A 57,671-nucleotide genomic window follows, 5' to 3' on the forward strand; every position below is an offset into this window, starting at 1 on the left:
ATAAATGAAAAAACAGAGCCAGATTAGCATTATTTTGCTAATCCAGCTCTGTTTATTCAGCCTATTTTTCTTTTTGAATATATCAAGCGTTGTGGCAACATAGTGATAACTAATGAAACAACGACGATAGACAACAAACGATCAAGGTAGTCTGTACCTGCCTGTACCAAGATCACACTTGTTGTCTGACTTAAACCTAACCCATGTAATAGCTGAACGATCATACTGGATCCTGAGGAGGTGATCCCGCCAAATAACTGAACGGTAATGATCGAAGAAACGATCGTTCCAGGTACCGACAAAATCAAAGCGAGTAATAACAGTTTCAAGCTGTTTTTATCTTTGCCGAGATATCTTGGCAAAATCAATCCAGCAAGCAAGCCTGTGAGAATTTGGATTGGCGAATAATACAGAGAAAAAATATCTGTAGTCACTCCACTTAAAATACCGCTGGACAATCCTGTCAGCATTCCAGGTACAGGCCCAAGCAATGCACCAGCAAAAATCGTTCCGATAGAATCGAGATAGATTGGCAAACGAAGCCATAAAGCAATCGTTCCTCCAATATAATTGATCCCAATACACAAAGCCATCACTGTAAGTACGCGAGTTGCCATTTTGTTTTTATTCATTTTGTTAGCCCATCTTTAACCTTTCCAAATCTTTCATAATCGTTTCTTCTTGTGCATTTAAAAGAACGGTTAAAAACTTTCGGAAAAAAAGACGAGTATCTACTTTTGTCATAATTTTACTGTTAGCAGGTTTCTGCCAAAATTCATAACGATCAACCAATGTTTGTCCACGACTTATTCCTTGAGTTTCCACAGCAGTGAAGCTTTCGAAACCTTCACAGATGGCCTCCTCGATAAAATAAGCAACAGCTAACGGATCATTGATGACACATCCTAAAATTCTTTCTTGTTTCCAGTGGAAGTCAAAATAAAAACGAGTGATCGCTTTTAGATACTCTCCCTCTTCAGGATTCATTTGACAGCAGTATTCGAGGATAGTCGGTGTCAAGACGATTTCTCTTGTCACATCTAACCCAACCATTTCTATCGTTTGTTTGAGATTCTCGAATACATAAGAAGCTGCTTCAGGATCACACCAGTAATTGTATTCAGCAACTGGCGAACAGTTACCATGGCTTTTGTAAGTTCCACCCATCGAGACAAAACGATCTATATGTTTCCCAATATTTGGGTTGACTTTCAAAGCAAAAGCGATATTGGTCAAAGGACCCAAAGCAATGACTGATGTATTTGTCTTTTCTTTGAAATAATCAGCCAAAAAATCAACGGCATGGAGAGGTTCTGCCTGTTTTCTCAAGATCATCGGGAAATTTGTTTCCCCTAAACCATCCATACCATGAGTGTCTTGTGCACTGATGAAAGGTTGCTTCAAAGGTTTTTCCATTCCTTGATAAACAGGAATGTCTAAACGATCACAGCGTTCCAGGCATTTCAGCACATTCTGCGTACCTATATCTGCAGGGACATTCCCACAAACTACGGTAATAGCAACTACTTCGATATCAGGGGATTTGACAGCTAATGATAAAGCTAAAGTGTCGTCGATCCCTGGATCGCAATCAATAATTACTTTTCGCATTATTTCCAATCTCCTTTCTTTAGAGATACTTAGTTTTTTATTCTGGGAAGTTTCCGAACCAGTCCAAGACGAGCGTCTTGATTATAATGCACGAAATTAGTATACTGGCTTTTATTGCGAATGTAAATGCTCTCTTACAAGTAAATCTATTGAGGAGAACTTTAAGTAAATGATACAATGAAAAAGAAATGGAATTTACGTGTGCCGAAAATAGAGAATCCTATGGATCGGTACATTGGATAATAGATAGATTATAGTTTGGCAGAAAGCGGCGGGTGTACAATGGTTATTTTTTATTTCATTCTTATTCTGATAATTATAGGGATCAGTTACCATTTTCTTTCTTATTTTTATGCAAAGAAATTAGTAAGAGCGGGAGTACAGAGAGGATATGACTGGTATGAAGACACTGGTCATCGTTTGATGGACCCTGCTGCAGTCACGTCAGTAGAAAAAAAACGACAAAAATTAGAAGAAGAGTGTGAAAGCTTTTGGGAGCAGGGAACACCCAAAACAATCAAAAGTTATGACGGGTTGAAACTAGCTGGTCAGATGTTCATCCATCCAAATAAGCAGAATAAATGGGTCATTTGCGTACATGATTACCGAAGCACAGGGAAAAGAGACATGTCTCATATAGGTAAAAGATATGCAGAGAAAGGATTCAACGTTCTTGTACCTGATTTACGTGCGCACGGAGAAAGTGAAGGAGAAATCATCGGAATGGGATGGCTAGATCGGCTAGATTTAATTGCCTGGATCCAACTCATCTTAGATGAACAGCCGAATGCGTCCATTATTTTACACGGCGGATCAATGGGAGCTTCTACGATCATGATGGCAAGTGGTGAAAAACTTCCATCAGCGGTCAAAGGATTTATTTTAGACAGCGGATATGTTTCTGTTTATGCAGAATTCCGATATATGTTAAGTAAAATCACTGTCTTTCCTAAAAAAATGGTCATGAGATATGCGAATCATTATGCCCAGAAATACGCCGGTTACTCCTTAAAGCAAGCATCAGCTACGAGACAGCTTGGCAGCAATCATCTGCCTTTATTAGTCATCCATGGTGAAAGAGATCATTTTGTCCCTACAGAAGCAGCGTACACGATTCAAAGTGCTACGGCAGGGGATAAAGCACTGCTGCTTGTTCCAGAAGCAGAACACTTGGAAGCATCGATGAAAGATCCGAAAACCTATTGGACAGTGATTTTTTCGTTTATTGAACAAATAATAACGATGAATTAATTTTCTCTTCTTTTTTGTAAGTAATTCGAGGATAAATAATTGTTTATAGATCAGGAGACTGCTAAAATAAGGTAGGAATAAAAAAATATCAGTTATTTGAGGAGTGCGGCATATGGAAATCAAAGAAGAAAAAAATCGTCTTGCTTTATTCAATGATGAGCAACAAGAGATTGGAGAAATGACATGGTCAGATGCGGGCCCAGACATCATGATCATTGACCATACATTTGTAGATCCAGCATATCGTGGTCAAAAGTTAGCTGAAAAGCTAGTGTATACTGGAGTAGAATTAGCAAGACGAGACGGGAAAAAGATCATTCCTTTATGCCCTTATGCAAAAAAAGAGTTTGAAAAGAAACCAGAATATCAAGACGTCTTACGTCAGTCATAAGAATAACAGCTGAAAGTTTTGAACTTTCAGCTGTTATTCCATTTATATAGAGTTGTCACGGACTTTTATCTATGATAAAGTTAAAGAGACGATATCTTTTGGGAAGGAGGCTGCGATATGTATAATTTAATTTTGGGAATCGTGATCGTTTTATCGATTGTTATGGTCATTGCGATTATGATGCAGCCAAGCAAGCAAAATAGTGCAGCGAGTGCATTTACCGGCGGTGCGGATCAACTATTCGGCAAACAAAAAGCTCGCGGCTTTGAAGCTGTCATGCAGCGATCAACTGCAGTTATGGGAGCTATCTGGATGATCTTATTATTTGTCCTAGCATATTTATCTTCGAAGTAGTTGAATAAGCCTCTCGCAAAACGGCGGGCGGCTTTTTTTATTGCAAAGAGAACGCTTAAGAAGAAGTTATGAAAGAAACTATGGTAAAATGAGGCGAAAGAGGTGAGACGAGTGAGACAATTACCAAAACCCCTTTATGCAAAACATGGAAAGCGAGCGGTTTTGCTGCTTCACGCTTACTCAGGAAGTCCAAACGATGTTCGAATGCTCGCACGATTTTTGGAAAAAGCAGATTATACAGTTTATGCGCCGCTTTTTAAAGGACACGGAACAATGGAGCCATATGATATCTTGCAAGAAAAAGCAGAAAGCTGGTGGGCAGACACTAAAAAAGCCATCCATTTTTTACAGTCTGAGCAGTTTTCTGATATTGCCGTATTAGGATTATCGATGGGCGGCATCTTTGCTGTACGAGCACTAGAAGAAGAATCAGTGATTGGCGGCGGTTTTTTCTGTTCGCCTTTGTCTCCTGTAAAAACAAACGTGCCTGAAAACTTTGAAAAATACGTACGTCAAGTGCTGAAGACAGCAGGTAAATCAGAGAAAGAAATCAATGAAAAAGCAGTTGCTTACCGCTCGTTAGCTGAACAACAATTAATGGATATACAAGCTCAGGCAGCAATCGTAGAAAGTAGGTTGTCAGATATCCAACAGCCGATATTTTTAGCTCAAGCTGGGAAAGATGAAATGGTCGACCCTAATGGCGTATTTGAAACTGCACGCAAGTTGATCCGTCAGCGAGTGACACTTCAATGGTATCCTGAAAGTGGTCATGTGATTACAGTTGGTACAGCAAGACGCGAATTAGAAAAAGACGTCTTGGAATTTTTAGAAAAATTACCTTGGAATGAGGAATAAATATGACAAAAGAAACGATAAAAGAGAAAATTCTCTTTTTCATGGAAAGCAGTCGCAAACGCAGTTTTTCTATGGAAGAAATCGCTGAAGGTTTAGGGTTCCAAAAAAGCGATGATTTTAAATTACTAGTACAAACGATTGCTCAAATGGAAAGAGAACAGAGTATAGTTTTCAATAAAAAAGGAAAAGTGAAACTTCCTTTAAAACCAATCTTGATCGAAGGAACATTTCGAGCAAATGAACGAGGATTTGGATTTGTAACGATTGATCCCGAAGAAGATGACATCTATATCCCAAAAGAAGCGACTGGTTTTGCAATGGATGGAGACACCGTAGCAATAGATATCATGAAGCGAGCAAATACAGATATGGATCGCGGAGCAGAGGGGAAAGTAATCGAGATTCGAGACCGGGCGACTACTCAGTTAGCAGGGGAATTCGTTGCTTATTCAGAAGAAGAAATACAAGAAACAGATCTTTACGGCGTTGTTATCCCGAAAGATAGAAAGCTCAACCAATTTAAAGTATATGCAGCAGCAGAGGGAGTTCGTCCAGTTGACGGAAGTATTGTGCTGATCGAACTGACCCATTACCCTGAAAAAGGGTATGCGACTAGTTTAGAAGGGATAATCAAGCAAGTGATTGGTCATAAGAATGACCCTGGCATGGATATCCTCTCAATTGTCGTGGCTAATGGTATCCCTACGAAATTTCCTGATGATGTATTGTCTGAAGCAGATGAAGTTCCAGATCAAATCAGCGAAAAGGATATAACTGGACGTAGAGATTTAAGAAATCAGCTCATTGTTACGATTGATGGAGAAGATGCAAAAGATCTAGATGATGCAGTTACGGTTAAAAAATTAGATAACGGTAATTATTTTCTTGGAGTACACATTGCAGATGTTTCTTACTATGTGACACAAGGCAGTCAATTGGACAGAGAAGCATATGAAAGAGGGACAAGTGTATATTTGACTGATCGAGTGATTCCGATGATCCCGCAACGTTTATCGAATGGTATCTGTTCACTGAATCCCCATGTTCCAAGGCTGACCATGAGTTGCGAAATGGAGATTGATCCAAATGGACAAGTAGTCTCTCATGATATTTTCCCAAGTGTGATCCAAACAACAGAACGGATGACCTACACAGCTGTCAATCAAATCTTAGAAGATCAAGACGAAGAAACGATGCAACGCTATGCTCAGCTTGTACCTATGTTCCAAGAAATGGGTGAATTGCATCGAATCCTTGAAACGATGCGAATCAAACGTGGCGCGATTTCTTTTGAGGATCGCGAAGCGAAAATCCTTGTTGATGCTGAAGGACACCCAAATGACATCCAGCTAAGAAGCAGAGGAATTGGTGAACGCTTGATCGAATCTTTCATGCTTGCGGCCAATGAAACGGTAGCTGAACATTATAATAAATTAAATCTGCCGTTTATTTACCGAATCCATGAACAGCCAAAAGAAGAAAAAATGCAGCGCTTCTTTGATTTTGCTTCAGCTTTGGGCATTCTGGTCCGAGGAACGAAAGGAACGATCACACCAAAAGATTTACAGCATGTGATCGAAGGAGTAGAAGACAAACCAGAAGCTGCAGTTATCAATACTATGTTGCTAAGAAGCATGCAACAAGCACGCTATTCAGAAGACAATTTTGGGCATTATGGCTTAGCGGCAGATTACTACACACACTTTACATCTCCTATTCGACGCTATCCCGATCTAATCGTCCATCGTCTGATCCGTTCTTACAGTGAAGATAAAAGTGAAAGCAATCAAAGTTCGTGGGCTGCGGAACTTCCTGAAATTGCAGATCATAGTTCTAAGATGGAACGTCGTGCAGTAGAAACAGAACGTGAAGTAGATTCCATGAAGAAAGCAGAATTCATGATGGACAAAGTGGGAGAAGAATTCGATGGGATCATCAGCTCTGTTGTGAAATTCGGCCTGTTTATCGAACTGCCGAATACAGTAGAGGGATTGATCCATATCAATGAATTGAAACAGGACTACTTCCATTTTGTTGAAAATCATTTAGCTCTTGTAGGTGAAAGAACTGGTCTGACTTTTAAAATCGGACAGAAAGTGCGAGTAAAAGTAGTCAAAGCTGATCCAGATGAACGAGCAGTAGATTTTGAACTTGTTTCCGCAGAAGAGGTTACAGCGTTGGAACGGCCAAAAACACGAAATGGAAAATCAGGAAAACGCGAAGGAAAACAAGCAGGAAAACGCCCAGAAAGAAATGGCAAGAAGAACAAACGATATAGCGATAGTAAGCAAACGTTCGGTAAGAAAAAAGGGAAGAAGCCATTTTACAAAGGTGTTAAAAAGAAGAAAAAGAAAAAATAAAATGAGTTGGAGGAAACAGCTATGCCAAAAGGCGAGGGAAAATTAATTGCACAAAACAAGAAAGCTCGCCATGATTATTCGATCATCGACACGATGGAAGCAGGGATGGTCTTGCAAGGAACCGAGATCAAGTCGATACGAAACAGCCGGATCAATCTAAAAGATGGATTTATTCGCGTTCGCAACGGAGAAGCTTTCTTGCATAATGTTCATATCAGTCCTTATGAACAAGGAAATATTTTTAATCATGATCCGTTGCGCACGAGAAAGTTATTATTACACAAAAAACAAATCATCCGGCTTGAAAATGAATTGAAAAATACTGGAATCACTGTTGTTCCTTTAAAAGTCTATATTCGTAACGGCTATGCCAAGGTATTGATTGGTCTGGCGAAAGGGAAAAAATCTTATGATAAACGGGAAGATTTGAAACGAAAAGATATCGATCGACAAATTGATCGAACATTAAAAAATTTCTCTAGATAATTTCATTATCCTTTTTCGCATATTCGGTGCTTTTGCTTTTACTTAATGATAAAATTTGTTAGCATTTAATCTGATAAAACATGATTATCATAGGTTTTTTCTTAGATCAGGAGCACCGTGTATAAAGAAAAATTCGCTTCGTTTTTGACTGAAATAAAAAAGTGTCTAATTTTCATGAAAATGTTTTGAATTTTCTGTTTCATGGTGGTATGATACCGTGTGGTTAGAAACCGATTGGAAAAAACCAGATACGCACATGAATTGATTTTATGTGAATTTCGGGGAAAAGAGGTGAAATGGATTGGATGAACGCTCGCTAACGTTCCACATTGGACCAATTTGGTTTGATGGTACAGTTTGTATAATGGTGTTACTGACCTGTTTGATTGTTTTCTTCTTAGCTTACTTTTTTACAAGAAATCTTAAGTTGAAACCAACAGGCAAACAAAATGCGATAGAATGGGTCATTGATTTTAGTCGAGGAATCGTAACAGATAATCTGCCTAGAAAAGAATTGAGCAATTTCCATTTGTTGGCATTTACATTGTTTTTATTTGTTTTTGTTGCAAACAACATCGGTTTAGTAACAAAAATCGTTTTACCTAACGAAACAACACTTTGGAAAAGCCCGACAGCAGACCCGTTTGTTACTTTAACTTTGGCATTTATAATGATCTTACTTACTCACTTATTTGGGGTGAAAAAGTTAGGCTTCAAAGGATATTTCGTAAATTCGTTCTTGAAACCATATAGTTTTATGTTTCCGATGAAACTGATTGAAGAATTTACAAACTTATTAACACTTGCTTTACGTCTTTATGGGAATATTTATGCGGGGGAAGTTTTGCTAACCTTGATTGCAAAAATGGTAATAAGCTTAGGCTGGTTCTCATTGCCGTTAGCAATTCCATTAGAGATGGTCTGGATCGCATTCTCCTTGTTTATCGGAAGCATCCAAGCATTTGTCTTCGTTACTTTATCTATGGTTTATATGAGCCATAAGATTGAAGTGGAAGAATAATATTCGTTTTAAAAACAAACTACTATTTATCTAATTTAGGAGGAAAACAATTATGAATTATATCGCAGCAGCAATCGCAATCATGGGAGCAGCAATCGGAGCCGGTTATGGTAACGGTCAAGTTATCTCTAAAACAATCGAATCAATGGCTCGCCAACCTGAAATGTCTGGTCAATTCCGTACAACAATGTTTATCGGGGTAGCTCTAGTCGAAGCTGTTCCTATCTTAGGGGTAGTTGTCGCCTTGATTCTAGTTTTTGGTGTTTAATTGAATCAGTATTAAGGCAGAAACAATTTGGTTTGTTACTGCTTTTTTACATGAAAACTAGAAGTACTTCAAAGAAAGGAAGGCTCGCCTATGCTGAATCAATTGGCAATTGCAGAAGTTGGCAATGCGATGTTAGGAAATGTCATCGTTGTCAGCGGCTCATTTTTGATACTACTGGCTCTCTTGAAGCATTTTGCTTGGGGACCAATCAGCGATATTTTGAAAAAACGTGAAGACAAGATCGCCAATGATTTGGATTCTGCAGAACAATCTCGCATCAACTCAGCGAAAATGGAACAAGAACGCGAACAACAATTGTTAGCCTCTCGTTCTGATGCAGCTGATATCATCAAAAATGCGAAAGAAAGTGGAGAATTAAGCCGCCAAAATATTTTGAAGGATGCTCAAGAAGAAGCAGCTCGTCTAAAAAGTAAAGCCCTAGCTGATATCACTGTAGAACGTGATTCAGCGCTGAAATCTGTAAAAGACGATGTTGCAGAACTATCTCTTCAAATCGCGGAAAAAATCTTGAACAAAGAATTATCTCCAGAAATGCACGAATCATTAATCAATCAATATATCGAAGGTCTAGGTTCTTCAAATGAAACTAGATAAATATACAGTAGGAAGACGTTACGGGAAAGCTTTATTTGAACTGGCGATCGATTCAAATCAAGCAGAAGAAATCTATCAAGATCTCGTAAGCTTACGTCAAATCTATGAACAAGTACCTGGATTAGGTAATATGTTAAGTGATGTTCGTCTAGAACCTCATGAAAAACGAGAAATCATGGACAAGCTTGTTAGTGGCTATGATGGAATCGTTAAAAACTTTTTAGAAGTTGTTTATGCGTATAACCGAATGGATGATCTTTTGTTCATGATCGAAGAATATGAACGTCGATATGATGAACATCAAGGTTTGCTGTTGGGAAGTGTCACAACAGCAGTTCCACTTTCAGACGAACAACGAATACAATTAGAAAAGAATGTTGCAAAAACAATGAACTATCAATCAGTCGAATTAAAACAAATCGTTGATTCTTCTATTATTGGTGGCGCGATTGTTGAAGCTAACCATCGAGTAATCGACGGAAGCATTCGCACGCAATTAGAAAATATGCGTAATCAATTAAATAGATAGTACAAAGAGGTAGGTGAATCGAATGGCCATCAAAGCAGAAGAAATTAGTGCCTTGATTAAAGAACAAATTGAAAATTATCAAAACGTGCTTTCAGTCGAAGAAATCGGTACCGTAACTTATGTAGGTGACGGGATCGCTCGTGCACATGGTTTAGAAAACGCGATGAGTGGTGAGTTGCTTGAATTTTCAAATGGCTCATACGGAATGGCGCAAAACTTAGAATCAAATGATGTAGGTATCATTATCCTTGGCGATTTCGAGTCCATTCGTGAAGGAGATAAAGTAAAACGAACAGGAAAGATCATGGAGGTTCCAGTTGGAGAGGCCTTGATCGGACGGGTAGTTAATCCGCTAGGTCAGCCAATCGACGGACTAGGTGAAATCGTTACTGACAAAGCTCGTCCAGTAGAAGCAATGGCACCAGGCGTTATGCAACGTAAATCTGTTAACGAACCAATGCAAACAGGTCTAAAAGCAATCGACGCTCTTGTACCAATCGGACGCGGCCAACGTGAATTAGTTATCGGTGACCGTAAAACAGGGAAAACTTCTATTGCGATCGATACGATCATCAACCAAAAAGGTCAAGATATGATCTGTATCTATGTAGCAATCGGACAAAAAGATTCTACAGTTCGTACACAAGTTGAAACATTGAAAAAATATGGCGCAATGGATTACACAATCGTTGTGAATGCCGGTGCGTCTCAACCAGCGCCGTTGCTTTATATCGCACCATATGCTGGTACTGCAATGGGTGAAGAGTTCATGTACAACGGTAAACATGTCTTGATCATTTTTGATGATCTTTCAAAACAAGCTGTTGCTTATCGTGAACTTTCCTTGCTACTTCGCCGTCCACCAGGTCGTGAAGCTTATCCAGGGGATGTTTTCTACTTACACTCACGCTTATTGGAACGTGCAGCAAAATTAAGTGATGATTTAGGTGGCGGTTCAATGACTGCCTTACCATTTGTTGAAACACAAGCTGGAGATATCTCTGCTTATATCCCAACAAACGTTATTTCGATCACTGATGGACAAATCTTCTTAGAAAGCGACTTGTTCTACGCAGGTACTCGTCCAGCGGTTGATGCCGGACTATCTGTATCTCGTGTAGGGGGTTCTGCGCAAATCAAAGCAATGAAAAAAGTTGCTGGGACTTTACGCCTAGACTTAGCAAGTTACCGTGAATTAGAAGCATTTACACAATTCGGTTCTGACTTGGATGCAGCAACACAAGCAAAACTAAATCGTGGACGCCGTACAGTAGAAATCTTGAAACAAAAATTGCATGCACCGCTAGCTGTTGAAAAACAAGTAGTGATTTTGTATGCTTTGACACATGGATTCTTAGATAGTATCCCTGTAGACAGTATTTTAGACTTCGAACATGAATTATTCGAATATCTGGATACCAATCATTCAGATATCTTTGAAACAATCCATACAACAAAAGATCTTCCAGAAGAAGAAGCGTTGAACAATGCGATTCAGGAATATAAAGACATGTTCTTAGCTACAAAAGGAAGTAATTCCTCTACAGAAGATAAATTGAAATCCATTCAAAATGCATAGTGAGGTGAGATGAATGGGTGCTTCATTAAATGAAATCAAGACACGTATCGCTTCAACGAAAAAAACGAGCCAAATCACGCGGGCAATGCAGATGGTGTCTGCTTCTAAGTTGACAAAATCTGAAGCTTCTTCACAGAAGTTTCAGGTTTATGCAACAAAAGTAAGAGAAATCGTTACGCATTTGACTGCTACTCAGTTAAATGATATTGCCTCAGAAAATCCTAGAGGGGATATCAATTACAACAGCATGCTGCTCAGCCGTCCTGTTAAGAAAACTGGTTATATCGTCATCACTGCAGATGGCGGTTTAGTCGGTGGATATAACAGCTCGATATTGAAACAAACGATGTCTATTTTAGAAGAAGACCACCAATCACCCGATGATTACGTGATGATCGCAATTGGCGGAACTGGTGCAGACTTCTTTAAAGCACGCGGTATCAATCTAGCATATGAGCTGCGCAATCTATCTGATCAGCCAAGCTTTGATGAAGTCCGCAAAATCGTAAATATGGCAACAACTATGTTCCAAAACGAAGTATTCGATGAATTATACGTATGTTATAACCATCATATCAATTCGCTAACTAGTCAGTTTCGTGTAGAAAAAATGCTGCCAATCTCAGACTTAGATCCAGAAGAAGCAACTACTTTCGAACAAGAATATATTTTTGAACCTTCAAAAGAAGAAATCTTGTCTCAGTTATTGCCTCAGTATGCTGAAAGTTTGATCTACGGTGCGATCGTTGACGCCAAAACAGCAGAACATGCTGCTGGTATGACAGCAATGAAAACAGCAACTGATAATGCTGCTAATATCATTGATGAGCTGACGGTTTCTTATAACCGTGCAAGACAAGGGGCTATTACCCAAGAAATTACCGAAATTGTTGCCGGAGCTTCGGCACTAGAATAGTATTGAGATTGGAGGAAAAAAGATGAGTTCAGGCAAGATTGTTCAAGTAATCGGTCCCGTTGTCGACGTGGAATTTTCTTTAGACCAATCCTTACCAGATATCAACAACGCATTAGTTGTTTATAAAAATGACGAAAATAAATCAAAAGTTGTTCTTGAAGCAGCGTTAGAATTAGGGGACGGAGTGATCCGGACCATTGCGATGGAATCAACAGATGGTTTACAAAGAGGAATGGAAGTCATTGATACAGGCAAAGCAATCTCTGTTCCTGTAGGTAAAGAAACATTAGGTCGCGTATTCAACGTACTAGGAGATACGATCGATTTAGAAACACCTTTCCCAGAAGATGCGGAAAGAAGCGAAATTCATAAAAAAGCACCAGCCTTTGACGAATTAAGTACAAGTACAGAAATTTTGGAAACAGGGATCAAAGTTATCGATTTGCTTGCCCCATATTTAAAAGGTGGGAAAGTCGGACTATTCGGTGGTGCCGGTGTTGGTAAAACCGTACTGATCCAAGAACTGATCCATAATATCGCCCAAGAACATGGTGGTATTTCTGTATTTACCGGTGTAGGTGAACGTACTCGTGAAGGTAATGACTTGTATTATGAAATGAAAGATTCAGGAGTTATCGAAAAAACAGCCATGGTGTTCGGACAAATGAACGAACCACCAGGTGCACGTATGCGTGTTGCTTTGACTGGTTTGACGATTGCGGAATATTTCCGTGATGTAGAAGGTCAAGATGTACTGTTGTTTATCGACAACATTTTCCGTTTCACTCAAGCTGGATCTGAAGTATCAGCCTTGTTAGGACGGATGCCTTCTGCGGTTGGTTATCAACCAACATTGGCAACAGAAATGGGTCAATTGCAAGAACGTATCACATCTACGAAAAAAGGTTCGATCACATCGATCCAAGCAATCTATGTGCCAGCCGATGACTACACTGACCCGGCGCCGGCAACAGCATTCGCCCATTTGGATGCGACAACCAACTTGGAACGTAAATTAACAGAACAAGGGATTTATCCAGCGGTAGATCCATTGGCTTCTTCTTCAAGTGCTTTAGCACCTGAAATCGTGGGAGAAGAACATTATAAAGTAGCAACAGAAGTCCAACACGTATTGCAACGATATCGTGAATTACAAGATATCATTGCTATCTTAGGTATGGATGAATTATCCGATCAGGAAAAAGTGTTAGTTTCTCGTGCCCGCAGAGTCCAATTCTTCTTGTCACAAAACTTTAACGTGGCTGAACAATTTACTGGTCTTCCAGGTTCTTATGTTCCTGTAGAAGAAACAGTGAAAGGATTCCGCGAAATCTTGGAAGGCAAATACGATGATCTTCCTGAAGAAGCTTTCCGAAGTGTTGGCCGAATCGAAGACGTCGTAGAAAAAGCGAAAACACTAGGCTACTAGAAAGGGGTGCCCCATGGATCAATATTTAACAGTAAATGTGGTAACTCCTGCCGGTTTGGTCTATGATCACCATGCAGCTATCGTCGTCGCACGTACGACAGCTGGTGAGCTTGGGATTTTGCCTAAACATGCACCAATCATCGTTCCTTTGACGATTGATGAAGTTCGTGTAAAACGGACAGATTCAGATACCCATGTCGATTGGATTGCTGTGAATGGCGGAATCATGGAAGTGCGTGATAATGTTGTTTCAATCGTTGCTGATAGTGCGGAACGTGAACGGGATATCGATGTATCTCGTGCGGAACGTGCAAAACAACGTGCAGAACGCCAAATCGAAGAAGCAAAAGCAAAACAAGATACGAACGAATTGAAACGGGCAACTGTTGCGTTGCACCGAGCAATCAATCGTATCAAAGTATCTAAGCACTCATAAAATGAGATGCGGATGTTTATCCGTGTTTAAGAACAGTAAAAAGAGGTTATGACAGAAGTGGTCAGCTTCAAGACATAAGAAGGAATTTACGAAAATTGCTTCTCAAATTTTTGTGAAATCTCAGCTTATTTTTCGAAGAAGCTACTTCTGGAACACCGTATATCAGAGGTTGTGAAATCAGCGTTTTGTCCTGAGTATTAGAGAAACAAATGGAAAATAGTTCCTCATATTTTGCCGTTTTTTGAGCTAATACCGAGGGTCAGATGATTGAACATTGAACACCGTTTATTTGGAATAAGGGACTGCGACAAGACTTTTGTCTCAGTCCCTTTTTTTGCATATTTTTAGCATTTATTTCCAAAAAAATGTAAGGGGATTCCTATATTTTTAAGTATACTTGTTTTTCCTTTTATACATTTTATGGTATTATCATTTTATTAGTTATTATAAAACAATCGTTAGAAAGGACGTCATTATGCAAGTATACGGAATTGATGCGGTGCTTCGAATCGTGAGTCATTTGGCGTTTATCTACTTAGCCTTCTGGTCTTTACGTTCGTTACGCATTGAAACTTTTTTCAGACCAATGCATAATACGCAAATTAGAATGGCAATCGTACTTTTTTCAATTTTTTTAGGGTACACTGCAAGTAATTTTTTCTTAGAAGTTATCGCTTTATGCCGAAATCTTTTCGTTAGCCTGTAAATTTTAAAAAAAGGTACTATTTTAAAAGCAAGGATGTTATAATAGAAAAGATTTTGAGTAAGTGTATGCTCATTGGAATTTTTTGGAGGGAACAACATGGAAGAGATCATCGTAAGAGGTGGCAATCAATTAAATGGAACAGTAAGAATTGAAGGAGCTAAAAATGCTGTTTTGCCTATTTTAGCTGCTAGTTTGTTAGCAGAAGAAGGTATTACGACATTAGACAACGTTCCGATTCTTTCTGATGTCTTCACTATGAATCAAGTGATTCGTCACTTAAACGTAGATGTAGATTTTGATGAACAAAAGAATCAAGTAACAATCGACGCTTCAAGACAATTAGAAATCGAAGCGCCTTATGAGTATGTTAGTCAAATGCGTGCTTCAATCGTTGTGATGGGTCCGCTACTTGCCAGAAATGGACATGCAAAAGTAGCTATGCCTGGTGGATGTGCGATTGGTAAACGACCAATCGATTTGCATTTAAAAGGATTTCAAGCTTTAGGAGCAAAAATTATTCAAAAAAACGGCTATATCGAAGCAATTGCGGATGAATTGATCGGTAACACGATTTATTTAGATTTCCCTAGTGTAGGTGCTACTCAAAATATCATGATGGCTGCCGTAAAAGCAAAAGGAACAACCATCATTGAAAACGTAGCTCGCGAACCAGAAATCGTTGATTTAGCAAACATTTTGAATAAAATGGGCGCTCAAGTCTATGGAGCTGGTACTGAAACAATGCGTATTGAAGGCGTGGATCATTTACATGCAGTCAACCACTCAATCGTACAAGATCGTATCGAAGCAGGTACCTTTATGGTTGCTGCTGCAATGACACAAGGCAATGTGCTGATTGCAGATGCTATCTCTGAACATAACCGCCCATTGATTTCTAAATTGATCGAAATGGGTGCAGAAATCATTGAAGAAGAAGGCGGAGTCCGTGTCATCGGACCAAAACATATCTTACCTACAGATGTAAAAACGATGCCTCATCCTGGTTTCCCTACAGATATGCAAGCTCAAATGACAGCTATCCAATTAGTTGCAGAAGGTACAAGTGTGGTGACTGAAACAGTGTTTGAAAATCGTTTCCAACATTTAGAAGAGATGCGCCGTATGAACGCTCATGTCAAAATCGACGGAAATGTAGCAATCATGGATGGAAACCATGAATTGCAAGGTGCAGAAGTATATGCAACAGACTTGCGGGCAGCAGCAGCATTAGTTTTAGCTGGCTTGAAAGCAAATGGAATCACACGTGTGCGTAACTTGAATTATCTAGACCGTGGATATTATAATTTCCATATCAAACTACAGCAATTAGGTGCAGACGTCGAACGTGTAGACATGGATCAAACTTCTGCTGAAAAAACAGCACAAACGATTGCTTAAGGAAGTGGCTGAATGAGTAACCAACGATATATCTTATTAACTTTGATAAAGATTTTAGTGGTGATCTTATTGCTTATCCTTCTTTTTGTGGCCGGAACGATGATCGGATATGGTGTCATCGGTGGCGGCAATCCATTTAAAGTATTCCAGCCAAGTTTGTGGATTCATATTCGAGACTTTTTTCATTGATAAATAAGAATCACAGTGGTTCTAGTCGATATGAAGTGAGCCATGAAGCAGAACATGATAAAAGAAAACAGAAGGGAACGTTGACGTTAGTCGCGATCCCTTTTTTTAGTAAAAGAAAAGAAGGAATCTAATTGATGAAGAAGATATTGATTTATTTAGTTAGAGGATATCAGCGCTTTATTTCGCCTGCATTTCCACCTAGCTGCCGTTATTACCCAACCTGTTCCAATTATATGATAAAAGCAATTCAAACCCATGGTGCGCTAAAAGGGACGGTAATGGGGACTGCACGGATCTTACGCTGTCATCCTTTTGTCAAAGGCGGTATCGATTATGTACCATTGACATTCCGATTAACGCGAAATAAGAAAGATAAAAAAGAACCAGATTATAAAAAGGTTGTGAAAAATACGGGTAGCACTGAGCGATAAAGAAAAAGAGGAAATTTATTGTCAAAGTAACAACTCCGCAACTACTTATATGGGGGACAAAAAATGATCGAAGAACTAAACAAGAAAGATTTACCGTGGTCCTTGTTATTAGATGCAGATCCTGATAAAGAAAAAGTTCAAGTATATGTTTCCAGAGGGAGTGGCTGGATATGGAAAGAAAAAGAAAAAACAATAGGTGTACTGATCTATGTGGCAAGGGAAAAAGAATACGAAATCGTCAATGTAGCAGTAACCCCAACGTATCAAGGAAAGGGGATTGGCGGAAAATTACTTGAGACAGCTTTTCAGAAGCTTTCACAGCTAGCTTCAAACCAAACTCGGATCATTATACGTACTGGCACTACTAGTAGCGCTGCGTTACACCTCTATCAAAAAATGGGCTATGTGGAGATTGGTCGAGTCAAAGACTATTTTATCCATCATTACTCTGAGCCCATTTTTGAAAATGGAGATCAATTAAGGGATCAAGTGATTTTAGCAATTCACTTACCTAAAAATAGCTTTAACTAATAAACTTTCAATTCGAGAAAATGCTTTCAAATGCTAAATAGATACATTACAATAGCTTTAGCAAACAAAAAGGAGAATATTTTTATGGGAATATTAGTTTTTGATTTTGGTGGATCGGCTGTCAAATATGGTTGTTGGGATGGCAAAGAGATTAAAGGTAAGGGACAATTTGCAACGCCTGAATCTTGGGAAGAAATGAAAACGCAATTATTTCAAGTTTATAAAAAAATACTCGTTTCTTTTGAAGTCGAAGGAATTGGAATCAGCTCTCCTGGAGTAGTGAATAATGAGAAACAGGTGATTGAGGGAATCAGTGCGATTCCTTATATTCATGGATTTAATATTTTCCGAGATTTGGAAACTCTGTTTCAACTCCCAGTAACGATTGAAAATGACGCCAACTGTGCCGGAATGGCTGAATTTTATGAAGGTGCTGCCCGTGATTATCAAGATGTTGCTTTTGTTGTGGCAGGAACTGGGATTGGCGGGGCGTTGTTCACGAAAGGACAAATAAATAAAGGGGCACATCTTTACGGTGGAGAATTTGGGTTGATGTTCTTAGATGGCGATAAGACATTCAGTAAACTTGGTACAGCGGTACAGATGGCTTGGCGTTATTGTGAACGCAAAGGTCTCGATAAAAATGCTTATACCGGAAAAGATGTCTTTGAATTAGCAGAAACTGGAGATGCAATAGCAAAAGAAGAAGTTGAGAGTTTTTATACGTATCTTACAAAGGGATTATTCAGTATTCAATTTTCGTTTGATCCAGAAGTGATCGTATTAGGCGGCGGGGTTTCTGCAAAAGAAGGGCTCATTGATGAGATCAAAAGCCGAATGAAGAAGCTGACAGAACAATTCGATCTGCATGATTTCGAACCGCAGATTTTATTATGTGAGTACAGAAACGATGCTAATCTTGTAGGTGCAGCAGCAAACTATCTCGCTGTACGTCAAGGAGAGAATTAAGAGCTTTAGAGAAGGTGCAGCTTGCATAAAAGAAGAGAATGAAATGAATAGGAGATTTTTACCTAAGGAATGTTTTATTTGCTGCAGTATGATAAAATATCTGAGAGGTGAAAATGATGTCAAAAAAAAATAAAGATATTGAAGTACGTATAGAAGAAGTGAAAAAAGATATCAAAGGTAAGAATTATGAAGTCACTCAGTTATTTATAGGGAAAAAAATGATTGGTGAGATCTTAGCCTATGGGCCAAAAGAATATGAAATTTTCTTTGGTGAAGAAGATTTTGGAAAAGAAAAAAGTCTTGAAAATGCGATAGAAACAGTGATTCGACACTGGAATCTGCACGAATAAAAAAATATCAAAAAAACTTTCAATAAAGGGTTGCAAAAATCTGGAAAATTAGGTATTATAACTAAGTCAGGTTGATACAAACCTTTCGGAGGAGTAGCGAAGTGGCTAAACGCGACGGACTGTAAATCCGTTCCTTAGGGTTCAGTGGTTCGAATCCACTCTCCTCCATTTCATTGGGGTATAGCCAAGCGGTAAGGCAAGGGACTTTGACTCCCTCATGCGTTGGTTCGAATCCAGCTACCCCAGTATACCACAATCGTAAGCTCTCGTTAGTTCGAGAGCTCTTTTTTTGCTTTGCTACCTTGTTCCTTGAAGATTCTGCTGAATTAAGATAGAGTTAAGTTAACTACAAGAATTGGAGGGATCCACATGAAATGGAAAGAAAAAGTAGACGAAGCAGCTGAAAAGTTATATGATTTGGTCAAATCAGAAAAATACAATATTGAAGTGAATATTCCGAAAAAAGGCGGAAAAGCGGTCCAGGTAAAATCAAAACGCCCAACGAATCATACAAAAAAATGGATGGCTAAAAACCGCTAATAATAACAAAAGATCCATAAGTCGGCATTTTCATCGATTTTAGGGTCTTTTGTTATTTTCTAGGTTGAACATATCTAAAAAATTGTTTCTGACAATAGGAGTAGGGAGAACGATGTGTGTCTAAATCCTCTGTTGATGGATAGAAACCTTTATCTTTTTCAGTTGTGAATCAGGTATATACCAGTTATAATAGAAGAAACGAAAGGACGGGTGTACGTTATGTCGAATCAATTACCTGTATATATACAGATTCATGACCAATTAAAAAATGAAATCGAACAAGGTATATGGAAAGTCGGAGACCGTCTTCCTTCAGAAAGAGAATTAGCAGTGAAATTCAATGTCAGCCGTATGACGTTGAGACAAGCAATTCAAAACTTGGCAGATGAAGGAATCTTAGAAAGAAAGATCGGTTCGGGCACGTATGTTGCGCGAGAAAAAGTACAAGAAAAAATGTCTGGTGCAACAAGTTTTACAGAAATTATGGAATCACAAAATCGAGTACCGTCTAGTCGGACAATCTCTTATTTCTTGACTTCGCCAAGCTCAAGTGAAATGGAAAAACTAAACTTGAGTAAAGATGACACGATCTTGCGAATGGAACGTATTCGTTTCGCAGATGATGTCCCTATTTGTTTTGAAGTTGCCAGTGTTCCACAAAAGCTGATCGATGGCTACAGCAAAGCAGAGATTACTGAATCGTTGTATCGCACGCTAGAAGAAAAAGGCGGGAAAAAGATCGGTCCAGCGAATCAAACGATTACTGCTGTGTTGGCTTCTGAGAAAATTGCTGACTATTTAGAGGTAAAACGAGGAGATGCAGTTCTTCGTTTGCGCCAGATTTCTTATTTTGAAGACGGTACGCCGTTTGAGTATGTGCGTACGCAATACGTAGGAAATCGTTTTGAGTTTTATTTGGAAAAATAAAAAACAGGTGATCCCTGATTCCTTATTAGAAATAAAAGAGAATCAGAATCACCTGTTTTTATATATGATCAGTTATCAGTTGCTCGTGATAAGAAACAGAACCCTCTTCAAATTGGACTTGTCCGTTCAGCAGCTCAATGATGGATTCTTTAAAGTGGTCAGCACTTTTTTCATCTACAGCACAGATGACGCTAACTTGATCAGTATATTGGATTTCTTTTATAAAAAAATGTTGGAGTTCAAGATAATTCTGTAATTTTCCTAGTTGCGGATACGTGATCATCACAGAGATCTCCTGTTGCAAGGTACCTTCTACGATTCCAATGTCAGACAATGCTTGAGAGACCGCATGAGTGTATGCTCGTATTAATCCGCCTGTGCCGAGTTTCGTTCCTCCAAAATATCGAGTGACTACTGCAGCTACATTGATCAGTTGATTTTTTTTGAGGACTTCCAACATCGGTACGCCCGCCGTTCCACTTGGTTCTCCATCATCGCTGCTTCGCTGTATTTCATTTTTTTCTCCAATGATGAAGGCGCTGCAGTTATGGTTCGCTTTCCAATGTTCTTTTTTTATTTCTTGAATGAAACTTTTTGCTTGGTCCTCTGATTCTATTCGTCTAAGAGAACAGATAAAGCGTGATTTTTTGATCTCAATCTCACTTTGTCCATTTTCTTTTATTGTACGATAGCGCTCGATCATCTTGTCACCTCTTTTTTTCATTTTCTTTATTCAGTATAAATAAAGTTCTAGGTTGTTTCAACACTGTAACGGTTGCGCAATTGCTGTAGTATGCGATAATAAAGACAAAGGCAGGTGGATCTGGGGATGCAGGAACGAATGAAAAAGTACGATGCAATTACGCATTATTTGAAGAACAATGGCGGCTCTCAAGTAACGTTGACCTTTACCCAATTTGACGAACTGCTGTTTCCCAGTAACGGACTTCCCAAAACAGCAAGGGAAAGTACAGATTGGTGGGCAAATGATTATAAACACCCTGAAAAAGGTGCCTATGGCTGGATAAATGCAGGCTATGAAGTAGTTGTCATCAATTTGGACAAAGAATATGTCGTGTTCAATAAATTAGTGAAATCTAGTTGGCTATTTGATTAAATAAACCGCGTTTAGAAAACGTTGACAAATTTCTTTCTTTTTATATAATAGAGTAACAGACGCGAAGAAAACGTTTGCATAGTTTGTTTTAAAAAGGAGAGAAAAGTATGGCTAAAAAAACAATCATGCTTGTATGTTCGGCTGGTATGAGCACAAGTTTACTAGTAACAAAAATGCAAAAAGCTGCTGAAGCAAAAGGAATCGACTCGGATATTTTCGATGTGTCCGCTTCTGACGCAGATAACAATCTTGCAAATAAAGACGTGGATGTGTTGTTATTAGGCCCACAAGTTCGCTTTATGAAAGCTGATTTTGAGAAACGTCTGGAACCAAAAGGCATTCCTTTAGATGTCATCAATATGGCTGATTATGGTATGATGAGTGGCGAAAAAGTGTTAGATCAAGCAATCACGCTCATAGGTGAATAAATAGAACAGTATAACTATCGAACAAGCGATCCAAAAAATAGATCGCTTGTTTTTTCGTATATTTTTTTAGGGCGAAGAATATGAATCATTTTTGGGGTAGAAGGCTTCTGACGAGAGATATTGAAGCAATAGACTGTGAGGAGGTAAATTTACCAAATTATGAGAAGATCGCAGCAGTGGAACGTTTGGGCAACTGGATTTTTTGTCATCGCTGTGGAATGAGGACGTCCGTCATTGATGGACAGCTTGCAGATTACGGTTATTTTTGTACACATTGTCTATATTTAGGGCGATGCGACACTCAACAAGATTTATATTTGTTTGATCAGCCTGAAGCAAAACCTCGAGAAGTCGTCTTTTTTTGGACAGGACAGCTTACTGAAAAACAAACGGAAATCTCAAAGAGAATACTTTGCCATTCAGAAAAAAGACATCATCTTATTTGGGCTGTAACAGGTGCAGGGAAAACAGAGATGCTTTATCCTATTTTAGTGGAAACTTTAAAAGCTGGAGGAAGAGTAGCGATTTGTACACCGCGAGTCGATGTTTGTAATGAATTGTTTTTACGCTATCGTTATGTTTTTCCAGAAGAAAAAATCACGTTGCTCCATGGGAATACAGCAACGGCTTATAACTTTACTTCTTTTGTTATCTGTACGATTCATCAGCTATACCGTTTTTATCGGTCCTTTGATTTAATAGTGATCGATGAGATCGATGCGTTTCCTTATAACGGGGATGCAGGATTAGCTCATGCTGTGCAAACAGCGATTAAACCAGACGGACGATTCATCTACTTAAGTGCCACACCTGATAAAAAGTTACTAAAGGAAATCAAGCAGACGTTTGACATCCACAAACTTGCTTTACGCTTTCATCGGCGTTTGCTTCCTGAACCCGTCTTGGTTTTCATGAATAATTGGCGACAAAAATGCAAGAACAAGAAGAAGATAAAATCTTTGGTGCGGATCATTCATCAATTAATTAAAGAAAACCATATCCTTTTATTTTGTCCAAGTATCACGATGATGCATCGTTTGAAAGCCACACTTCAAGAGGCTCTTCCGAGATATGAGATCACAGATGTTTCTTCAAGAGACAATCAGCGGGCGGAAAAAGTCCAGAAAATGCGAGAAGCAAAATATGACATACTGTTAACCACAATGATCCTTGAACGTGGAGTCACATTTGAAAGAATATCCGTTATCGTTTTAGGAGCGGATCATCCGGTTTTTACTAAATCTTCTTTGGTACAAATCGCAGGAAGAGCCGATCGTAAAGGGCCTTATACGAACAGTCAAGTATACTTTTTCTATGAAGAAAAAACTGCAGCTATTCGAAAAGCTTGTCAGGAAATCAAAGAAATGAATGAAGAAGGGAAGAAGATGCTGTGAGGTGCAGTTGCTGCAGTAAAGATATCGTCCAAAATTTAACATTCAGCGAGATTATTGGTGTTTCGAAATACAGATTACCTCAGACTTGTTCAGTTTGTCGCGCACAATTTCATTTATTGGAAACAAGAGGCTGTTCTGGCTGTCAAAAACCAATCCATTTCAATCTAGAGAGTACGAAAAAGAAAGTAAATTCTATCCCCGTTTACTGCAGTGACTGTCAAGAATGGAAGAAGAAATATCCGACCTATGATTTTCAGCACCGTGCCTTTTTTGTGTACGATGAAAATATGAAGGCCTGGCTCAATCAATACAAGTTTATGGGAGATATCCGACTAGCAGGCACCTTTGCATATAAATGGACGCAGATAAAAAAAGAATACCCGACATACATCTATTGTCCAATACCTTTATCTGAAAAAAGGCGAACAGAAAGAGGATTCAATCAAGTAAGCGAGATGTTGAAAGCAGCAAGAATTCCTTTTCAGATGCTACTCAAAAGAGAGAAGCATCTGCTGGCTCAAGCAAAAAACACGCGAAAGGAAAGATTGGAGATGCCGCAACCTTTTGAACTTGCAGTCACCTTTTCTAAGATACAAAATAAAAAAATATTGATTATTGATGATGTCTATACAACAGGACAGACTCTTTTCCACGCTGCAGATTGTTTGCAGGTCGCACAGCCGAAAATCATCCGAACCATTTCTTTAGCAAGATGAATTAGATGTGGAAATTTGATAGCGATTTAATTTGCAAATAACCTAGAGTTCGATATAATAGAATTAAGAAGAGGGAAAGAGTGGTCCTTCTCCTTCTTGATTGTGGTAGACGAAAGGGGTAATTTTTATGTTTAGATATAATGTACGCGGCGAAAATATCGAAGTAACTGAAGCGATTCGCGACTACGTTGAGAAAAAAGTAGGCAAACTAGAACGCTATTTCAGTGACGCACCCGATGCAACGGCGCATGTGAACTTAAAAGTTTATACAGAAAAAACAGCAAAAGTGGAAGTAACGATCCCATTACCTTATCTTGTATTACGTGCCGAAGAAACTTCTCCAGATTTATACGCAAGTATCGATTTGGTTGTTGACAAATTGGAACGCCAAATCCGCAAATTCAAAACAAAAATTAATCGTAAATCCCGTGAAACGGGCATGAATACTGCAAATGCTGCTGCTTTATTCAATGAAGAGGACGAAAACGAAAATGATTCTGAATTAGATATCGTACGTACGAAACGCCTTTCATTGAAACCAATGGATAGTGAAGAAGCAGTCTTGCAAATGAACATGCTGGGACATAACTTCTTTATTTTTGAAGATGCAGAAACAAATGGTACAAGTATCGTTTACCGCCGTAAAGATGGAAAATACGGACTGATTGAAACAGACTGATCAGCCTTACTTAAATAACAACGAAAACTTGCAGCAGCTACTGACAGCTGCCGCAAGTTTTTTTGAGTTTCCTCCTCTTTTAGATGAAATATGAATAAATTATGAAGTTCTTACTTTAATACGCTTAAGATATTTCAATTATCTATAACTAATGATAAAATGAAAAGTAAAGTCTACATAGTCTGGATAATACACAGAAAGAAAAGGAGATTACACAACGCATGGCCAATTTGATTCGTTCACTTATCGAAAACGATAAGAAAGAACTAAAACGTTTAGATAGCATTGCAAAAAAAGTTGAAGCATACGCTGACCAAATGGCAGCATTAACTGATGAACAATTACAGGCAAAAACTGCTGAATTCAAGGGCAGATACCAAAAAGGAGAAACATTAGATCAATTACTTCCGGAAGCTTTTGCAGTCGTCCGAGAAGCAGCAAAACGTGTATTAGGTTTATATCCATACCACGTACAATTGATGGGTGGAATCGTACTTCACGATGGAAATATCCCTGAAATGCGTACTGGTGAAGGTAAAACCTTGACCGCAACGATGCCAGTATATCTAAATGCTCTGACTGGCGAAGGGGTACACGTAGTTACCGTCAATGAATATTTAGCAACCCGTGACTCGACGGAAATGGGCGAACTTTATAATTTCTTAGGATTAACAGTGGGGTTGAATATCAACTCAAAATCTTCGGATGAAAAACGCGAGGCTTATAATTGTGATATCACTTATAGTACGAATAATGAATTAGGATTTGACTACTTGAGAGACAATATGGTCGTTTACCGCCATCAAATGGTACAACGTCCGCTGAATTATGCCATTGTCGATGAAGTTGACTCAATCTTGATTGATGAAGCGAGAACGCCGCTGATCATTTCAGGGCAAGCAGAAAAATCCACAGCTTTATATACAAGAGCAGACAACTTCGTGAAACGTTTGAAAGAAGAAGAAGATTATAAAATCGATGTACAATCAAAAACAATCAGTTTAACCGAAGCAGGGATCGAAAAAGCAGAAGAAACATTCGGTTTGGATAACTTATACGACATTGAAAATACTGCATTGACCCATCACTTGGATCAAGCATTGAGAGCCAACTATATCATGCTTTTAGATATCGATTATGTTGTCCAAGACGGAAAAGTACTGATTGTTGACCAGTTCACTGGTCGGATCATGGATGGACGCCGTTATTCAGATGGACTTCACCAAGCAATCGAAGCTAAAGAAGGCGTAGAGATCGAAGACGAAACGAAAACCATGGCGACGATCACTTTCCAGAACTATTTCCGTATGTACAAGAAACTTGCGGGAATGACTGGTACAGCTAAAACAGAAGAAGAAGAATTCAGAGAAATTTATAACATCCAAGTATACCAGATTCCGACAAATCGTCCGGTTATCCGTGATGATCGTCCAGATTTGCTTTACCCAACATTACAAAGCAAGTTCCACGCTGTCGTGCAAGATATCAAAGATCGCTACCGCAAAGGTCAACCTGTGTTAGTCGGAACTGTTGCGGTTGAAACATCTGAGTTATTATCAGATATGCTGAATCAAGAACGTATTCCTCATGAAGTGCTGAATGCGAAAAATCACTTTAAAGAAGCAGAGATCATCATGAATGCTGGTCAAAAAGGTGCTGTGACGATTGCTACCAACATGGCTGGTCGGGGAACAGATATCAAGTTAGGACTTGGGGTAAGAGAACTTGGTGGTCTAGCAGTTATCGGGACAGAACGACATGAATCTCGTCGTATCGATAACCAGCTTCGAGGACGTGCAGGACGTCAAGGAGACCCTGGTATGTCACAGTTCTACTTGTCATTGGAAGATGATTTGATGAAACGATTCGGTTCAGAACGAATCAAAGCTTTCTTAGATCGGATGAAGATCGGTGAGGAAGATGCTGTTATCCAAAGCAAGATGCTGACGAAACAAGTAGAATCTGCACAAAAACGTGTAGAAGGAAATAACTATGACACACGTAAAAACGTCTTACAATACGATGATGTGATGCGTGAACAACGTGAAGTAATCTATAAACAGCGACAAGAAGTAATCATGGAAGAAAAAAGCTTATCCAAGCCACTAATGAACATGGTCAAACGGACAATCAGTCGTGTAGTAGATGCGCATACACAATTAGAGAAAGAAAATTGGAATTTGGAAAGTATCATCGATTTTGCCGGCAGTACTCTTGTCCATGAAGATAGTATTACTCTTGCAGATATCGAAGGAAAAACATCTCAGGAGATCAAAGAGTATCTAAACGAACGAGCACAAGAAGTATTTAATACCAAAGCGGCTCAACTAAATGGTCCAGAGCAACTGTTGGAATTTGAAAAAGTCGTGATCTTGCGTGTTGTGGACTCTAAATGGACAGACCATATTGATGCAATGGATCAATTACGTCAGTCAATCGGCTTACGTGCTTATGGACAGAACAATCCATTAGTCGAATATCAAACAGAAGGCTATAAGATGTTTGAAGATATGGTAGGCGCCATCGAGTATGAAGTCACTCGAATCTTTATGAAAGCTGAGATCCGTCAAAACGTACAGCGTGAACAGGTTTCTCAAGGAACAGCTTCTCACTCAGAAGACGGAGATGCCAAAGAAAATAGTAATACTAGCGCGAAAAAACAGCCAATCCATGTGAACAAGGTCGGAAGAAATGATCCTTGTCCTTGTGGAAGCGGGAAAAAATATAAGAACTGTCATGGAAAAAATGCAAACTAATTTCTGACAGCAGGATTGGTGAGACAAATTCTTTTTTTAAGAATTCGTCTCACCTTCTTTCTGTTATTTGCTGATTCTGTTAGACTAGATATAATGAAAAAAGTATAGTGAAAGAAGGAAAAAACATGGAAATATCCGAAATTCGAAATCTCCTGACAGAAATGCAGGAAAAGGTCACAAGTTTCAGGAGGTCTCTTTGACTTAGATCAGCTGGAAGAAGACATCGCGGAAGCAGAAGCAAAAATGGCTGAACCTGGTTTTTGGGATGACAGCGAAGCCGCACAAAAAGTGATCAGTGAAAATAACGCTAATAAAGAAACTTATGACCAATTCCATTCTCTTGCCGAAGAACTAGAAGAAATCGAATTGATGGTGGAGATGCTGCAAGAAGAACCTGATGCAGCAATGCAAGAAGAAGCAGAAACACGTATCAATGCATTAGATGAAAAAATGAAGACGTATGAATTATCTATGCTGTTAGACGGACCTTATGATCGAAACAATGCGATCGTCGAATTGCATCCAGGGGCTGGCGGAACGGAGTCCCAAGACTGGGGCAGCATGCTTTTACGTATGTATACACGTTGGGCAGAGCAGCATGGCTATCAAGTAGAAACACTAGATTATCAAGCAGGTGATGAAGCAGGGATCAAGAGTGTGACCCTGCTGATTAAAGGACATAACGCTTTTGGTTATCTAAAATCAGAAAAAGGTGTTCATCGCCTTGTACGGATTTCGCCTTTTGACTCAGCGAAACGACGTCATACTTCTTTTTGTTCGGTAGATGTGATGCCAGAGCTTGATGAAACGATCGATATAGAAATCAATCCAGATGATTTGAAAATCGATACGTACCGAGCAAGTGGTGCAGGTGGTCAGCACATCAATAAAACAGAATCTGCTGTACGGATCACTCACTTGCCTACAGGAACAGTAGTAGCTAGTCAGGCACAACGCTCACAATTGAAAAACCGTGAGCAAGCGATGGGGATGTTAAAAGCTAAGCTTTATCAATTAGAAGTGGAAAAGAAAGAACAAGAAGCAGCTGCACTTCGAGGAGAACAAAAAGAAATCGGCTGGGGTTCACAGATCCGTTCTTATGTTTTCCATCCCTATTCTATGGTAAAAGACCATCGGACAAACGTAGAGACAGGAAATGTCCAAGCAGTTATGGACGGTGACCTTGATTTATTTATTGACGGCTATTTAAAAATGCATCTACAATAAGAACCCATTGTTAAATTGAAATAAAATTGTAAGATTTTGCAAGCATGTTGAAACATTGCCATGCTATAATAGCTAAAGACTGAAAAAGATATGGAGAGAACGCCATGATTGAAATGAAGGATGTAATGAAGAAGTACTCAAATGGTACGACCGCTATCCGCAATCTCTCGATTGTCATCGAACAAGGAGAGTTTGTCTATGTGGTTGGTCCGTCTGGAGCCGGTAAATCTACATTCATCAAATTGATGTATCGAGAAGAAAAAGCTTCAAAAGGGACTTTGAACGTCGCAGGTCATGATCTAATAGCAATCAAAAACCGCGAAGTTCCTTATCTACGCAGAGAAATCGGCGTGGTGTTCCAAGACTATAAATTATTACCAAGAAAAACAGTATATGAAAATGTTGCGTACGCTATGCAAGTTATCGGCAGAAAACCTCGAGATATCAAAAAACGAGTAATGGAAGTGCTGGACCTTGTTGGTTTGAAACACAAAGTTCGAGTCTTTCCTAGCGAATTATCCGGTGGGGAACAGCAACGTGTCTCTATTGCTCGGGCAATCGTGAATACGCCTAAAGTACTTATCGCGGATGAACCGACAGGAAATCTGGATCCAGAAAACTCATGGGAAATCATGAAATTATTAGATCGGATCAATGCCCAAGGAACTACTGTCGTGATGGCTACACATAACAGTACGATCGTAAATACGATTCGGCACCGAGTAATTGCTATCGAAAACGGCCGCATTATTCGAGATCAAGCGGAAGGGGAATATGGATACGATGATTAGAACCTTTTTCCGCCATTTATTAGAAAGTATCAAGAGTTTGAAACGTAACGGCTGGATGACAGTTGCTTCAGTCAGTGCGGTAACGATCACGTTGACTTTAGTCGGTGTATTCATGGCAGTTATCATGAATGCAACTAAATTAGCTCAGGATATAGAAGGAGACGTTGATGTATCTGTATTCGTAGATATCGGTACAAAAGACGAAGAGATGAAAAAGCTAGAAAAAGAATTGAATGACTTAGATCATGTTAAAAAAGTTGAATTTTCAAGCAAAGAACAGGAATTGAAAAAAATCCAAAACGAAATGGGTGATTCCTGGAAATTGTTTGAAGGTGACAATAACCCGTTATATGATGTGTATGTAGTAAGTGCTACTGATCCTTCTTATACAAAACAAGTAGCAGAAGAAGCAGCAGATTTGAAGAATGTTTCTCGTTCTGATTACGGTGGAGCTTCCTCAGATCGGATTTTCCAAATCGCTGGTGCAGTTCGGACATGGGGATTAGTTGCAGCGGCATTGCTGCTGTTCGTAGCGATGTTTCTCATTTCGAACACGATTCGGATCACGATTTTGTCTAGACAGCGTGAAATTCAAATCATGCGTTTAGTCGGTGCAAAAAATGGATATATTCGCTGGCCGTTTTTTCTTGAAGGTGGCTGGATCGGTCTGATCGGTGCGATTCTTCCGATTTTGATCATCACATTTGGTTATGCATGGTTTTTCCAATTGATCAATCCATCATTATTACGTTCCCATTATTCATTGATTCATCCACAAAATATCGTTTGGAAAATCAATCTTTTAATGGTCGGCATTGGTGTGATCATTGGTTCACTTGGCTCGATCATTTCTATGAGACGTTTCTTGAAATTCTAATACCACAATATAAATAAAATGAGAAAGTTGGACAGTTTCGTTCCAGCTTTCTTTTTTTATTGGCTAGGAGAATAGAAGGAAGCGGCTTTTTTCCCTTTACTTTAAAAAACAACTTGGGTATTCTTAAGTTGGTAGAAGAAGAGGTGAAGCCGTGAAAATTATCGTTGACAATTTTTTTACGATCCTTTTGATTATGAATATTTTGCTTTCCTTTATCATCGTTTTTCGAGAAAGAAAGGAAACTGCTCAAACATGGGCATGGCTGCTCGTTTTGATGTTCATTCCAGTTGTAGGATTTATTTTATATATTTTTTTAGGAAGAGGGATTTCCAAAGAGAAAATCTTTGATTTGAAGATCCAAGGGAAAATCGGTAAGAACCTGGAAATTGAAGAAGACAAACAGGCATTGATGCGAGGGCTTTATCCTCATCCGCCTACTGGACAAGTAGATGTGAAACAATTGATCTATATGCTCACGGTATTTGAAAGTACGCTCTATACGACTAAAAATGAAATCACTTTATTTACAGATGGTCGTGAAAAATTCGATGCGCTGATTGAAGATATCAAGCAAGCAGAAGACCATATCCACTTCCAGTATTATATTTATCGCAGTGATGCATTAGGTGAAGAAGTTCGAGATGCATTGACAGAGGCGGCAAGACGAGGGGTAAAAGTCAGAGTCCTTCTTGATGCATGGGGTTCCACACAAGTTTCTTCCAGCTTTTTTCAGAATTTGAAAAAAGCAGGCGGAGAAATCGCATTTTTCTTTCCTCTATTTGTTCCGTATATTAATCCTCGGATCAATTATCGTAATCATCGTAAAATCGTAGTTATTGATGGGAAAATCGGATATACAGGTGGGTTCAATGTTGGAAACGAATATCTAGGATTGGTAAAGAAATTTGGTTATTGGCGAGACAATCATTTGCGTATTTACGGAGAAGCGGTGTATACCTTGCAAAACCGTTTTTTGATGGACTGGAATTCTCAGCATACAAAAGAAGTAGGCTATTCTCCCAAATTTTTTCCGTCCATTCACACTACTGGTGATATAGCTGTTCAAATCGTGACAAGCGGACCAGATACCGAACATGAACAAATCAAAATGACTTATTTGAAAATGATTTCGTTAGCCAAACGGGAGATATTGATCCAAACGCCTTATTACATACCGGATGGATCGATTCATGAAGCACTGAAGTTGGCTCTTCTTTCAGGCGTAAAAGTTCATATCCAAATACCTAACAAACCAGATCATCTTCTCGTTTACTGGGCAACGTATTCTTTCGCTGCAGAGCTGATCGAGTATGGAGCAAGGATCGAAACATATGAGAATGGATTTATTCATGCAAAGACGATGATTATTGATGGTGGCATTGTTTCAGTTGGCTCAGCAAATATCGATGTTCGTTCATTTCGCTTGGACTTTGAGGTCAATACACTGATTTATGATGAACGAATGGCTTCACGTGTAAGAAAAGCTTTTTTTGAAGACTCGAAAATTTCTACGCATCTCACAAAAGAAATGTATGAAAACCGAGGAATAATCATCAAGATGAAAGAAGGATTAGCAAGATTGATTTCGCCGCTCCTTTAAAACACAAAAAGGACATGAGAACCATCAACAGATGGAGATCTCGTGTCCTTTTCTAACGGGGCCATTTCTGAGAGTACGTCAGAAATGGAGAAAGCGTCTCGCATGAGCGAAATTAACTTTGGGGTATCTCTTGTTTTTTGGGGAAAGCAAGAAATAAGCTAATATATGCTATTAAAAGAGACACATTTCAAAGCCAGTATAGCATAGAAACTTTTAATGAGATAGTTTTTTTACAATTATGAGAATTTATTTTGTTATTTAATGATTTTGATTCGTTTTCATCAAGTAATGAAAATGATAAAATAAACATACTTTAGGATTAAAGGAGATTTCTAATGAAAAAACTTAAATTATTCTTACCAATAATAGGATTAGCTATTCTTTTATCAGGCTGTTCAAAGTGGATTGATCGAGGAGAATCCATTACGGCTGTTGGCTCTTCTGCTTTACAGCCTTTAGTAGAAACAGTTGCTGAAACTTACCAGACAGAAAATCCTGGAAAATTCATCAATGTACAAGGGGGCGGAAGCGGAACTGGTTTGTCTCAAGTACAGTCAGGAGCAGTCGACATCGGAAACTCTGATTTGTTTGCGGAAGAAAAATCGGGGATCGATGCCTCAGCATTAGTCGATCATCGAGTAGCAGTTGTTGGGATCACTCCTATTGTGAACAAGGATATTGGCGTAAAAGACATCAGTATGGAAAACCTGAAAAAACTATTTACAGGCGAGATCAAAAACTGGAGTGAAGTCGGTGGAAAAGATCAGCCAGTAGTTATATTGAACCGCGCTTCAGGAAGCGGAACCCGTAGCACGTTTGAAAAATGGGTATTGGACGGAGAAACAGCTGTTCAGGCACAAGAACAAGATTCAAGCGGAATGGTGCGCCAGATCGTTGCCGACACACCCGGTGCAATCAGCTATGTTGCTTTTTCTTATGTTTCCGATGATGTAGATACGTTGAATGTTAACGGTGTAGAACCGACAGATGAAAATGTGACAACGAACAAATGGACGATTTGGGCATATGAGCATATGTACACAAGAGATCATCCAAAAAAACTGACAAAAGAATTTTTAGACTATATCTTATCTGATGAAGTACAAGATAACATCGTTGGAGAACTAGGTTATATCCCTGTTTCTCATATGAAAGTCGAACGTGATTGGCAAGGAAATATCGTTAAAGAGTAATCTTTACACAAAATTTACAAACTTAGCTAAACTTTTACATGTTATTAAAACCAAATTGATGTTCAATTTGTACACTGAGTGAGTATGTTAAACCTGATTAAGGGGGAGTCATCTGTGGAAGATGTGAAAAAAGTATTATTAACAAAATCAAAACGTTCAAAAATGGAACAGCGTGGAAAATTCATCAGTTTTTTATGTATCGCGCTGATCGTGTTGGTTGTATTATCTATTTTTTATTTTGTAGCTAGTAAAGGATTGGCCACCTTTTTTACTGATAAGATCAATGTATTTGATTTTCTGTTTGGTACAGATTGGAATCCAAGCCAAATCGGAGCAAATGGGAAACCAATGGTAGGGGCATTGCCTATGATCACAGGTTCGTTTATTGTGACCTTTTTATCTGCTATCGTTGCCACGCCATTTGCCATTGGTGCAGCAGTATTCATGACGGAGATCTCTCCTAAAAACGGAACGAAGATCTTACAGCCGGTCATCGAGCTGCTTGTAGGTATTCCTTCTGTCGTTTATGGTTTTATCGGTTTATCAGTTATCGTGCCTTTTGTCAGAAGTATTTTTGGCGGGACAGGGTTTGGTATCTTAGCTGGTACATTTGTGTTGTTCGTTATGATCTTGCCGACTGTCACAACGATGACTGTTGATGCATTAAAGGCAGTACCACGGCACTATCGGGAAGCTTCATTAGCGCTTGGTGCCACAAGATGGCAAACAATCTACAAAGTCGTGCTACGAGCAGCCGTGCCCGGGATTTTAACAGCAGTCGTTTTTGGTATGGCTCGTGCGTTTGGTGAAGCCTTAGCTATCCAAATGGTCATCGGTAATGCAGCATTGATGCCAACAGGACTTACTACTCCTGCTTCTACATTGACGTCCATCTTAACAATGGGAATCGGAAATACAATCATGGGAACAGTTGAAAATAATGTGTTATGGTCATTAGCGCTGATCTTGCTATTGATGTCATTATTCTTTAATATCGTGATCCGTATGATTGGGAAGAAAGGAGAGCTGAAATAATGAACGCAAAACGCTCAGATAAAATTGCTACAGGTGTTTTATATATAGTTTCGGGGATCATCGTATTGATTTTAGCAGCTTTACTACTTTATATCTTAGTTCGGGGAATACCGCACATTTCATGGTCCTTCTTGACCGAACCTTCCAAAGCCTACCAAGAAGGCGGTGGAATCGGGACCCAGCTATTTAACTCGATTTATTTGCTTTTGATCACGATGATCATCAGTTTTCCTATTTCTTTAGGTGCGGGTATCTATCTTTCAGAATATGCTGGAAAAAACTGGCTAACAGATGTGATTCGCACGTCGATTGAAATCTTGAGCTCGTTGCCTTCTGTCGTTGTCGGTTTATTCGGTTTCTTGGTTTTCGTTATTCAATTCCAGTATGGTTTCTCGATTATTTCTGGTGCATTGGCTTTGACTGTATTCAACTTGCCTCTTTTGACTAGAACAGTTGAGGAGTCTTTACAAGCGGTCCATTACACACAACGAGAAGCAGGATTGGCCTTAGGTTTGTCACGCTGGGAAACAGTGATAAAAGTGGTGGTTCCAGAAGCGACACCAGGGATTTTGACTGGTGTGATCCTAAGTTCTGGAAGAATTTTTGGTGAAGCAGCTGCATTGATCTATACGGCTGGACAAAGTGCACCTGCGTTAGATTTTACGAACTGGAATCCATTAAGTGTTTCAAGCCCGATCAGCATTTTCCGTCAAGCTGAAACATTAGCTGTCCATATTTGGAAGATCAATACAGAAGGCACGATGCCTGATGGTGTTTCTGTTTCGGCTGGCGCTTCTGCCGTGTTGATCATTGCTGTTTTACTGTTCAACTTCGGCGCTCGTGCGATTGGCAAACGATTATACCGAAAAATGACTTCAGCCTAAGGAGAAGAAGCAAAATGAAAAAATATAACTGGAATGAAACAAATGTCATCACCATGCCAAAAGAGAAAGAAGTAGCACTATATACGGATGATCTACATGTCTGGTATGGCGACAATGAAGCAATCAAAGGAGTGGATCTGGAATTTGAAAAAAATAAGATCACTGCACTGATTGGTCCTTCCGGCTGCGGAAAATCTACGTATCTTCGTTCGTTGAATCGAATGAATGATGGGATCGCTAATACGAAAATCACTGGGAAAATCATGTATCAAGGCGTAGATATTAATGCGCCTCAAGTGGATGTTTATGAGATGCGCAAACGGATTGGCATGGTTTTTCAACGTCCTAATCCGTTCAGCAAGTCGATTTATGACAATATTACATTTGCTTTGAAACAGCACGGCGAAAAAAACAAAAAGAAATTAGATGAAATCGTTGAAACAAGCTTGAAACAAGCTGCCTTGTGGGACCAAGTAAAAGACAGCTTGGACAAAAGTGCCTTGGCTTTATCTGGCGGGCAACAGCAACGTTTATGTATTGCTCGTGCGATCGCGATGAAACCTGATATCTTGCTGCTAGACGAGCCGGCAAGTGCTTTGGACCCTATTTCGACAGGAACGGTTGAAGAAACACTTGTAAACTTGAAAGAAGACTATACGATCATCATCGTGACGCATAACATGCAACAAGCAGCTCGTATCAGCGACTATACTGCCTTTTTCTATCTAGGAAAAGTAATGGAATATGACAAAACTAACAAGATATTTACCAGACCAAAAATTCAGGCAACCGAAGATTATGTGTCCGGTCATTTTGGTTAAGACGGAGGCCTCAACATGACAAAAGAAATTATTTCATCTAAAGATCTTCATCTGTATTATGGAAAGAAAGAAGCACTAAAAGGGATCGATCTAAGTTTCAATCAAGGGGAAATCACTGCGATGATCGGTCCTTCTGGTTGCGGAAAATCCACTTATCTGCGTTCTTTGAACCGGATGAATGACCTGATTCCGAATGTAACGATCACCGGAAGTGTTTTATATAAAGACAAAGACATCTATGGTCCAAAAACAGATGTTGTTGAACTAAGAAAAGAAATCGGCATGGTATTCCAGCAGCCAAACCCATTTCCTTTTTCTATCTATGAAAATGTCATCTATGGATTGAAATTAAAAGGGGAAAAAGATAAAAAAGTCCTTGATCAAGTAGTTGAAGAAAGCCTGAAGGCAGCGTCTGTTTGGGATGATGTGAAAGACAAATTGCATAAAAGTGCTTTATCTTTATCCGGCGGGCAGCAGCAGCGTGTATGTATCGCACGTGTTTTGGCAGTTAATCCGGAAATCATCTTATTGGATGAACCAACAAGTGCGCTTGATCCTGTTTCTACTGGGAAAATCGAAAGTATGCTGTTAGAATTAAGAGAGCGGTATACGATGATCATCGTGACCCATAATATGTCTCAAGCTTCACGTATTTCAGATAAGACGGCATTCTTTTTAGATGGTCACTTGATCGAATACAACGATACGAAGAAGATATTCATGAATCCAGAAAAACAAGAGACAGAAGATTATATTTCAGGTCGATTTGGATAAGGAGGAAACGGAATGCTACGTACACAATTTGAAGAAGAATTGCTGAATCTCCATAATCAGTTCTACGAAATGGGGATGATGGTGAGCAGCGCCGTGCACAAGTCAGTTCGTGCATACATCAAACACGATAAAATCTTAGCCCAAGAAGTTATCGAAAACGATATAAATATCAATAACATGGAAACACGCTTGGAGAAGAAAAGTTTTGAAATGATCGCATTGCAACAGCCAGTTACAACTGATTTGCGTATGATCATTACGGTCATGAAAGCTAGCTCGGATTTAGAACGTATGGCCGATCATGCGGTGTCTGTTGCTAAATCCACGATTCGCGTAAAAGGGCAGACGAGAATACCGGAAATCGAAAAAGAGATCTCCGATATGTCCGATTATGTGAAAAAAATGGTGGACAACGTCCTAGTTGCTTATGTCAAAACAGACGAAAAAGACGCACGTACGATCGCCAATATGGATCAAAGAGTCAATGACTATTTCAATCGAATCTATAATGCAACAATCAAAAATATGCAGGAAAATCCTGAGACAGTCATCAGTGGAACAGACTACTTGAATGTTGCCAGTTATCTAGAACGGATCGGAGACTATGTGACAAACATCTGTGAATGGATCGTCTACTTGGCTACAGGGAAAATCACTGAGTTAAATACGAACCACAATGAGATTTTCTAAACTGAAGCTGTGATTATGCCGTTTGTTTATGAAAAGAGGTTGTGAAAAAGCTGTTCTACATCAAGTAATAAGAACAGTCAAACAAAAAATAGCTCCTCATATTTTTCGTTTGGCTGGACTTATTACCGCAGATGCAAGCTTTTGAACACCGTTTATTCGGGAAAGGGTTTGTGACAAAACATGTCACAAACCCTTTTCATCATTTCATAGAAAGGATAAAGAATGCAAAAAAAAATTAGCATCATCACTATATTTTTTATTTGTGTGCTTACTTCATGGGTTATTCAGCATCAAGCCGCTTTATATGAAGTACCTGTCATCGAGATAGAAAAAGTACGAATAAAAGAGGATCATCAATTGATTACAGGAAAACTGATGAACACGGATCAAAAAGGAGAATCGATTTATTTATCGGTTCCTTATCAAAAAAATCAAATAGAAACAGCAAATATAAAAGCGAGACAAATGTATCTAGTCCAAATGCATGGAGATGAATGGCAGCTAGTAGCAAAAAAAATGATGGCTGGCTTTTCTTCTTCACAAGTATCTTCATTGGCGCTATGTTGCTTATTGGCGGAAAACAGGGTCTATTTACTTTAGGAAGTCTCATCATCAATATCGTTTTACTTTTACTTTTGTTGCTCATCTTTACTAAAACAGAAGGGATTTCTCTATTAAATATATCTATCCTGTTCGTCGTTATAGGGATGATTATTAGCATATTGGCTTTAGATGGATGGAATAGAAGCAGTATAATCAAAATTTCAGCTGCAGTTACGAGTGTTTTTTTAGCATTTTTTATTTGTCTTTTGACAATGAATCATTGGAAAGACCAAGGACTGCGCTATGAGGAACTGAATTATCTGACACGACCGTATCGTTCTGTTTTTCTTTCTAGCGTACTGATTGGAACAGCTGGAGGAACACTCGATACCGTTATCACAGTCATTGCGACATTAGAAGAATTGACTAAGCGACAACCAGAAATAACAGCGAAACAGTTATGGCTTTCAGGAAGGCAAGTGGGTCGAGATGTGATTGGCTCGATGACCAATATCCTTTTGTTCGTCTATATCAGTGGGTCAGTTCCATCGCTTCTTTTATATTTAGGAAATCAATGGTCGTTCAAAGAAACGATAGAACAGCATTTATCATTGGAATTTTTACGCGTCATTGCTGGCAGCTTAGGAATAGTATTATCGATCCCTATCTCGGTCCTCTTTTTTCTGACTGTAAGGAGGCTGAAACGATGAATGTACTTATTATACTTGTTGGGATTTTAGCAATCAGCGTGCTACTTATTGGCGGTACGCAAGGTATGTATATTCTTTTAGGCTTATTCATCAATTTAGGGATCTTTTTCCTGTTGTTATTCGGTTATCATCAGAAGTGGCCGATACTGGCATTGTCGGTCATAGGATTTTTATTGATTGCTGTGGTTATCTTATTTTTTATCAATGGTTATAATCTAAAAATGCGTGCAGCTTTTGTGAGTATACTGATCTTTTTATTTTGTTTCCTACTATTGCTTCCTATCACTGATTTTTTAGCGATCCAAGGTTTTACATCGTAGAACTAGAAGAATTATCTGGCTTAGATAAGACTTTAGCGATTGATTTTAGATTACTTACGAGATCGTTGCTTCTGATTAGTCTTAGTGGTGCTGTTTTAGATGCTAGTGTAGCAATTTCTAGTGGGACATTCGAAGTATATCAGGCAAATCCGCAATTATCTTTTTACCAATTGCGCCATTCTAGTTTCGCTATTGCTAAAAAAATATTGGCGTCAACAGTAATGACACTTCTTTTTGCATTCATGGGAAGTTCTTTAGCGTTGATCCTCTGGTTTATTGATTTAGACATTCCTTTTCAGCAAGTGATCAATGAAAAATCATTTGTTCTAGAATATACGATGGCTATTCTTACCACATTGTCCGCACTACTTGTTCTTCCTTTAACCTGCGTGACTGCAGCATATCTCTTTACAAAAAAGAAAGAACAACTCAAGATGGAGTAAAAGTTACAACTTAAGTCCTATGACATTTTTACTGAATCAGTGCATAATATGGATGTAAGGAAAAGCTTGCAAACAATTTTGCTTAAGGAGGCAATTTCCATGAAAGAAAGAGAACGTATTTTAGATTTAGTGAAAAAAGGAATCCTTTCGACTGAAGAAGGCTTAGATTTATTAGAAAGCATGGCAACTGAAAAAGACGAAAAGCAAATAAAAAAAGAAGCAGACAAGGTAACTGCTAGTCATAAAGAAAAAGATCAGGCAAGTCAATTGATCGATAAACTTGAAAACGGCGAAGAAGAAATTTCTGAGCCAGTTGATCCAAAGGAAAGAGAAAGACAAGATCAAGAAAACTTAGAAAAGATCTTAGATGAACTAGCAACTGAAGCGAATAAAACTTCGGCGCGTCTAGATGAAGTAAATGCTCAATTCGCTGACAATAAGGCAGCACGCAATGAGAAACAGGAAGCATTGATGCAGCTGAATACAAAAGAAGAATTAGGCGAGTTGACAGAAGAAGAATTAGCACAGCGTCAGACGTTAGAAGCAGAAATCAAAGAGTTAGAAGCTAGTGGCGATACACTGTTAGAAGAACAATTGAAATTAGAAGCAGAATTAAAAGATATCCGTAAGAATCAATGGTCTGAGAAAAAAGAAACGTTTACTGATAAGTTTGAATTGCCAGATGATTGGAAAGATCAAGCAACAGATACACTGAATCAAGTAGGCGAAAAAATGTCAGAAGCTGGATCACAGTTAGGAAAATACTTGAAGAAAACATTCCAAACTGTTTCAGAAACAGTGAATGATAACATGGAATGGAAAGATGTCAGCTTACGTGTCCCTGGGATTGCGACAACGAAATTTGAGCATGAATTTTACTATGAAGCTCCTGCAGCAAGTATCCTTGATATCAAGGCAGCAAACGGAAACGTGACGTTAAAAACGTGGGACAGCAACGATGTGAAAGTTGAAGCTAAGATCAAACTTTACGGAAAAATGGGTGCTGAACCATTTGAAGCATTCTCTGAACGGAGCCAGATTGAGGTTAATGAAGATCATATCTCCTTCCAAATTCCAAATAAACGTGTGCGTGCAGACCTTGTTTTCTACTTACCTAAACGAGTATACGACCACGCAGCTATTAAACTTCTAAATGGCAACATCATGATTGAAACATTGGAAGCTAAAGATATTTATACAAAATCTACGAATGGTAACATCATCGTGGACCAATTAACTGCAACGATGCTGGAAGTAGAAGGTGTAAACGGCAATATCGATATTCGAAACGGGAACATCTTAGATTCTATTATCGAAACAGTAAATGGTACAGTGACATTTGGTGCGACAGCAGAAAATCTTTCTGTGTCTTTAGTAAATGGTGATGTACGTCTTACGATTAAAGAAGATAATTTGAAAAAAGTAGAAGCAAGTTCAGTGAACGGAAATGTCAAAGTCGCTTTACCAGATGGCATCGGTTTGGAAGGACATGCTAAAACAAGTCTTGGAAGTATCAATAGCCGTCTGTCCAATTACGAAGTAGTTCGTGAGAAAAAAGAACGGACAAACCAAATGTTGCAATTCCGTCGTGTTTCAGATGGTGAAATCGCGCAAGTGCAACTTTCAACGACAACAGGAAGTATCTATTTAAAAGATACAGATAAATAAAGAGGTTGTGAAAGAGATGTTCAGCCTTGAGCAATAAGAAGCGATTTTGTAAAATAGCTTCCCCTATTTTACAAAATTGTGCCTTATTGCCGATAGGCTATCTCTTGAACACCGTTTACCAAGAGATTATGAACTTGCCACTTATCGCCGAGTCACAAGGAATAATTTCAAAAAAAGCTCGTCACGTTTTATGAATATGGTAATTTGTGACCGAGAATTTTGCAGAGAGACATCGATTAAGAAGAAGGTTGTCACAACGATTTTCTTCATTTAAAATAGTAGAACAGAGGTGAGACATGATGAAAAAAAAGTTGACAAAATCCAATAAAAATGTTGTTTTGACAGGGACTTTAGCAGGAATAGGAGAATACATCGGGATTGATCCGACTGTTATCCGTGTGCTTTATGTATTCCTGAGCTTAGTTGCTTTTGGAAGTCCAATCATTTTATACATTTTATTAGCTTTGATTATCCCATCTGCGCGTTCTGCACGAACAAACTATGGACATAACAATGCATATTATGAAAAAAACAATTATCGTGAACAAACTCGTGAACAAACAAAAAAACGCAAAGAAGCGGAAAAAATCGATGATGACGAATGGAGTGACTTTTAATGTCGTACTTTCAACGTATTTTAGTTAATACGTTAACATTCATATCATTGGCTGTTCTTTTTCCTGCGATGGTCCATGTAAGCAGTATTTGGACGGCCGTTCTTGCCAGCTTCGTATTGTCTGTGTTGAATATGTTTGTCAAACCGATTTTGACGATACTGTCCCTGCCCTTTACATTAGTCACATTGGGATTGTTTACGTTTGTTATCAATGCAGCGATTCTTAAAATGACCTCCTTTTTTGTGGGAGCAGAACATTTTAGTTTTTCTTCATTCGGTGCAGCGTTGTTAGTAGCTATCTTGATGTCGCTTGTCAATGTAATTGTCAGCGAACATAACAGTAGAAAATAAAAGAAAGCTGTGCCGAACTATCGGCGCAGTTTTTTTATTTAGAAACAGGAATGCGTTTTCTATTACATTGGTAATTAAATAAAAACGTTTTTTTTAATTGGTAGTACTTTTGGCTAGACAATGATAAAATGATAGAGAACACTCTAATAGAAATGAGGTAGCATGAATGTCAGAAGTTGTAAAAGTTAGCCAATTAGTGAAAAAATTATCTTTGGAAATCGTGACAGGCGACGAGAAAAGTTTAGACCGTGTCATCGTAACTGGGGACATCTCACGCCCAGGACTAGAGTTGACTGGTTATTTTAATTATTATTCCCATAATCGTTTACAGCTATTTGGCAGTAAAGAAATCAGTTTTGCGGAACGGATGATCCCAGAAGAGCGTTTGATCATCATGAGAAGATTATGTAGTGAAGATATGCCCGCATTTATTATTTCAAGAGGATTACCAGCTCCAGAAGAAATGATCCAGGCAGCAAATGAAAATGGGATAGCTGTACTGCGTTCTCCCATCTCAACTTCTCGTTTATTAGGAGAATTATCCAGTTATTTAGATGGTCGCCTTGCCCCTCGAACAAGTGTCCACGGTGTTTTAGTGGATGTTTACGGATTAGGTGTACTGATTCAAGGTGACAGTGGGATAGGAAAAAGTGAAACAGCGTTGGAGTTGATCAAACGCGGTCATCGATTGATCGCAGACGATCGAGTAGATGTTTATCAGCAAGATGAATTAACGGTGATCGGAGAACCGCCTAAAATCCTGGAACATCTGATTGAAATCCGAGGAATCGGGATCATTGATGTAATGAATCTTTTTGGTGCGAGTGCGGTACGTGGCTCTATGCAAGTCCAGTTGGCTGTTTATCTGGAAGCATGGGCAAAAGATAAGAAATACGACCGTCTGGGCTCTGAAGACACGACCGTTGAAATCGCGGAAGTGGGCATTCCACAAATAAAAATCCCTGTCAAAACAGGACGAAACGTTGCAATCATCATTGAAGTAGCCGCGATGAATTTCCGTGCACGTACAATGGGCTTTGACGCAACGAAAACATTTGAAGAAAGATTAAGTCGCTTGATTGAAGAAAACTCAGGCAACGACTAGCAAGGAGTGACAATATGTTAGCACAAATCAATCGAGTTGCTTTTGAGCTTGTAGGGATTCCTATCTACTGGTATGCATTGATCATCGTATCAGGTATCATTATCGCCATGTGGCTTAGCAGCAGAGAGGCTGTTCGGGTAGGATTAAAAGCAGATGATGTGACAGATTTTATGTTGTGGGGATTGCCTATCTCCATTATTGGCGCTCGCTTATATTATGTTTTATTTGATCTTCCCCAGTATATAGCTGATCCAATCCAAATATTCAATATCCGTTCAGGAGGCTTAGCTATTTATGGCGGACTGATTGCAGGCGCGATCACGCTGTATTTTTTTACTAAATATCATTTTATTTCTTTGTGGACTTTTTTAGATATCGCTGCACCAAGTGTATTATTAGCACAGGCAATCGGTCGTTGGGGAAATTTCATGAACCACGAAGCATATGGACCAGACACGACGCGAAGCTTCTTAGAAAGTCTGCATTTACCGCAATTCATCATTGATAATATGTATATCGAAGGGATCTATCGTCAACCAACATTTCTTTATGAATCACTTTGGAGTTTGATTGGATTTATTTTGCTTTTGTTTTTACGAAAGAAACCACACCTTTTGAAAAAAGGTGAAGTCCTTTTATGTTATCTAATGTGGTATAGTTTCGGGCGTTTCTTTATTGAAGGATTACGTACAGACAGTCTTTACTTTTTAGGTGTGATCCGTATTTCTCAATTATTATCTGCTGTGTTATTTGTCGGTACATTGATTCTATTTATTTGGCGCAGAAAAAAAGGAAATTTACCGGATTATGACCGCTCATTAGGAAAAAATCAACAAATTATCTGATTTTTAGAGCGTTAAAAATGAAAAAAATTTCAGGAGTGGTAAAATGAATTATAGAGTAGCGGTTTTAGGACCAGGCTCTTGGGGTACTGCTTTGGCACAAGTCCTCGCCGAAAACGGACATGACGTTCGGATTTGGGGACATCGTGCTTCACAAGTAGAAGAAATCAACACCCAACACACGAATCAACGTTATTTACCAGATCATTATCTACCCGATTCCATCCAAGCATTCACCAATATGGAAGATGCAGTAAAAGACGCAGATGCGGTGCTATTCGTCATTCCAACGAAAGCAATACGTTCTGTTGCAAAAGAACTAGTGCCTAAATTGAATACAAAGCCAGTGATCATCCATGCAAGTAAAGGATTAGAACAGGGAACACATAAAAGGATCTCTGACATCTTGTTAGAGGAAATCCCAGCAGAAAAAAGAAAAGCTGTTGTTGTTCTTTCTGGACCAAGCCATGCAGAAGAAGTAGCGAAACATGACATCACTACGATCACAGCTGCAAGTACAGATGCAAAAGCAGCAAAATATGCACAAGAGCTGTTCATGAATAATTATTTTCGGATCTATACCAATCCTGATGTGATCGGTGTAGAGATGGGGGCAGCTTTGAAAAATATTATTGCTATTGGTGCTGGCGCTATTCACGGCTTAGGGTTTGGCGATAATGCAAAGGCGGCAATCATGACGCGCGGATTAGCTGAGATCAGCCGTTTAGGTGTAGCAATGGGTGCCAACCCGCTGACCTTTATCGGATTAAGCGGAGTAGGCGATCTAGTCGTTACTTGCACAAGTGTTTATTCTAGGAACTGGCGCGCAGGCAACTTGTTAGGACAAGGGCAGCCCCTAGAAGAGGTGCTAGCCAATATGGGAATGGTCGTTGAAGGTGTGAATACTACCCAAGCAGCGATAGAACTAGCCCAAATGATGGAAATCGAAATGCCCATCACTCAAACAATCTATGAAGTGCTGTATGAACAAAAAGAAATCAAAACAGCCGCAAAAGAAATCATGTTACGTGATGGGAAAAAAGAAAATGAATTCTCATTAACAATTTTTTGAAGGAGCGAATGTATATGAAAGTCAAAAAAGCAGTTATTCCAGCAGCAGGATTAGGAACAAGATTTTTACCAGCAACAAAAGCTATGGCAAAGGAAATGTTGCCAATTGTTGATAAACCAACAATCCAGTTCATCGTTGAAGAAGCGTTGAAATCAGGAATCGAAGACATCTTGATCGTTACAGGAAAAGCTAAACGACCAATCGAAGATCACTTTGATTCAAATATTGAATTAGAAACAAACCTAAGTGAAAAAGGAAAGACCGAATTATTGAAATTAGTAGAAGAAACGACAGATGTCAACTTGCATTTCATCCGTCAATCTCATCCAAAGGGTTTAGGACATGCCGTTCTTCAAGCAAGAGCCTTTATTGGAAATGAACCGTTTGTCGTTATGCTAGGCGATGATATCATGGAAGATGAAGTACCATTGACACAGCAATTAATCGATGATTACGAACGTACTCATGCTTCTACGATCGCCGTTATGCAAGTTCCTCATGATGAAACTTCAAAATACGGAATTATCAATCCAGGAGAAGTATTGGAAGATGGGTTATACAATGTCAAAAACTTTGTTGAAAAACCAGATCCAAGCAAAGCACCAAGTGATTTAGCTATTATTGGACGTTACTTATTGACTCCAGAAATTTTTGATGTATTGTCCGAGCAACAACCAGGAGCCGGAAATGAAATCCAACTAACTGACGCAATCGATACATTGAATAAAACACAACGCGTATTTGCCCGTAAATTCACAGGTAAACGTTACGATGTCGGTGACAAATTTGGTTTTATGAAAACAAGTATTGAATATGGTCTAACACATCCAGAAGTAGGTGCACCTTTACGTGAGTATATCCTGTCTTTAGGTAAAACATTAGAAGCAGAAGGAAGCAAGATCGATCATAATCCAAAAGGAATAACAGAAATCAAAGAAGAAAAGAAAAAATAACCCTTTTTTCTAACGAGCTTCAGCTGCTAATTGAATAAAAAGTAGTTGAAGCTCGTTTTTATTTGTTTAAAAAACACGAAAATGCTATCCTTATAGAAAAGAGAGACAAGAAGGGAGTTTGATCATGTCAGGAGGAGAAATTGCAGGATTGATCGCAGCAATCGCCTTTGCGATACTTGTCGTTTTTATCGTTCGTGTGTTGTTGCAAGTTTCTAAAACTTTAGAAAAAGTAGATCAGACTGTAGCAGAAGCAAATACGACGATCGAAATCGTCACAAAAGACGTAGATCTTTTGTCTAGACAAGTAGAAGGTTTGCTGGTCAAAAGTAATGAACTGCTCTTGGATATCAATGGAAAAGTCGCAACGATCGATCCATTGTTCACAGCAGTTGCTGATTTAAGTGAAAGTGTATCAGAACTTAATCATTCTAGTAAAAACATCGCGACGAAAGTCGGCGGAATCGGTAAAACGACAGCTAAAGCGACGGTTGCCGGAAAAGTCGGTGGGACAGCGATGAAATTTTTTAAAAACAAAAAACATACTGAAACGACAGGAGGAAAATAAAAATGGCTAAAAAAGGTGGATTTTTATTAGGTGCAGTAGTCGGAGGCACAGCCGCAGCAATCGCCGCGTTATTGTTAGCACCAAAATCTGGTAAAGAACTTCGGGATGAATTAGCTGCCCAAGCGGATGATTTGATGGATATGGCTTCAGATTACACAGATATGGCGAAAGAAAAATCGACTGAGTTAACAGGTATTGCAAAAGAAAAAGCGCAAGATCTTTCTCAACAAGCAGGTGATCTAGCAGGTAGTGTCAAACAAAAAGTAAGTGAATCAGCAGATGAAGCAGGAAGTGAATCTGACGATATCTTGTTAAATCTTAAAGAACAATCAGCTGACTTATCTAATCGTTTCAAAAAAACGGCAGAAGATATGAAAAAACCCGCAGATGAATTAGGAAGTATTGCTAAAGATACTTCAGAAGATATCATGATTGATGTAAAAGACGCTGCTGGTAAAGCAGGAGATACTGTCAATGAAGGAATGTCAGAAGCAAAACCAGTTGCAGATGACACAAAAGAAATGATGAAAATGGCAAAAGAAGATGCGAAAGAAGCTAAAAAAGAAATAAAAGATACAATGACAGATTCATCTACAAATCACTAAAATCACAAATTTATAGAATAAAAAGGTGGGAGCGGACTAGCTCTCACCTTTTTTACTCTTATTTTTCTAAAACGAGTAATTCTTTTGGTGTAGTCGTGAATGGCACACAGCCATCGCTTGTCACATATACACAGTCTTCGATACGTACCCCTACTTTTTCAGGAATATAGATTCCTGGTTCAAGAGAGAAGCACATCCCTTCTTCGATTACTAAGTCATTTCCTTCTACAAGGGAAGGGAATTCGTGGACGGTTGTTCCGATCCCGTGACCTAAACGGTGATTGAAATATTCGCCGTAGCCATAGCTGTTGATCACGTTTCGTGCGATTTGATCAAGTTCACCTGCTGTCACACCTGGACGGACGGCTTCTTGTGCGGCAAGCTGTGCTTCAAGAGTGATGTTGTAGATTTTTTCTTGGAAGTCGGTTGGTTTTTGATAAGCAATTGTACGAGTAGCATCACTGCAATAGCCATTCCAAACAACGCCAAGATCGAATAACACAAGTTCATTCGGTGAAATCTTCGTGTTTCCTGGTGTACCATGAGGGCTTGCAGCATTTGCTCCTGCAAGGACTAATGTGTCGAAAGACATTTGTGAAACACCTTGTTTTTTCAATTGGTATTCGATTTCTGCAATGATCGCTTGTTCAGTCACGCCTTCTTTCACTGCTTTAAAGCCAATCTCAAATGCAACATCGGCCCATTTACCAGCTTCGATCAGTTTGTCTTTTTCCTCTAGAGTTTTGATCAGTTGTAGACGTTGGATGATGGAAGTTAGATCAGTGTAAGAATCCGTTCCCGTCAAGATATCAGAGATAGCATCGAAGCACTCGACAGTCAAGGCGTTCTTTTCAATCCCTACATTGCCAGGCTGACCATAGCGAGCACGAAGTTCTTTTCCGATGATCTCCCAAGGGTTTTCGCTGTCTAAATAGCCACGGACATCATACGCCCAACTACTGTTTTGAGCATCTTCAACTTCCAAAGCAGGAGTGAAAAGGAAAGGATCTTGTTCAAGAGGGATAAAAAGAGCTAGTACACGCTCATGAGGATCACTTTCGTATCCGGAAAAGTAAGCGATGTGGCCAGGGTCGCTGATATAAGCCAATTCGACTTGGTGTTGTGCCATCCATTGACGTAGTTCATTGATTTTTACGTTATTCATTTGGCAACCTACTTTCTAAATTAATTTTGTATTCAATAATTGTACCACTGATTTATTAAAAGACCAACGTTCTAAAAACTGAAAAAAGTAAAAATTTTCATGAAAACAGAAATAAAACGGTTGCAATTCTTGAGATTATTTGATATTCTATTTTAGAAATGTAAGACGTATTTTCAGAAAACATATAAAATATGAATAGGAGAACACAAATGGAAAAGCAAACAATTACTATCTATGATGTAGCGAGAGAGGCAAATGTTTCGATGGCTACTGTTTCACGTGTCGTAAATGGCAATCCAAACGTCAAACCAGCAACAAGAAAAAAAGTCTTGGAAGTTATCGATCGCTTGGATTATCGTCCAAACGCAGTTGCGCGTGGCTTGGCAAGTAAGAAAACAACAACAGTTGGGGTAATCATCCCTGATGTCAGCAATATGTTCTTTGCTTCTTTAGCACGTGGTATCGATGATGTGGCAACAATGTACAAATACAATATTATCTTAGCAAATTCAGATGGCAACGACCAAAAAGAAGTCAATGTATTGAATAACTTACTGGCTAAGCAAGTGGACGGCGTGATCTTCATGGGTCACCATATCACAGACGAAATCCGTGGAGAATTTTCACGTTCAAAAACTCCTGTTGTATTAGCTGGCTCTATTGATCCAGATGAACAAGTAGGTAGCGTAAACATTGATTATGTATCAGCAACAAAAGATGCAGTAAACAAATTGGCAAAAAGCGGCAATAAAAAAATCGCTTTTGTCAGTGGTGCGTTGATCGATCCCATCAATGGACAAAATCGTCTGAAAGGCTATAAAGAAGCATTAAGCGAAAATAACCTACCATATAGCGAAGGATTGATCTTTGAAGCACAATACAACTTCAAAGATGGTCTATCTCTAGTCGATCGGATCCATAATAGCGGTGCAACAGCTGTCTATGTTTCAGATGATGAATTAGCCATCGGTATTTTGGATGGTTTATTAGATCGTGGCGTGAAAGTACCGGAAGAATTCGAAATCATCACAAGTAACAATTCACTACTGACAGAAGTAGCTCGTCCTCGTTTAACAAGTATCACACAACCATTATACGATTTAGGGGCGGTATCTATGCGCCTATTGACGAAAATGATGAATAAAGAAGAAGTCGAAGAAAAAACGATTATCTTGCCTTATGGAATCGAAGAAAAAGGATCTACAAAATAATAAAAGGACAACCATTCAGAGGTTGTGTGCCTGCCGTTTAACTCTGCGTCACAAGGAGCAATTTCAAAAAACAGCATCTCATGTTTGATGAATATATATTGTGACTTGTGATTCGGAGTTGGCAGGAGAACACCGTTTATTCGGGAAAAGGGGTTATGACAAAATTTTGTTATAATCCTTTTTTTTGTGTCTTAAAAAAGAGAGAAAGTGGTTGAAATTACATTTATCGTATAGAAAACAATCCGTGTATATATGCTGCATTTTGTTCACCACCATCAAAAAAATAAGGGAATGTGACAATACTATTGTCACATTCCCTTATTACTGTGTAATCTATTAAATCAATCATCTTTCTCATCTGATTCTTTGGTTGCTTGATTTGCTCTTGCATAAGCTGAAGCGGTGTTCCAGTAATCTGTATAGTTTTCATCGGTACCGCCAACGCCAAATTTAAAGGCGCTTTTCTTCGGTCCATTTTTTGCCCATAGCGATTCAACTGTTTTTCCTGGTGTTTGGATGGATTTTTTATTGACAGTAACTTTTCCAGGTGTTTGACCAGTAAATCCAGATACTTTTTTCTTCATCACATCAGATGATAATTCGAATTTCTCATCAGTGCCAAAAATGTCAGGTTTTGCTTGGTAAGCTTGATTGATCAGATTGGCAAGATAATTAGCCGAACGTATCCTTGCTTTGCTGTCCATTCCAGTATTGTCATCGTGCCCTGCCCAGCTACTGATGGTAATAGACGGAGTAGAGACAATTAGCCATGAATCTCGGTATTCATTGGTAGAACCAGTTTTTCCGACCCAATCTGCTTTTCCTAGATTTCCGTTTAAGCTTGAGATGGCATCTTTGAATGGTGTAGTGATTTTTGCATTGATCACACTACGCATCATGTCATTCATGATCGATGCTGTTGCTTCCGAATAGATCCGGACAGAGTTGCTTTCGTGTTTATAAATTACATTTCCTGCGTTATCTGTGATGGAATCGATGATATAGCCTTCTTCATAGACCCCGCCGTTTGCTAAAGCCTGAAATCCGTTGGTCTGTTGAAGCGTTGTGACATCTACTGTACCTAAAGGAGCAGATTCAACGCCCCAATTGTCATTTGCCGGGTAGTTCATCTTTGCCAAGTAGTGCTCGTAAGCATATTGTTTCGATCCACCGGAATTCAACACATCTTGATATAAGTGATAAGCCGGGATATTGTTGGACCATTCTAGTGACTCACGGACGGTTTGAAAGGTGTTCGATCCTTCGTTAGTAGCATTGACGATTTTCTCGCCAGCATTTTCTCCTTCTTGCCAAGTTGTTGCATAATCTGATACACGGGATTCTGATCCGATAAGCCCCATGTCGATTGCAGGTCCGTAAACAAGAACTGGTTTGATTGATGAGCCAGCTTGACGTTCTGTATCGAAGGCATGGTTATTTTGATTCTGACTGTAATTCCGTCCGCCAACGAATCCGTAGATGCGGCCAGTTCTGTTATCCATCAATACATTTCCGGTTTCTACTTGACTGCCAGCACCATCATCTAACATGTATCCATAATTTTCTACGCCATTTTGCAGTGCAGCATAGACATCTTTATCGATTGTCGAATGGATTGTATATCCTTTATTTTGGATCGTTTGCTGTGCCTTTTGATAATAAGCGTCACTGATCGATGAATCAGACATATCAGCGTTGTCTTTTTCAGCCAATTGTTGTGCAATGATTCTTGTTGCTTCATTCATCACAGTATAATACAAGAATTCTTTGTCAGTCTGTTCTGCGATTTGTTGTGGTAGAAAGTCTTTTGTAAGGTCATAGGATTTTGCTTCTTCGTATTGTTCTTTCGTAATTTGGCCTTCACGATACATACTGAATAAAACAAAATCTTTTCTGGCAAGGCCGGCAGAAAGATCTTCTTTTAGCGCGCCTGTGTTCGTGTATGGACTATACGTGATCGGGCTTTGGGGTAATCCAGCGATATAAGCAGCTTGCGGCAGAGTAACATCTTTTGCATCTACACCAAAGATTCCTCTTGCAGCTTCCTGGACTCCAGCAATGTTTTGTCCCTTATTATTACGACCAAATGGTGAGACATTCAAATACGTAGCAATGATCTCATCTTTTGAAAAGTATTTTTCTACTTGTGCAGAAAGAATGATCTCGTTTGCTTTACGTTTGAATGTTGTTTCATCTGTAAGGATCTGCTGTTTGACTAATTGCTGTGTCAAAGTTGATCCACCAGAAGAGCCAATACCAGTAGCTTCAGATACTAATGCTCGTAAAACAGCCTTAGGAACGTAACCTTGGTGTTTATCGAAGTATTCATCCTCTGTGCTGATAATTGCAGTTTTCAATAAAGGTGAAATTTTATCAGATGAAATAGTCGTGCGCATCAGATCTGTCTGGATTTTTGATATCTCTGTATTATCTGCATAAACAATCTTTGACGTTTCTGTAATGTTTCCTAGTTCTGTCTGCAGTGCTTTTTTAGTCGGCAATTGTGTGTCTTCGACGAGATAGGCAAAATAGCCAGCGCCTATTCCAATACCTAGAGCTGCGAACATCAAAAGAAGAACAGTAATAAAAACAGTCAATGATTGAAAAACTCTAAAAATAATCTTAGGAACAAACCATTTTTCTTTTTTTCTTCTATTCTGTTTTTTTCGAGTATTTTTGCGTGGCAAAAGGGTCACCTCAACTAATGGTTTTATTTCGCTAATTATAGCAAATAATAGAACAAAAAAACAGACAAGGCTGTTTTTGGCAGGAATTTCTTTTTTAAAGGAGTTAAAACGTGAGAAAATGATCTTTTTTATAAAAGAGTTCTTAAGCTTTTCTTTAGAGAAAATTTCAGTTACTATGGAGAACAGGGCAAAGAAAAATCAATCATTTTCTTTGTATATCATCTTACCAATATATAGGAATTGTTAGTAACAATTGCCTTTCAAGGAGGAATCCATCCATGTTATTAGGCTCACACGTCAGCATGAGCGGAAAGAAAATGCTGTTAGGAGCAGCAGAAGAAGCAGCCAGTTATGGATCTTCGACTTTTATGATCTATACAGGAGCCCCTCAAAACACTAGAAGAAAAGCCATCGAAGAGATGAATATTGATGCCGGAAAAGCGTACATGGCAGAAAACGGTCTAATAAATATCGTCGTTCATGCCCCTTATATCATTAATTTGGGGAATACGATCAAACCAGAAATGTTTCCTTTTGCCGTCCAATTTCTGAGAGAAGAGATTGTTCGTGCGGAAGCTTTAGGCGCTACTCAAATTACACTTCACCCAGGTGCTCATGTAGGGGCAGGAACAGAAGCCGGAATTGCTAGAATTATTGAAGGCTTGAATGAAGTTTTGACAAAAGAACAGACGGCACAAATCGCTTTGGAGACAATGGCAGGTAAAGGTACGGAAATCGGTCGAACATTTGAGGAATTAGCGCAAATCATCGATGGAGTAAAATTGAATGAAAAATTATCCGTTACTTTTGACACCTGTCATACGAATGATGCCGGTTATAATATTAAAGAAGACTTTTCAGGTGTAATGGAAGAGTTTGATAAGATCATCGGGTTAGATCGGCTTAAAGTACTCCATATCAATGATTCTAAAAATCCGCAAGGTTCGCATAAAGACCGGCACGCCAATATTGGTTTTGGAACAATCGGATTCGACACGCTGAATAAGATCGTCCATGATCCAATGTTTGACAATATTTCGAAAATCTTGGAAACTCCCTATGTCGGCAAAGATAAAAAGAAAGCTTACGCACCATATGGAAAAGAAATCGCCATGTTCAAAGCGCAAACATTTGATCCAGAAGTGTTTCCTGAGTTATTAGCAGAAGAAGTGATACTCTAAGATTTTCTATCTGACAGCAGCAAAAAAGGACCAGGCACATTGCCTTGTCCTTTTTTGTTTAAGAAACAAAGGAGTACTTTTTGCAGTCTTTTTCATCATGCATCTTCTCCCCCCTCTTTTTAAATTTAGACAAACAGGGTATACTGGTAGAAAAGTAAAAAAACGAAAAGTTTCACAAGCAAGTGGCAAAACGTGATTGGAAGGACGAAAAGATGCTGAACACTTTAAAACCCTTGATCAACCAACTAAAAAAGAAACATACATACTTTATTCTTGGCATAGCCCTATTATTTACAATTATTCGTTTGTATTTATATAGTAAAGCAATCTATGGAACAGACATGTCGGCAACCTATGATGATCAGCTGCTGATTCGCTATGCTCAAAATATTTTGGACGGTAAATGGCTAGGGGAGTATACGACTACAACACTTTCCAAAGGAATCTCCTACAGCTTATTTTTAGTACTTGCACATAAACTGCATTTTTCTTATGCAGTTTTGTTCGGCATGTTCAGTATTTTTGCCAGTATATTGGTTGCACTCGCGTTTAAACCGATCGTGAAGAACAAGTATCTTCTTTTAAGTATCTATTTTTATTTTTTGTTTTCTCCGATTAGTTTTACACATGAATATTCCACTCGAACGTATCGTAATGCCCTCGTGATTCCGGCTGTTGAGATCATTATCGCTTGTTTATTAGCTATTTATTACCGCAAATACGGTTCTAGCAGAAAATTGCTGCCATGGTTTTTAGGGCTTTCTGTCGCTTTTCCTTTTTTTTGGTTCATTCGCGAAGATTCTATCTGGCTTCTTCCTTTTACTGTAGTAGCTTTGGGTATCAGTTTCGTCCAGATCTTGCTAGGGCAAGACTTTTCTTTCAAAGAAGTAAAGAAGTTAAAAAAACGACTCTTTCTTCTCTCGAAACGGGAATGGCTGAAACTTTCATTGTTTTTACTTCCTATAGTTGGCTTTTCCATCGTCTATCAGTGGATCGAATATAAAAATGAGACAACATACGGTATTGCAACCATCAATGACCGTTCGAGTGGAGAATTTGGACGTTTGATGAAACAACTGATCCGAATAGATGATGAAACGAACTTGAATAAAGAAAACAGTGAGATATGGGTCTCACATGCTGCACTAAATAAAGCATTAGCCGCATCTCCTACATTCCATACTGTTTCTACCCGTATTGACGAATTATATACGACTCACGCGTGGACTCAAGGTGGAAAAGTAAAAGAATTACCCGGAGATATCATCTTTTGGGCATTGCGAGATGTGGTAAGCGAATCTGGTTATTACCAAAACAATGCAAAAGAAACCAATGATTTTTGGAAAAAAGTCAACCAAGAATTAGAAGAAGCCTATCACAAGGGAACCATCAAAAAGAAAAAAGAGTTCTATCTGATGGGATCAGGAGATGGAAAGACGATGAGTGATCTGCCAATCGTATTCGATTTCCTTCAATCAGGATACGCTTATGCATGGCGATATAAAGATTTCCATCAAGGAGGAAATTATAGTTTCGGAACGCAAGAACAAGTCAAACAGGCTCAAGAATTATTAAACCTTCCGCTAATGGAGAATTGGATCGATAGTAATGAACCGAGAACACCTAATTTCCAATTAACAAAATCAGCAAAAGTCGCGAATGTCATGATAAAAATTTACCAAGTTTTGTCCATACCATTACTGATTGCTTCAATAGCAGGAATACTACTCATGATACTAGGAACCGTATTTGCAAAAGTTGATCGTACGTATTATAGTTCTTCTTTGATTGTGGTCACTGGATTAGTACTGACACAATTGGTTTTTCTTTTCGGTGTCTCATGGTTTTGTTCTTATGCGCCAGAAAAAAAGGACTATTTTTTAAGTGTCTACACTGGTGCAGGTGTGCCATTAACGCAATTCATCGTAGTAACAAGCATGCTAGTTTTCAGTAAATTAAATCTGAAAAAAGCTTTATCTTCTAAACAAAAAGACCCTTGATAGTTAGATTTTTAACCTAACTATCAAGGGTCTTTGTGTGGAAAAATCAGTTTCTATTCGATTTCTTCTACCGTTTCCTGCAAACGCTGTTCATATTTTTTGTTTCCTTTATATAAATCACCAATCGTCCATGCCAACAGGAGAAGGACAAGAACAATGATTACATAAGCGATGTGATCAGCCAATGCTAGTTGAGCGGAAGTGGCTTGCTCGCCGAAGAAACTTTCGATCTGTCCTGGTAATCCTCGTAAGTTCAAGTAAGTTAGACTAATCACAGAGAACCAGCCAAGAAGTTTTACGATGAATGAATTTTTAAATCGGCTACCCATCTCCGCTTGGCTGTTGGTCATCATCAGTAAAGGGATCATCGAAAACGGCAACGCAAAAGCTAAGAACACCTGGGATTCATTCATTAAGTTATTCAAAGCGGTATGTTCTTCGATCGTTCCTTTTGTACTTGTAAACAAAACACAAATCAATACAGGAATCACAGAAAGCAATCGTGTGACCAGTCTTCTTAGCCAGATCGGGATACGCATATGGATGAATCCTTCCATGATGACTTGACCGGTCAACGTACCAGTAATAGTAGAGTTCTGGCCAGAAGCAAGAAGTGCTACAGCAAATAAAGTGGACAAGATACCAGATTTTGCTACAGCAATCAAAATACCATTGCTCATAGCTGATGGATCAGATAAAGCTTCATACAGACCAAAAAAGGAAGGATCTTGGACAGAACCGGTTTTGAAGACAGCGACACCCATGATCAATAGCAGCGCATTGACTAGAAAAGCCATCGACAATTGGATATTAGAGTCCCAAGTAGAAAAACGTACAGCTTGTGCTACATCTTCTTCGTCTTGGTGATCGATCTTCCGAGTTTGTGAAACTGCTGAATGTAGATATAAGTTATGTGGCATGACTGTTGCGCCAATAATCCCTAATGCTCCAGTTAGCGGAGTTTCGCCACCAATGACAGGTGAGTCGGAGAATGTATGGCTGTTAGGGATAAAGCCAGCAAATAAACTGTGCCAATCTGGGTTAGACAAGCCAACTTGATAGACAAAAACGAATAAAATGACGAAAATCAAGCAGACAACCAGTGCTTCGATCTTACGAAACCCGACTTTTGTCAGTAGTAAGAGAACGAAAACATCTAATACAGTAATAAAGACGGCAATCACCAATGGAATATCAAAAAGTAAGTAGAGGGCGATTGCTGCACCAATTACTTCTGCAATATCTGTTGCCATAATGGCTAATTCAGTCAATATCCATAAAATGACACCTAATGTCTTACTTGTGCGTGCTCGGATTGCCTGTGCCAAATCCATTTGGCTCACGATTCCTAATTTTGCTGCCATATACTGTAAAAGCATAGCAATAAGACTAGACATCAAAATAACTGACATCAATAAATATTGGAAATTTTGTCCTCCGGTGATCGAAGTAGACCAGTTACCCGGGTCCATATACCCAACTGCTACTAACGCACCAGGTCCAGAGTAAGCAAGAAGTGTTTTAAAAAAACTTTTCCCCTTTGGTACATCAACTGTTCCATTTACTTCAGCTAAAGATAAACCATTTGTATGTTCAATAAGTCGATGCTTATGAAATTGTTTATTGGATTGATTATTCAAGAAAAAACCACCTTTCCTATTTATCTACGATTACATTCTACACCTCAAAAAGAAAAAATTAAAGAAAAAGATTCGGTATGCCTAATTTATTTTCGTGGCGTGTCTTGCTAGATGACGAAAGAAATTTTGTTCTCCTCTAAAAAAACCGCTATTTTTTGCATGAAACTAAAGAATACGCCTTTCTTTTTTCAATAAACTTTAGTAAAATAAGTCATTGAGAGCAATTCGGAAATAGAAAGGAGAGATTTATATGTTATCAACAGGTATTGTCGTACTTATTGCTATTATTGCTTTGCTAATCGGCGCAGTAGGTGGCTTTTTCCTAGCGCGTAAATATATGAAAGACTATTTAGAAAAAAATCCTCCCGTTAATGAGGACATGTTGCGATCAATGATGATGTCAATGGGGCAAAAACCATCTGAGAAGAAAATTCGCCAGATGATGCAGCAAATGAAGAACCAAGGGAAAAAATAGGTTCTGACCCAACGACTTTTTACGGGCTGATTTTTTCAGCCCGTTTTTTATTTCGTAATTTGTTAGACTATTCAGATTATTCAGCAAAAAAGACAAGCACAGACAATCCTAGGCTCTTGATAAAGACAAAGGAGGAGTAAAATGTCGATTTTTAGAAAATTAGGCTGGTTTTTTCGTCAGGAAAAGAAACATTATTTAATTGGAGTTTTCTCGCTATTCGCAGTGGCCTTGGTTCAGTTAGTTCCTCCAAAAGTGATTGGGATCATCATTGATGAGATTGCCGATAAAAATTTATCAATAAAGATCATTTTCGGGTGGATCTTCCTATTGATTATCGCTGCTTTTTTACAATATCTTTTTCGTTATATCTGGCGGACGAATATTTGGGGAAG

61 protein-coding genes, 2 tRNA genes, 1 pseudogene and 1 riboswitch (1 of these 65 running past the window's edge) are annotated in these 57,671 nt (G+C 38.8%); of the genes and pseudogenes, 58 read left to right on the plus strand and 6 right to left on the minus strand.

Annotated elements, in window-relative coordinates; all coding sequences use genetic code 11:
- Positions 1-56: 56 nt before the first annotated feature.
- Together RG571_RS03080 and RG571_RS03085 are read right to left on the minus strand one after the other, a co-directional pair.
- Complete coding sequence (locus RG571_RS03080) at positions 57-632, minus strand: ECF transporter S component (RefSeq protein ID WP_002289479.1); 576 nt, start codon at positions 630-632, stop codon at positions 57-59.
- Positions 633-636: 4 nt separating this feature from the next.
- Complete coding sequence (locus RG571_RS03085; RefSeq protein WP_195193499.1) at positions 637-1,611, minus strand: nucleoside hydrolase; 975 nt, start codon at positions 1,609-1,611, stop codon at positions 637-639.
- 23 nt (positions 1,612-1,634) lie between these two features.
- Positions 1,635-1,679: riboswitch (PreQ1 riboswitch) on the minus strand.
- 214 nt (positions 1,680-1,893) lie between these two features.
- Between RG571_RS03085 and RG571_RS03090 the strand changes: the two genes are divergently transcribed.
- From RG571_RS03090 to RG571_RS03210, 25 genes are all read left to right on the plus strand, one after another.
- Positions 1,894-2,862 carry an alpha/beta hydrolase gene (locus RG571_RS03090; RefSeq protein ID WP_195193498.1) on the plus strand — a complete coding sequence of 323 codons (969 nt, stop codon included), beginning with the start codon at positions 1,894-1,896 and terminating at the stop codon, positions 2,860-2,862.
- A gap of 112 nt (positions 2,863-2,974) precedes the next feature.
- A complete protein-coding gene (locus RG571_RS03095) occupies positions 2,975-3,253 on the plus strand; it encodes a GNAT family N-acetyltransferase (protein WP_002296443.1) in 279 nt (92 codons plus the stop codon).
- Between the two features lie 117 nt (positions 3,254-3,370).
- A complete protein-coding gene (secG, locus tag RG571_RS03100) occupies positions 3,371-3,607 on the plus strand; it encodes a preprotein translocase subunit SecG (RefSeq protein ID WP_002289017.1) in 237 nt (78 codons plus the stop codon).
- A 102-nt stretch (positions 3,608-3,709) separates the two neighbouring features.
- Complete coding sequence (locus RG571_RS03105; RefSeq protein ID WP_258430301.1) at positions 3,710-4,465, plus strand: carboxylesterase; 756 nt, start codon at positions 3,710-3,712, stop codon at positions 4,463-4,465.
- 2 nt (positions 4,466-4,467) lie between these two features.
- On the plus strand, positions 4,468-6,825 hold the full coding sequence (gene rnr / locus RG571_RS03110) for a ribonuclease R (RefSeq protein WP_258430300.1): 2,358 nt from the start codon (positions 4,468-4,470) through the stop codon (positions 6,823-6,825).
- Between the two features lie 21 nt (positions 6,826-6,846).
- Entirely contained in the window at positions 6,847-7,311 is a 465-nt protein-coding gene (gene smpB / locus RG571_RS03115) for an SsrA-binding protein SmpB (protein ID WP_002289013.1), read from the plus strand.
- A gap of 301 nt (positions 7,312-7,612) precedes the next feature.
- Positions 7,613-8,332, plus strand: coding sequence for a F0F1 ATP synthase subunit A (gene atpB, locus RG571_RS03120; protein ID WP_002289012.1), 720 nt, complete (start codon positions 7,613-7,615; stop codon positions 8,330-8,332).
- A gap of 52 nt (positions 8,333-8,384) precedes the next feature.
- A complete protein-coding gene (atpE, locus tag RG571_RS03125) occupies positions 8,385-8,600 on the plus strand; it encodes an ATP synthase F0 subunit C (RefSeq protein WP_002289011.1) in 216 nt (71 codons plus the stop codon).
- 90 nt (positions 8,601-8,690) lie between these two features.
- Positions 8,691-9,215 carry a F0F1 ATP synthase subunit B gene (atpF, locus tag RG571_RS03130; RefSeq protein ID WP_258430299.1) on the plus strand — a complete coding sequence of 175 codons (525 nt, stop codon included), beginning with the start codon at positions 8,691-8,693 and terminating at the stop codon, positions 9,213-9,215.
- Complete coding sequence (locus tag RG571_RS03135; RefSeq protein ID WP_002289009.1) at positions 9,202-9,744, plus strand: F0F1 ATP synthase subunit delta; 543 nt, start codon at positions 9,202-9,204, stop codon at positions 9,742-9,744. The genes atpF and RG571_RS03135 overlap by 14 nt, the downstream gene beginning before the upstream one ends.
- Before the next feature lie 22 nt (positions 9,745-9,766).
- Positions 9,767-11,323, plus strand: coding sequence for a F0F1 ATP synthase subunit alpha (gene atpA, locus RG571_RS03140; RefSeq protein WP_258430298.1), 1,557 nt, complete (start codon positions 9,767-9,769; stop codon positions 11,321-11,323).
- A 13-nt stretch (positions 11,324-11,336) separates the two neighbouring features.
- Positions 11,337-12,239, plus strand: a complete 903-nt coding sequence (locus tag RG571_RS03145) for a F0F1 ATP synthase subunit gamma (protein WP_002317883.1) — start codon at positions 11,337-11,339, stop codon at positions 12,237-12,239.
- Positions 12,240-12,261: 22 nt separating this feature from the next.
- Positions 12,262-13,668 carry a F0F1 ATP synthase subunit beta gene (atpD, locus tag RG571_RS03150; RefSeq protein WP_002289006.1) on the plus strand — a complete coding sequence of 469 codons (1,407 nt, stop codon included), beginning with the start codon at positions 12,262-12,264 and terminating at the stop codon, positions 13,666-13,668.
- A gap of 13 nt (positions 13,669-13,681) precedes the next feature.
- Complete coding sequence (locus tag RG571_RS03155) at positions 13,682-14,104, plus strand: F0F1 ATP synthase subunit epsilon (protein WP_002289005.1); 423 nt, start codon at positions 13,682-13,684, stop codon at positions 14,102-14,104.
- Positions 14,105-14,579: 475 nt separating this feature from the next.
- Entirely contained in the window at positions 14,580-14,810 is a 231-nt protein-coding gene (locus tag RG571_RS03160) for a DUF1146 family protein (protein WP_002289004.1), read from the plus strand.
- A 96-nt stretch (positions 14,811-14,906) separates the two neighbouring features.
- On the plus strand, positions 14,907-16,208 hold the full coding sequence (gene murA, locus RG571_RS03165; protein ID WP_002289003.1) for a UDP-N-acetylglucosamine 1-carboxyvinyltransferase: 1,302 nt from the start codon (positions 14,907-14,909) through the stop codon (positions 16,206-16,208).
- Positions 16,209-16,220: 12 nt separating this feature from the next.
- Positions 16,221-16,397 (plus strand): DNA-directed RNA polymerase subunit beta, encoded by a 177-nt coding sequence (locus tag RG571_RS03170; RefSeq protein ID WP_002292789.1) that lies wholly within the window; start codon positions 16,221-16,223, stop codon positions 16,395-16,397.
- A 134-nt stretch (positions 16,398-16,531) separates the two neighbouring features.
- The gene (yidD, locus tag RG571_RS03175) at positions 16,532-16,828 is read left to right on the plus strand and encodes a membrane protein insertion efficiency factor YidD (protein WP_002289000.1); all 297 of its coding nucleotides are present in this window, start codon (positions 16,532-16,534) and stop codon (positions 16,826-16,828) included.
- A gap of 63 nt (positions 16,829-16,891) precedes the next feature.
- Complete coding sequence (locus RG571_RS03180) at positions 16,892-17,359, plus strand: N-acetyltransferase (RefSeq protein ID WP_002317882.1); 468 nt, start codon at positions 16,892-16,894, stop codon at positions 17,357-17,359.
- A gap of 84 nt (positions 17,360-17,443) precedes the next feature.
- Positions 17,444-18,328: an ROK family protein gene (locus RG571_RS03185; protein WP_002302918.1), complete on the plus strand. Its 885-nt coding sequence runs from the start codon at positions 17,444-17,446 to the stop codon at positions 18,326-18,328.
- A 113-nt stretch (positions 18,329-18,441) separates the two neighbouring features.
- Complete coding sequence (locus tag RG571_RS03190) at positions 18,442-18,678, plus strand: DUF2969 domain-containing protein (protein ID WP_002316425.1); 237 nt, start codon at positions 18,442-18,444, stop codon at positions 18,676-18,678.
- Positions 18,679-18,765: 87 nt separating this feature from the next.
- Positions 18,766-18,846, plus strand: a tRNA-Tyr gene (locus tag RG571_RS03195).
- Positions 18,847-18,852: 6 nt separating this feature from the next.
- A tRNA-Gln gene (locus tag RG571_RS03200) sits at positions 18,853-18,924 on the plus strand.
- Positions 18,925-19,047: 123 nt separating this feature from the next.
- A complete protein-coding gene (locus tag RG571_RS03205; protein WP_002294990.1) occupies positions 19,048-19,218 on the plus strand; it encodes a hypothetical protein in 171 nt (56 codons plus the stop codon).
- A 219-nt stretch (positions 19,219-19,437) separates the two neighbouring features.
- Positions 19,438-20,145, plus strand: coding sequence for a GntR family transcriptional regulator (locus RG571_RS03210; RefSeq protein ID WP_002292782.1), 708 nt, complete (start codon positions 19,438-19,440; stop codon positions 20,143-20,145).
- Positions 20,146-20,203: 58 nt separating this feature from the next.
- Here the strand turns inward: RG571_RS03210 and RG571_RS03215 are convergent, their stop codons facing one another.
- The gene (locus RG571_RS03215) at positions 20,204-20,848 is read right to left on the minus strand and encodes a YigZ family protein (protein WP_002303217.1); all 645 of its coding nucleotides are present in this window, start codon (positions 20,846-20,848) and stop codon (positions 20,204-20,206) included.
- A gap of 126 nt (positions 20,849-20,974) precedes the next feature.
- Here RG571_RS03215 and RG571_RS03220 point away from each other — a divergent pair, with 126 nt between their 5' ends.
- The 28 genes and pseudogenes from RG571_RS03220 (at position 20,975) to RG571_RS03355 (ending at position 46,920) form a co-directional block, all read left to right on the plus strand.
- Positions 20,975-21,262 carry a hypothetical protein gene (locus tag RG571_RS03220; protein WP_002294988.1) on the plus strand — a complete coding sequence of 96 codons (288 nt, stop codon included), beginning with the start codon at positions 20,975-20,977 and terminating at the stop codon, positions 21,260-21,262.
- A gap of 107 nt (positions 21,263-21,369) precedes the next feature.
- Positions 21,370-21,690: a PTS sugar transporter subunit IIB gene (locus RG571_RS03225; protein ID WP_308947769.1), complete on the plus strand. Its 321-nt coding sequence runs from the start codon at positions 21,370-21,372 to the stop codon at positions 21,688-21,690.
- A gap of 80 nt (positions 21,691-21,770) precedes the next feature.
- The gene (locus RG571_RS03230; RefSeq protein WP_258430294.1) at positions 21,771-23,084 is read left to right on the plus strand and encodes a DEAD/DEAH box helicase family protein; all 1,314 of its coding nucleotides are present in this window, start codon (positions 21,771-21,773) and stop codon (positions 23,082-23,084) included.
- Positions 23,081-23,800: a ComF family protein gene (locus RG571_RS03235; protein WP_049141912.1), complete on the plus strand. Its 720-nt coding sequence runs from the start codon at positions 23,081-23,083 to the stop codon at positions 23,798-23,800. The genes RG571_RS03230 and RG571_RS03235 overlap by 4 nt, the downstream gene beginning before the upstream one ends.
- Positions 23,801-23,927: 127 nt before the next feature.
- A complete protein-coding gene (gene hpf, locus RG571_RS03240) occupies positions 23,928-24,479 on the plus strand; it encodes a ribosome hibernation-promoting factor, HPF/YfiA family (protein WP_002289771.1) in 552 nt (183 codons plus the stop codon).
- Between the two features lie 221 nt (positions 24,480-24,700).
- A complete protein-coding gene (gene secA / locus RG571_RS03245) occupies positions 24,701-27,235 on the plus strand; it encodes a preprotein translocase subunit SecA (protein WP_002294984.1) in 2,535 nt (844 codons plus the stop codon).
- Positions 27,236-27,360: 125 nt separating this feature from the next.
- A protein-coding gene (gene prfB, locus RG571_RS03250; protein WP_096948712.1) for a peptide chain release factor 2 occupies positions 27,361-28,462 on the plus strand; the annotation gives its coding sequence in 2 pieces (ribosomal slippage) (positions 27,361-27,432 and positions 27,434-28,462; 1,101 coding nt in all).
- A 104-nt stretch (positions 28,463-28,566) separates the two neighbouring features.
- A complete protein-coding gene (gene ftsE / locus RG571_RS03255) occupies positions 28,567-29,253 on the plus strand; it encodes a cell division ATP-binding protein FtsE (RefSeq protein ID WP_002292768.1) in 687 nt (228 codons plus the stop codon).
- Positions 29,246-30,130, plus strand: coding sequence for a permease-like cell division protein FtsX (ftsX, locus tag RG571_RS03260; protein ID WP_308947510.1), 885 nt, complete (start codon positions 29,246-29,248; stop codon positions 30,128-30,130). The genes ftsE and ftsX overlap by 8 nt, the downstream gene beginning before the upstream one ends.
- Positions 30,131-30,281: 151 nt before the next feature.
- Complete coding sequence (cls, locus tag RG571_RS03265) at positions 30,282-31,730, plus strand: cardiolipin synthase (protein ID WP_002319238.1); 1,449 nt, start codon at positions 30,282-30,284, stop codon at positions 31,728-31,730.
- 335 nt (positions 31,731-32,065) lie between these two features.
- Complete coding sequence (locus tag RG571_RS03270; RefSeq protein WP_002292763.1) at positions 32,066-32,923, plus strand: phosphate ABC transporter substrate-binding protein PstS; 858 nt, start codon at positions 32,066-32,068, stop codon at positions 32,921-32,923.
- A 114-nt stretch (positions 32,924-33,037) separates the two neighbouring features.
- The gene (pstC, locus tag RG571_RS03275) at positions 33,038-33,958 is read left to right on the plus strand and encodes a phosphate ABC transporter permease subunit PstC (protein ID WP_002292761.1); all 921 of its coding nucleotides are present in this window, start codon (positions 33,038-33,040) and stop codon (positions 33,956-33,958) included.
- Positions 33,958-34,842 carry a phosphate ABC transporter permease PstA gene (gene pstA / locus RG571_RS03280; protein WP_104836011.1) on the plus strand — a complete coding sequence of 295 codons (885 nt, stop codon included), beginning with the start codon at positions 33,958-33,960 and terminating at the stop codon, positions 34,840-34,842. Before pstC ends, pstA begins: the two co-directional genes overlap by 1 nt.
- A 14-nt stretch (positions 34,843-34,856) precedes the next feature.
- The gene (pstB, locus tag RG571_RS03285) at positions 34,857-35,663 is read left to right on the plus strand and encodes a phosphate ABC transporter ATP-binding protein PstB (RefSeq protein WP_002289486.1); all 807 of its coding nucleotides are present in this window, start codon (positions 34,857-34,859) and stop codon (positions 35,661-35,663) included.
- Positions 35,664-35,678: 15 nt separating this feature from the next.
- Positions 35,679-36,437, plus strand: a complete 759-nt coding sequence (gene pstB / locus RG571_RS03290; protein ID WP_002289489.1) for a phosphate ABC transporter ATP-binding protein PstB — start codon at positions 35,679-35,681, stop codon at positions 36,435-36,437.
- A gap of 12 nt (positions 36,438-36,449) precedes the next feature.
- Positions 36,450-37,127: a phosphate signaling complex protein PhoU gene (gene phoU / locus RG571_RS03295; protein ID WP_002289490.1), complete on the plus strand. Its 678-nt coding sequence runs from the start codon at positions 36,450-36,452 to the stop codon at positions 37,125-37,127.
- A gap of 222 nt (positions 37,128-37,349) precedes the next feature.
- Positions 37,350-37,727 carry a hypothetical protein gene (locus RG571_RS03300; RefSeq protein ID WP_002334470.1) on the plus strand — a complete coding sequence of 126 codons (378 nt, stop codon included), beginning with the start codon at positions 37,350-37,352 and terminating at the stop codon, positions 37,725-37,727.
- A complete protein-coding gene (locus RG571_RS03305) occupies positions 37,688-38,380 on the plus strand; it encodes a YibE/F family protein (RefSeq protein WP_258430302.1) in 693 nt (230 codons plus the stop codon). Before RG571_RS03300 ends, RG571_RS03305 begins: the two co-directional genes overlap by 40 nt.
- Positions 38,377-39,143, plus strand: a pseudogene (locus RG571_RS03310) (YibE/F family protein). Before RG571_RS03305 ends, RG571_RS03310 begins: the two are co-directional and overlap by 4 nt.
- A 99-nt stretch (positions 39,144-39,242) precedes the next feature.
- A complete protein-coding gene (gene liaX / locus RG571_RS03315; protein ID WP_258430290.1) occupies positions 39,243-40,811 on the plus strand; it encodes a daptomycin-sensing surface protein LiaX in 1,569 nt (522 codons plus the stop codon).
- Between the two features lie 296 nt (positions 40,812-41,107).
- A complete protein-coding gene (locus tag RG571_RS03320; protein ID WP_002294972.1) occupies positions 41,108-41,428 on the plus strand; it encodes a PspC domain-containing protein in 321 nt (106 codons plus the stop codon).
- Positions 41,428-41,778, plus strand: a complete 351-nt coding sequence (locus RG571_RS03325) for a phage holin family protein (RefSeq protein WP_002289566.1) — start codon at positions 41,428-41,430, stop codon at positions 41,776-41,778. The genes RG571_RS03320 and RG571_RS03325 overlap by 1 nt, the downstream gene beginning before the upstream one ends.
- Before the next feature lie 166 nt (positions 41,779-41,944).
- A complete protein-coding gene (gene hprK, locus RG571_RS03330) occupies positions 41,945-42,883 on the plus strand; it encodes an HPr(Ser) kinase/phosphatase (protein ID WP_002289568.1) in 939 nt (312 codons plus the stop codon).
- A gap of 14 nt (positions 42,884-42,897) precedes the next feature.
- Positions 42,898-43,728 carry a prolipoprotein diacylglyceryl transferase gene (gene lgt / locus RG571_RS03335; protein ID WP_002289570.1) on the plus strand — a complete coding sequence of 277 codons (831 nt, stop codon included), beginning with the start codon at positions 42,898-42,900 and terminating at the stop codon, positions 43,726-43,728.
- A gap of 43 nt (positions 43,729-43,771) precedes the next feature.
- Positions 43,772-44,797 carry an NAD(P)H-dependent glycerol-3-phosphate dehydrogenase gene (locus tag RG571_RS03340; RefSeq protein WP_131774548.1) on the plus strand — a complete coding sequence of 342 codons (1,026 nt, stop codon included), beginning with the start codon at positions 43,772-43,774 and terminating at the stop codon, positions 44,795-44,797.
- Between the two features lie 14 nt (positions 44,798-44,811).
- Positions 44,812-45,750, plus strand: coding sequence for a UTP--glucose-1-phosphate uridylyltransferase GalU (gene galU / locus RG571_RS03345; protein ID WP_002289574.1), 939 nt, complete (start codon positions 44,812-44,814; stop codon positions 45,748-45,750).
- Positions 45,751-45,874: 124 nt separating this feature from the next.
- Positions 45,875-46,315, plus strand: coding sequence for a DUF948 domain-containing protein (locus RG571_RS03350; RefSeq protein ID WP_002289575.1), 441 nt, complete (start codon positions 45,875-45,877; stop codon positions 46,313-46,315).
- Positions 46,316-46,317: 2 nt separating this feature from the next.
- Positions 46,318-46,920, plus strand: a complete 603-nt coding sequence (locus tag RG571_RS03355; RefSeq protein ID WP_002294968.1) for a YtxH domain-containing protein — start codon at positions 46,318-46,320, stop codon at positions 46,918-46,920.
- 58 nt (positions 46,921-46,978) lie between these two features.
- Here RG571_RS03355 and RG571_RS03360 read toward each other — a convergent pair whose 3' ends face one another.
- Complete coding sequence (locus RG571_RS03360) at positions 46,979-48,085, minus strand: aminopeptidase P family protein (RefSeq protein WP_258430288.1); 1,107 nt, start codon at positions 48,083-48,085, stop codon at positions 46,979-46,981.
- A 209-nt stretch (positions 48,086-48,294) separates the two neighbouring features.
- Between RG571_RS03360 and ccpA the strand changes: the two genes are divergently transcribed.
- Complete coding sequence (ccpA, locus tag RG571_RS03365; RefSeq protein ID WP_002291653.1) at positions 48,295-49,296, plus strand: catabolite control protein A; 1,002 nt, start codon at positions 48,295-48,297, stop codon at positions 49,294-49,296.
- Positions 49,297-49,637: 341 nt separating this feature from the next.
- Here the strand turns inward: ccpA and RG571_RS03370 are convergent, their stop codons facing one another.
- Positions 49,638-51,983, minus strand: coding sequence for a penicillin-binding protein (locus RG571_RS03370; protein WP_258430287.1), 2,346 nt, complete (start codon positions 51,981-51,983; stop codon positions 49,638-49,640).
- A 278-nt stretch (positions 51,984-52,261) separates the two neighbouring features.
- On the opposite strand from RG571_RS03370, the gene RG571_RS03375 reads away from it, so the two are divergent.
- Together RG571_RS03375 and RG571_RS03380 are read left to right on the plus strand one after the other, a co-directional pair.
- A complete protein-coding gene (locus RG571_RS03375) occupies positions 52,262-53,164 on the plus strand; it encodes a deoxyribonuclease IV (protein ID WP_002338978.1) in 903 nt (300 codons plus the stop codon).
- Between the two features lie 212 nt (positions 53,165-53,376).
- Positions 53,377-55,164: a glucosyltransferase gene (locus RG571_RS03380; RefSeq protein WP_258430539.1), complete on the plus strand. Its 1,788-nt coding sequence runs from the start codon at positions 53,377-53,379 to the stop codon at positions 55,162-55,164.
- 53 nt (positions 55,165-55,217) lie between these two features.
- Here the strand turns inward: RG571_RS03380 and RG571_RS03385 are convergent, their stop codons facing one another.
- Positions 55,218-56,804 (minus strand): Nramp family divalent metal transporter, encoded by a 1,587-nt coding sequence (locus tag RG571_RS03385; RefSeq protein WP_002317870.1) that lies wholly within the window; start codon positions 56,802-56,804, stop codon positions 55,218-55,220.
- A 250-nt stretch (positions 56,805-57,054) separates the two neighbouring features.
- Between RG571_RS03385 and RG571_RS03390 the strand changes: the two genes are divergently transcribed.
- Positions 57,055-57,279: a YneF family protein gene (locus tag RG571_RS03390; RefSeq protein ID WP_002294955.1), complete on the plus strand. Its 225-nt coding sequence runs from the start codon at positions 57,055-57,057 to the stop codon at positions 57,277-57,279.
- Positions 57,280-57,420: 141 nt separating this feature from the next.
- Positions 57,421-57,671: the 5' end (the start) of an ABC transporter ATP-binding protein gene (locus RG571_RS03395; protein ID WP_010726057.1), read on the plus strand. Its footprint extends 1,501 nt past the window's final position; 251 of the gene's 1,752 nt are visible here — the first part of the coding sequence; it begins with the start codon at positions 57,421-57,423; its stop codon lies off the right edge, out of view.

It is taken from the genome of Enterococcus sp. FR204, assembly GCF_031143325.1.
Taxonomy (GTDB): domain Bacteria; phylum Bacillota; class Bacilli; order Lactobacillales; family Enterococcaceae; genus Enterococcus_B; species Enterococcus_B faecium.

Bases quoted from the DNA above. Each gene is read 5' to 3' on its own strand.
- RG571_RS03145 (WP_002317883.1), top strand. From the start codon at position 11,337: ATGGGTGCTTCATTAAATGAAATCAAGACACGTATCGCTTCAACGAAA.
- galU (WP_002289574.1), top strand. From the start codon at position 44,812: ATGAAAGTCAAAAAAGCAGTTATTCCAGCAGCAGGATTAGGAACAAGA.
- RG571_RS03210 (WP_002292782.1), top strand. From the start codon at position 19,438: ATGTCGAATCAATTACCTGTATATATACAGATTCATGACCAATTAAAA.
- atpE (WP_002289011.1), top strand. From the start codon at position 8,385: ATGAATTATATCGCAGCAGCAATCGCAATCATGGGAGCAGCAATCGGA.
- RG571_RS03080 (WP_002289479.1), bottom strand. From the start codon at position 632: ATGAATAAAAACAAAATGGCAACTCGCGTACTTACAGTGATGGCTTTG.
- RG571_RS03225 (WP_308947769.1), top strand. From the start codon at position 21,370: ATGGCTAAAAAAACAATCATGCTTGTATGTTCGGCTGGTATGAGCACA.
- RG571_RS03180 (WP_002317882.1), top strand. From the start codon at position 16,892: ATGATCGAAGAACTAAACAAGAAAGATTTACCGTGGTCCTTGTTATTA.
- RG571_RS03360 (WP_258430288.1), bottom strand. From the start codon at position 48,085: ATGAATAACGTAAAAATCAATGAACTACGTCAATGGATGGCACAACAC.
- atpA (WP_258430298.1), top strand. From the start codon at position 9,767: ATGGCCATCAAAGCAGAAGAAATTAGTGCCTTGATTAAAGAACAAATT.
- secA (WP_002294984.1), top strand. From the start codon at position 24,701: ATGGCCAATTTGATTCGTTCACTTATCGAAAACGATAAGAAAGAACTA.
- hpf (WP_002289771.1), top strand. From the start codon at position 23,928: ATGTTTAGATATAATGTACGCGGCGAAAATATCGAAGTAACTGAAGCG.
- RG571_RS03375 (WP_002338978.1), top strand. From the start codon at position 52,262: ATGTTATTAGGCTCACACGTCAGCATGAGCGGAAAGAAAATGCTGTTA.
- smpB (WP_002289013.1), top strand. From the start codon at position 6,847: ATGCCAAAAGGCGAGGGAAAATTAATTGCACAAAACAAGAAAGCTCGC.
- secG (WP_002289017.1), top strand. From the start codon at position 3,371: ATGTATAATTTAATTTTGGGAATCGTGATCGTTTTATCGATTGTTATG.
- RG571_RS03340 (WP_131774548.1), top strand. From the start codon at position 43,772: ATGAATTATAGAGTAGCGGTTTTAGGACCAGGCTCTTGGGGTACTGCT.
- RG571_RS03270 (WP_002292763.1), top strand. From the start codon at position 32,066: ATGAAAAAACTTAAATTATTCTTACCAATAATAGGATTAGCTATTCTT.
- RG571_RS03355 (WP_002294968.1), top strand. From the start codon at position 46,318: ATGGCTAAAAAAGGTGGATTTTTATTAGGTGCAGTAGTCGGAGGCACA.
- atpF (WP_258430299.1), top strand. From the start codon at position 8,691: ATGCTGAATCAATTGGCAATTGCAGAAGTTGGCAATGCGATGTTAGGA.
- pstA (WP_104836011.1), top strand. From the start codon at position 33,958: ATGAACGCAAAACGCTCAGATAAAATTGCTACAGGTGTTTTATATATA.
- RG571_RS03320 (WP_002294972.1), top strand. From the start codon at position 41,108: ATGATGAAAAAAAAGTTGACAAAATCCAATAAAAATGTTGTTTTGACA.
- RG571_RS03190 (WP_002316425.1), top strand. From the start codon at position 18,442: ATGATGTCAAAAAAAAATAAAGATATTGAAGTACGTATAGAAGAAGTG.
- rnr (WP_258430300.1), top strand. From the start codon at position 4,468: ATGACAAAAGAAACGATAAAAGAGAAAATTCTCTTTTTCATGGAAAGC.
- lgt (WP_002289570.1), top strand. From the start codon at position 42,898: ATGTTAGCACAAATCAATCGAGTTGCTTTTGAGCTTGTAGGGATTCCT.
- RG571_RS03095 (WP_002296443.1), top strand. From the start codon at position 2,975: ATGGAAATCAAAGAAGAAAAAAATCGTCTTGCTTTATTCAATGATGAG.
- RG571_RS03230 (WP_258430294.1), top strand. From the start codon at position 21,771: ATGAATCATTTTTGGGGTAGAAGGCTTCTGACGAGAGATATTGAAGCA.
- RG571_RS03185 (WP_002302918.1), top strand. From the start codon at position 17,444: ATGGGAATATTAGTTTTTGATTTTGGTGGATCGGCTGTCAAATATGGT.
- ccpA (WP_002291653.1), top strand. From the start codon at position 48,295: ATGGAAAAGCAAACAATTACTATCTATGATGTAGCGAGAGAGGCAAAT.
- RG571_RS03090 (WP_195193498.1), top strand. From the start codon at position 1,894: ATGGTTATTTTTTATTTCATTCTTATTCTGATAATTATAGGGATCAGT.
- RG571_RS03135 (WP_002289009.1), top strand. From the start codon at position 9,202: ATGAAACTAGATAAATATACAGTAGGAAGACGTTACGGGAAAGCTTTA.
- liaX (WP_258430290.1), top strand. From the start codon at position 39,243: ATGAAAGAAAGAGAACGTATTTTAGATTTAGTGAAAAAAGGAATCCTT.
- RG571_RS03205 (WP_002294990.1), top strand. From the start codon at position 19,048: ATGAAATGGAAAGAAAAAGTAGACGAAGCAGCTGAAAAGTTATATGAT.
- pstB (WP_002289486.1), top strand. From the start codon at position 34,857: ATGAAAAAATATAACTGGAATGAAACAAATGTCATCACCATGCCAAAA.
- yidD (WP_002289000.1), top strand. From the start codon at position 16,532: ATGAAGAAGATATTGATTTATTTAGTTAGAGGATATCAGCGCTTTATT.
- pstB (WP_002289489.1), top strand. From the start codon at position 35,679: ATGACAAAAGAAATTATTTCATCTAAAGATCTTCATCTGTATTATGGA.
- ftsE (WP_002292768.1), top strand. From the start codon at position 28,567: ATGATTGAAATGAAGGATGTAATGAAGAAGTACTCAAATGGTACGACC.
- RG571_RS03155 (WP_002289005.1), top strand. From the start codon at position 13,682: ATGGATCAATATTTAACAGTAAATGTGGTAACTCCTGCCGGTTTGGTC.
- RG571_RS03350 (WP_002289575.1), top strand. From the start codon at position 45,875: ATGTCAGGAGGAGAAATTGCAGGATTGATCGCAGCAATCGCCTTTGCG.
- RG571_RS03380 (WP_258430539.1), top strand. From the start codon at position 53,377: ATGCTGAACACTTTAAAACCCTTGATCAACCAACTAAAAAAGAAACAT.
- RG571_RS03170 (WP_002292789.1), top strand. From the start codon at position 16,221: ATGAGTAACCAACGATATATCTTATTAACTTTGATAAAGATTTTAGTG.
- ftsX (WP_308947510.1), top strand. From the start codon at position 29,246: ATGATTAGAACCTTTTTCCGCCATTTATTAGAAAGTATCAAGAGTTTG.
- RG571_RS03085 (WP_195193499.1), bottom strand. From the start codon at position 1,611: ATGCGAAAAGTAATTATTGATTGCGATCCAGGGATCGACGACACTTTA.
- murA (WP_002289003.1), top strand. From the start codon at position 14,907: ATGGAAGAGATCATCGTAAGAGGTGGCAATCAATTAAATGGAACAGTA.
- RG571_RS03300 (WP_002334470.1), top strand. From the start codon at position 37,350: ATGCAAAAAAAAATTAGCATCATCACTATATTTTTTATTTGTGTGCTT.
- RG571_RS03160 (WP_002289004.1), top strand. From the start codon at position 14,580: ATGCAAGTATACGGAATTGATGCGGTGCTTCGAATCGTGAGTCATTTG.
- hprK (WP_002289568.1), top strand. From the start codon at position 41,945: ATGTCAGAAGTTGTAAAAGTTAGCCAATTAGTGAAAAAATTATCTTTG.
- RG571_RS03220 (WP_002294988.1), top strand. From the start codon at position 20,975: ATGCAGGAACGAATGAAAAAGTACGATGCAATTACGCATTATTTGAAG.
- phoU (WP_002289490.1), top strand. From the start codon at position 36,450: ATGCTACGTACACAATTTGAAGAAGAATTGCTGAATCTCCATAATCAG.
- RG571_RS03215 (WP_002303217.1), bottom strand. From the start codon at position 20,848: ATGATCGAGCGCTATCGTACAATAAAAGAAAATGGACAAAGTGAGATT.
- atpD (WP_002289006.1), top strand. From the start codon at position 12,262: ATGAGTTCAGGCAAGATTGTTCAAGTAATCGGTCCCGTTGTCGACGTG.
- RG571_RS03325 (WP_002289566.1), top strand. From the start codon at position 41,428: ATGTCGTACTTTCAACGTATTTTAGTTAATACGTTAACATTCATATCA.
- RG571_RS03390 (WP_002294955.1), top strand. From the start codon at position 57,055: ATGTTATCAACAGGTATTGTCGTACTTATTGCTATTATTGCTTTGCTA.
- RG571_RS03305 (WP_258430302.1), top strand. From the start codon at position 37,688: ATGTTGCTTATTGGCGGAAAACAGGGTCTATTTACTTTAGGAAGTCTC.